Raw genomic sequence first — 57,209 nt, forward strand, 5'->3', positions numbered from 1 at the left:
AAACTGACGACCGCAGGCTACACAGATGTGGTTTTGTTTACCTTTCCGCTTGCCATTCTTACGGATGTGAGTGGCTCCACATTCTGGACATTGCATCGCAGATCACCCTAACTCATCTCTCAATTATGCAACGCCGTGGTGGGTGAATAGATTGGATGGTGGGCAGTGCCCACCCTACGGTTGTAATAGGGTTGCGCACGGTTGGGCCATACGGTTGAAATCACCGATCGCATCAAGTAATATACGTAACACGGGGAATGAGCTAGGCGGGGAAGAGAGGAGGTGGTGCTCCTCAAATCCCCTGATCATTCCGACTTAACTCGGCTAAGCCGAAATGATTAGGCTCATTTTAAGAGATCTAGCCCATCGGTTTCGCACCTTTACGGAGTGCTAGGTAAGTTCCCCGTTTTCCTCAAAACAAAGGTGAACAACATGACTTACGAGTTCAAACTGCCCGTGCGGCAGCAAGAAGTAGTGCGCCTGATAGCCCTGGGCGACTACTCAGCCGTACGAGACACCATTCATCAGCTTGGGGCGAAAGGTTGCGCCGACCCCGATAGGTGGACAAAGCTAATGCCAACCGGTAGAGAAGGCGAGTATATCTCGATACACACCAGGCGTTACTCCCCCGCCGCAGACTAGCGAATCAAAGAACCCCCGGAGAGTAAATCTCTGGGGGTCTCTTGTTTGATGGAGCGAGGGGCAGCGAATACTGAACTGGTGCTTTAGTGCGATCGCGTTTCGCTAGCCAGTCTTAGCACTTCTGTGTAAAGCGTCTCATGTACCCAGAAGCCATTAACTATCAAATCATCTAATACTGGACGTACTTCAGCAATTAAACCTCGTTGTTTGGCAGTTAGCAGGATGCCGAGCAATCCTGTTATTCTTAGGCCAAGCTGAACCGCAACGTCCCGACCTCGCCGTTCGTCGATCAGCAACCGCGCAGCACTGAGTTCAACTGCCAGAACGATTGCTTCTGCTTCTCCAATATCTAAATTACTTTGAACGGTTTGCAGTAGCGTTAAGTTTGTTACTTCCTGGGTCTGAATCCAATCCAATGTTTGAATTGCAAAGCTCGCTGGATTGGTCTCACCCGCATTGAGTAGCTCTTGAGCAACAGCAGGCGGAATGATGACTGTGCCGTAAAGTTGCCGTATCAGGTCCAATTGCCCGATCGCGGCCAGGTTAGTGAGCGGTGAGGTATCGCTGACAACGATCATTGCCAGTTGTTTTCTTCCAGGCTTTTCACATCCTCCTGCAGTTCAGCAATACCGTAGTGAAGTGGAATCTTGCGATCGGCAAGCAGGTGTTGAAAAGCAAGCTGATTCATACCCGCAAATCGGCTTGCCTGTCCTAGCGTAAAGCGCTCTTGTTGAAAGAACAGAACCGCAATTTCCTGCTGTAGTTCTGCTTCAGTCATTTGAAGCGATCGCAAAACTTGATCTGAAATAACAACGCTCATGGCATAGTCTGACTGTAGCTATAGATCCAAGATAAAGGATTAGCCTCTAAAGAAGCAGCCAAAAACGATCGCCGCATTATTTTGGTGTCGTTCAAGCGTTACTGAATGCTTCGGCCCCCACCAGGTGTCCCGTTTTCACATAGATCACGCAGCCCTCGCGGCTAAACGGATTGTGGCGGCTGCCGTGGGGGCTGCGTAGCCAGGTACCCGCTGGGTAGTCGCCCTGCTCATCAGAAAACACCCCCTCCAGCACAAAGATCTCCTCGCCGCCCCAGTGGGTATGGGGCTGAAACTGAGTGCCCGGTGCCCACTTTACCAGCGCCACATTCTCGGTGCCGTAGGCGTGCAGCGGCATCACCTGCAAGCATTCCACCAGGCCGGGGTGCCAGGGCGCGGTGGTCGTATCCACTACCACCCGAGTCTGATCGTCGGGGTGCATTTGCCACAGCTTGACCAAGATAGTGCAGCCCGGCGCGCTCGATGGCGTATGGGTCGAACCCACCGGATTGCGCACGTAGGTGCCCGCCGGGTAGTCGCCGTGCTCGTCAGAAAACACCCCTTCCAGCACAAAGAACTCCTCGCCGCCGCCGTGGGTGTGGGGCGAAAAGGCGCTGCCGGGGGCATAGCGCACCAGGGAGGTGGCACGGGCGACCTCTTCACCATTGCGATCGAGCATACGGCGACGGACACCGGGCATGGGTGAGTCGAGCCAGGGCAGGTCGGGGGTGGTGAGAACGACGCGCTGGGTGAGGTCGGCGTGGAGCTGCATTTTGGGTAGGCGGGTGGATGGGTGGGAGGGTAGGCGGGTGGATGGGTAGGCGGGTGGATGGGTAGGCGGGTGGATGGGTAGGGGGGAGCGGTGTTCGTCCTGAAATGGGGTTTGCTCTGTTCCGTTATTGAGGATTTTGCCAGGGGCCGGTGTCGGTCAAATAAGGCGAAAACTCTGGGGTTGACCAGGTAAGGGGTAGGTTGCCCTCCACCCGGTAGCCCTGCGTTACATGGAAATGCAGCAGGCGTTCGGCTCCCTCGTAGGCGGCGATCGCGGGGCTATCCCAAACAACCTCAGCGGTGCCGGTGAGGTAGAGCAGGTCGCCCCGGTCAAAATCGATGAAAACCAGCCCGGCGCGGGGGTTGAGTTCTAGGTTGCCAAAGGTGTTGAAGTGGAAGTTACCCGCAAAATCGGGAATGGTGAGCGTGTTGGTATCGTCTATGCGAACAAAGCCCGGTTTGCCGCCCCGGTGCGACACATCCACGCCGCTGGCGCTGACCGTTGACTCAGCCTGATAGGCCGTGGCGATAAAGAAGGTATCCGCAGCGGCGACGATCGCCCGTTCACCCTCTCCCAGTGCCGCCAAGGAATGCACGGGTTTTGGGGCTGCTGGATCTAGCGATCGCAGATCAAACTGCCGCGCCTGAATGTACTGGGGGCAGTTGCCAAAGCTCTGCCCCACGGCGACCGTAAATCCGTCAGGCTGAATCGCTGTTACTGTACCGTTCAGGCGGTTGCGGCGGCGGGTGTGCAGTTCAATGCCTAGCAGGCCAATGTCTGCACCTTCGACTAGGGTGCGGTGCAGAGGGTCGCCGTAGAGGGGCTGAGCGGCAATGTGGAGAGTGCGATCGTCGGGAGAGGTGATGAACCCCGGTTTCCCCACCAAAATGGAGGCCCAGGGCTGGCCTTCACCATCCACCGTACCCACTAGCACGTAAGACAGCTGGGCAAAAAACTGACGGTGCTGCTCGGGCAAATAGTCGCGAATGATCCGCCGCCCCTGGCGATCCATCTGCTCTTGCACCCCCAGCCGCGATTGGATGGCCAGCTCTCCGGCATGGAAAGGGGACGTTTCGTGGGGCCAACCGAGATTTGCCATGGGTATGCTCCTTCTGCTGAAAATTTAGGTCTGTCGAACGGCGATGTAAATACCAGTACCCAACATCAATGCGCCTGCCCCCTGGTTGCATCGCCGTCGGGCGCGGCGATCGCGCAGCAGCCTCCTGGCCCGAGCGGCCCCGTAAGAATAGGCAGCTAGCACGACGAACAGCGCTACACTGATCACCAAAATGGCGGTAAAACCGTCGATCCAGCCCAGGTGGTTGACATCGATAAACGTGGGTAACAGGCTGACGTAAAAGAAGATCACCGCAGAGTTGCTGAAGGGCACCACCAGCCCGGTTAAAAAGCCCGACATTGGATTGGTGGAGGCCGCCCGACGGTCGATGTCGTCGGTGTTGACCTCGGCCATCCACAACCGGAGGCCAAGCCAGATCAGGTAAAGGGCACCCAGATACTTGATGGCGATAAACAGACTGCCCAGGGCGCTAGCCGCGGCAGCCAAGCCCAAAATGACAACGACTAGAAATGCAGCGTTGCCAAGCACAATGCCAGCAATGATGTATAAGGTGGATTGAAACCCGGAGGCGATCGCGCGAGCAATGCAGGTAAACACCCCAGGGCCGGGCACCGCTGCCGAAATGAGCATAGCCACAAATAGCGTCGCGATCGATTCAAAGGTCATAGGTTCTTTCCCCGATTAAGGTCTACCGCCATCATTGCCGATAGACCTTAATCCTTGATGAAGCTGCCTGCCGCTCTATACGCCTGCCATAGGCACAAAGTCGGGCAGCTGCTTGACGCGCTCAATCCAGGCCAGTACGTTGGGGTAGGCGTTGAGGTCAATTTTGCCGTCGCGGGCCAGGGCGACGTAGGGGAATACGGCCACATCGGCAATGGTGGGGCGATCGCACTCTAGCCACAGGCGGCTGTGGAGGTGCTTGTCGAGCTGGGTGAGAATGTGATCGGCTTTTTGGTGGGCGCGATCGATATTGATGTTGGTCGCCCCAAATAGGTGGTAAAGCCGCGCATTCTCAAGCCCCTGGCGCACTTCGCCCGCGGTGGTCGAGAGCCAGCGCACCACCTGGGCCAGGGGCAGCGCATCCGTGGAGAGCCAGGTTTCGCCGCCGTACTGCCGCGCCAGATACACCAAAATGGCCTGGGCATCGGCCAGTTTTACATCGCCATCCACCAGCAGAGGCACCTGCCCAAAAGGGTTGAGGGCCAGGTACTCGGGCGACTTTTGCTCAGCTTTCATCAGGTCAACCTTGACCCATTCGTAGTCGAGGTTGAGCAGTTCGAGCAACAGGCGGGCTTTGTAGCTGTTGCCCGAGAGTTCGTGTCCGTAGAGCTTAATCATGGTGAGTTCCTTAGGGAATAGAGGAGTGGGAGGCGACAGGATTGAGGGACTAATACTCCTGCGTTCTTGCGGTTGATGGCGATGCTGGCCTTAAAGACGTACCGAACGTTCGGTACACGGTTACTGTACTGATCGTTCGGTATAATGTCAATAGGTCAAAACGTATTCTGGGAGATGCTCGGTGATGTCTAAGCCCACTGCGGCTAAACAGTCCTATGTGCCGCCCTTGCTCGATCTGTTTCGGCAGTACGGCTATGACGGAGTCAGCTTGTCAAAAATTTCCCAGGCGACGGGGTTGGGCAAGGCCAGCCTCTACCACCACTTCCCCGGCGGCAAAGACGATATGGTTGCCACGGTGTTAGCGACCCTCGATGGGTGGTTGCAGGCAACGGCGCTAGAGGCACTAGAGGGGGAGGGCGATGCGCTGGAACGACTGGGGTGCATGGGCGATCGCATTCGTGACGCTTACAGCCACGGCGAAAAGCCCTGCATGCTGGCCTCGCTGATGCTGGGCTCTGCCAAAGACGACTTTCAACCCCAGGTGCAGGCAATGCTGGAGCGGTGGATGGGGGCGATCGCTGCCGTTTTGACCCGGGGCGGCATGGCAGAATCCCTAGCCCAGGAGCGCAGCGAAGAAGCCCTGATCGCTATTCAGGGCGCACTGATTGTGGCGCGGGCTATGGGCGATGCCGCCATCTTTGAGCGCACTATGCAGCGCCTGCCCGAGCAGCTCTGCCGCTAGGTCAACACGGTTTGAATCGCGGTGGTGGCGCTGAGCAGGCGGTGCACCGGGCAGCGATCGCCGATCTCCCGCAGGCGATCGCGCTGCTCAGCGCTGAGGTCGCCCACCAGGGTGAGGTAAGCCTTGATCACCGACTGCTTTTCTCCCGACGAATTTTCTATGGTGTGCAGCTCGGCTGCTACATAGACGCGATCGACGGGCCAGCCCTTGCGCTCGGCGTACATTTTGATCGTGATCGCCTTGCAGCTGCCCAGGCCCGCCAGCAGCAGTTCGGTCGGGGTTGGCCCCTGGTCGTCGCCGCCAACCGAGGCGGGTTCGTCGGCAGTTAGCTCAAACTTGCGGATGGCGATATCTTGGCCATAGCGCGACGCATTTGACGAAACCTGAACTGAGGTCATAACAGTAGATGATTTTGAGCGTTTAACTGAACTTCGCGATTAAACCAGGGTTTGTACCCAGGCGAAGTCAGCCTCTGTTAGGGCTGGTGTGGGCTGCTGGCTGTAGTCAATTACCGACTTTAGGGCAGCGGCGGCGTAAATATCTTGCAGGAGTTGATGCATATCAATGAGTGCGGCTGAGCCTGCACCACCGACACATCGGGAATGCCCACCAGCAGCGCATCGGTATAAACTCGTTGCTCAACCGCTGCCCGATACTTAGGCTGTAAAACCGGGTTAAGGGTACGGGCCAGCTGCACAATCAGCCAGGCATGTACCTCAGGCCAGAGAACAGGGTTCTCCAGGTAGGGATTCGTGCTGGGAAAGTTGAGCGACATAGGGCATCAGGGGCGGGGGTGCCCAGGGGCTGCAGCAAAAGGGCAGGCCTATGTCTATTTTAAGCCTCAGCTGAGGGAAAGCGCGGTATCGGTCTCAGGCGCGGGCGAGACCTGAGGCATTGGCCTCGCCGCCGGTTGAGTTTCGCTGGTAAGTTTCTAAAGGGCGATCGCAGGCGACACAACCCCTGAGCTAATGTGCACCGAGTCTGGGTCGGCCCAGAGCACCAGTTTGGGGTCGTAGGGGCTGTTGAGGTACTTGTGCCGGGGCAAGATACGCAGCGAAAGCCCCTGCAAACCGCTGGCGGTGTACTGCATTTCGAGGGCGTAGACGCTTCTGCTCTGGTTGTCTTGGCCCTGGTAGGCCATCGGCACCGCCAGCCCGGTATGAATTTCGCCATCGATAGCGACGGTGCCCTGGTACAGCTCAACCTGCACATCGTCGGGGGTGAGCGCCCCGAGGCGAATGGCGGCGGTCACCTTAAAGGGCTGGTTTACCCGCAGATCGCTCGTGTCAGAAATCGCCACTTCTTCAAAGCGCACCTCGTACCACTGCTCGGTGATGCGGGCCTGCCAGGCGGTGAGTTCTTTGCCGGGGCCGTAGTCGTCAGCCGACAGGGTGCGGGCGCGATCGCTGGCGGCAAAGTATCCCCGATTGGCGTAGTCTTTGACCATGCGGGCGGTATTGAACTGGGGCGTGTTGAGGTAGATAGCCTCCTTCATTTTGGCCACCCACCCGCGCGGAATTTCGTCCTTGTCGCGCTCGTAGAACAGGGGCACGACTTCTTTCTCAAGAATGTCGTAAAGGGCGTCAGCTTCCACGTCGTCCTGGTAGTCGGGGTCGTCGTAGTCTTCGCCGTGGCCGATGGGCCAGCCGGTGCGAATGTAGTCGGCTTCGTCCCACCAGCCGTCGAGCACGCTGAGGTTGGGCAGTCCGTTCATGGCGGCTTTCATGCCGCTGGTGCCCGAGGCCTCGCGGGGGCGGCGCGGGTTGTTGAGCCACACATCGCAGCCCGCCACCATATCCCGCGACAGGTGAATGTCGTAGTTGGGCACAAACACAATCGAGCGGCTTAATCCCTCATCGCGGGTGAAGTGAACGATGCTGCGAATCAGCTCTTTGCCAGGAATGTCTTTGGGATGGGCCTTACCGGCAATGACAAACTGCACCCGGCGACCGCTGCCCTTGCCCGTGATGATCTGTCGAATGCGATCGAGGTCGTGGAGAAATAGGGTGGCTCGTTTGTAGGTGGCAAAGCGGCGGGCAAAACCAATGGTGAGCACAAAGGGGTCGAGGCACTCCTGGGCTTCGGTGAGTTCGCGCACCAGGGCTCCGCGATCCTGCATGCTGCGGGTGAGGCGATCGCGCACCTTGACCACGAGCTGCGATCGGCACAGTTCGTGGTTGCGCCACAGCTCATCGTCAGGGATGGCGAACACCCGCTCCCACAGCGCCGCGCCGGGGCTGGCCTCTGCCCAGTTGGGGCCGAGATAGCGATCGTAAAGCGTTTGGGTCGAGCGGGCTACGCAGCTGCGGGCGTGCACGCCGTTGGTAATGGCGGTAATGGGCACCTCGCTCGGGGGCAGCCCGGTCCACAGTTCGCCAAACATATCGCGCGATACCTCGGCGTGGAGCTTGCTCACCCCGTTGATAAAGGTCGCCGTTTTAATCGCCAGCACCGCCATGCTAAACGGGGCCGAAAAATCGCCGGTATCGGTGCGGCCCAGGGCCAAAAATTCGGCATCGCCAAGGCCAAAGCGCTGGCGGTAGTGGCCCAGGTAGTGCAGCACCTTTTCGGGCGGAAACAGGTCGATACCGGCGGGCACCGGGGTGTGGGTGGTAAACATCTGGCTGGTTTGGGCGACCTGCAGGGCTTCGGCAAAGCTCAACCCGTCGTCTTCCATAAAGGCGCGCATGCGCTCTAGGGCCATAAAGGCCGAGTGGCCCTCGTTCATGTGGTAGGCGGTGGGGGTCAGCCCCAGGGCTTTGAGCATGCGAATGCCGCCAATTCCCAGCATGATCTCCTGGTGAATGCGCATATCGATGTCGCCGCCGTAGAGGCGATCGCAGATGTCCTGGTCGTACTGGTTATTAGGCTCAATGTTGGTGTCGAGCAGGTACAGCGGCACCGTGCCCACCTGCACCCGCCAGATTCGCGCATAGACCTGGCGACCGGGGTACTCCACCGCGATGCGCAGCTCGTTGCCATCCCTGTCGCGCTCCAGGTGCAGAGGCATGTTGTAGAAGTCGTTGATTGGGTAGCGCTCCTGCTGCCAGCCGTCGGCATTCAGGTACTGGGCAAAGTAGCCCTCCTGATACAGCAGCCCCACCGCCACCAGGGGCAGACCCAGATCGCTGGCCGACTTCAGGTGGTCGCCCGCCAGTACCCCCAGACCGCCCGAGTACACCGGCATGCAGGTGGTAAGGCCAAACTCCATCGAGAAGTAGGCGTAGCATTCCCCCGGCACGGCAGCTTTGCGGTGCTTTTTATACCAGTCGCGATCGCGCAGGTAGTCCTCCAGCCGCTGGGCCGCCCGGTCCATCTGAGCCAAAAACCCTTCGTCTTCGGCAATCTCGTTCAGCCGCGCCTGGCTAATCGTGCCCAGCATCAGCACCGGGTTGTAGCGGCTCGACTCCCACAGGTCTGCGTCCAGTCGCCGAAACAGGTCTACCATCTCCACATCCCAGTCCCAGTGAAGGTTGTAGGCCAGGGTGCGCAGCGCCTCTAGCCGCTGGGGCAGGGCCGGAGTAACGTTAAACGTGCGAATTGGGCGCATAGGTCGAGCAGCAAGAGTTTGTTTTGTCTAGAGCCATTTTGCCCCCTATCGAACTGGTATCGGGCACCGAGCCATAGCTTGTAATACTCCCTCTGGCCATCTCTTTGGCCCTGGCTGGGGTAGAAGCACAATTGGGGCAAACTCAATGCAAAAGTTTGAAGTAATTTAGGGCTTCTCCCTAGGCACAGGTTATGAGATCCCTACCTAAAGGCGTAGCTTGGGGCGATCGCTCCAGGGAATAATAGGCAGGTAAGGAGATCGTAAAACCGCCAAAGAGGACATGACCATGACGCAGGATAGGAAAACCCAGGGGCGCGGAACCGCCTTAGACAAAGGCGATAGCCCCGAGGTTGAGTTTGATCAGTGGGCCAGTGCTGTGCGCCAGCAAATGGTTGCTGCCCTCAAGCGCCGTGGTAATAGCTAACTCAACCAGGGCCAAATACCAGGCCCAGAATTAGGTCCAAAAATAGGCCCCATGTTGGGCAGAACCAGGCCCGAAATCAGGCCCAGAGGGTTCAGTAGACAGGGTGTGAGGCCAGCTCCACGTCCTATGCGCTGAGCCCTCTCCAGCTTTAAACCCTTTTTGCCCACAACTCTCAAACCTGCCCGGCCTACTCTTGCCCTCGCTTACTCTTGGTAAACTACGGGTGCACCTGCCCCACGCACCCGTACTCTACAACCGCCAGTTCCGTGGCGCAAACCCTGTGGCCACCAAAAAGCCTACCGGCAAAAGCAGCGGCAAGCCCAGCGAAAGCCCTCTTTCTACTCCTGCCAGTTCTGGCCAGGGGTTTAAGGTGCAGGTGTTTTATCTAGCGGCCAGCAGCAACAATCCCAAAGCTCCCCTCAAAGATGCCCTTTGGTTTGCCACTTACCCGGTCATTCCGCGCATTGGCGACTGTGTTTTTAGGGATGGCGTGTACTACCGAGTAGAGCGCGTTTTTTTGTACGAAAACTTAGCCGCCGGATGGTGTGCCGATGTCGAAGTTTCGTTCTACAGCAGGCGCTAGTCACGACCCCGCTAACGGCCTGTAATTTGGTGTTACAAAACTTATGAAAAACCCCGGCCCTAGGGGCTGTAAACACCGCTGACACAGTGTTACAGAAGCATTTATCTTCAGAAAGCTTATGCTAAAGTAGGCGGGTAACATGTTTGGCTTTCGGTAGGCTGGTTAATCACAGTCTGATCTCAGTTTTCGGGTAATCGGTGTGTACCACTCCGAATCGAACTTGTCTACATCACATGTCTAATTTGGAGTTGTGCCATGTCGATTTATGTAGGAAACCTTGCCTACAATGCTACGGAAGGGGACATCACCGAAGTCTTCTCCGAGTACGGAGCCGTTAGCCGAGTAACGGTACCCACCGATCGCGAAACCGGTCGCCCCCGTGGCTTTGCTTTCGTCGAGATGGAAAAGGAAGCCGACGAAGACGCTGCGATCGAAGCCCTCGACGGCGCTGAGTGGATGGGCCGCGAGCTGCGGGTTAACAAGGCTCGTCCCAAAGAGAAGCGGGCTGGCGGCGGCGGCGGCCCCCGTGGCAGCTTCGGTGGCGGCGGCGGCGGCCGGGATGGCGGCAACCGGGAATTCTCCCGCTGGTAAGTCACCAGTTCACTACCCTAAATCAATATGTGCAATGGCAGAGGATGAGTATCCCCTGCCATTTTTGGTTAGGGACTTGCTTCCAAATGAAGTACCGATGTCGCTTACTGTAGGGTGCATAACGCTATGGCGAGGCTTTGCCAACGCGCAGCAATGCACCAGTGAAAAAGTCTGGGACAGCGACGGCGACAACGCCAGATCACTCGGCGGGTGGCCACTCCAACACCCACTGGCCCAGCAGCCCGGTGCGAAAGTCGTTGAGAATGCGCTTGGCCGTGCGTTCGGTGTTGTCCTGAAATTTTTGGGCGGCCACCTGGACCACAAAGCCTTCCCCGGTATAGTCGTCTAGAGCGACGCCGTAGCGGGTTTGCAAAATCTCTTGGTAATGGTCTGGGGCGTTGCCCCGCTGCAAACCTTTCAGCAAATCTAAAAACGCTGCCGCCGTGCGCTGGGTATCGTAGGAGGCCTCGCCAATGTCGTCGCAGATGGCTAGCTTAACCGCCGCCGCCTGATTGTCCAGCCGGGCAGGAATTACCCCCGGCGCATCGAGCAAATCGAGATCGCCCGAGAGACGAATCCAGCGCAGCTGGCGCGTGATCCCGGCCTTGCGGGCGCTGGCCACCACCTTGCGGTTGAGCAATCGGTTGATCAGCGCCGACTTGCCAACGTTGGGAAAGCCAATCACCACCGCGCGAATGGGGCGGGGCTTCATGCCGCGAGCCTGGCGGCGCTGGTTGACGGCCTCACCCGCACTCTGGGCCGCCTTTGCGATCGCCTTCACCCCCTTACCCTGCTGCCCATCGGTGAAGTAGGGCATTTCCCCCTGCTGGCGAAACCAGGTCTCCCAGGCCGTGCGTGCCTCGGTTGAAATCATATCGACCCGGTTTAGCACCAGCACGCGAGGTTTTTCGCCCACCCAGGCATCGACTTTGGGGTGCCGCGTCGATACCGGAATGCGGGCATCGCGCACCTCCAGCACCACATCCACGCGGTTGAGCTGATCGACCAAGGCTTTTTCTGCCTTAGCGATATGGCCGGGATACCACTGGATTTCGGGGGTGGACATGGGGAGGGAAGGGGTGGGTGGATGGGTAGGCGGGTGGGTGGGTGAGTGGGTGAGTAGGTGGGCGGTAGGTAAGGCCCTTTAGCAATCGTAGGGTGCATAACGCCAAAAGGCGAGGCCTAGAAGTCGTAGGATGCATAACGCTAAGGCAAGGCTCGGCCAACGCGCAGCAATGCACCAGTTCAAAAAACTCCACTGTAAAGCTGGGCAGAGCTGCAGATAAACACGTTGCTCAGGAAATTCGCATTTTTTAGCTAGAGCGCCTTACTGGTGGGGGTTCACGAATGAATGCCTTCGTCCGGTTCTGCCCAGGGAGAGGCCGCATCGGCGGGCAGGGTTTTGAGCGTAGCTAAAGTCTCGTCGCACCAGGTTAGCCAGCTAGTTTCGTAGTGAATGCCGTTGCGCAGGGTGAAGTACTGAAACTGAGCCGCCAGAGAAAGGGCATCGGAATGGGCAAAGTATTTCTGCTCAATGTCTCGGTAGGCCTCCAGCACCACCACATGCTGGGCGCGTTCGTGCTCAAGGATAGCCTGAATTGTTGCGGGCGGCACCAGATGGCCCACAAACAGCTTGACCAGCAGATCGTCTTTAGTGGGCACACATTTTGAGGGTTGGGCAATCCACGCCTTGAGCTGATGTTTGCCGGTCTCGGTGACGCGATAGATCTTTTTGTCGGGCTTGCCCTCCTGGGCAACGGCTTCGGCGGTGACCAGCTCCTGCTGCTCTAGCTTGGCCAGCTCACGGTAGATCTGCTGGTGGCTGGCGTGCCAGAAAAAACCAACCGAGCCGTCGAACTGCTTGGCCAGGTCGTAACCGCTGCACGGGCGATCGGTTAGGGCCGAAAGAATTGCGTGGGAAAGGGCCATGACAAAGCGTTACAAAGCTAAATATACAAAAGATTGACTATGCATATTTATGCATATAGAGTAAGAATATTGAATGCAAAAAGTTGCATATTCAATCAGTTGCATCCTCATTATGTCGCTTCCAGGTTGCTGCCTGATGACGCGATCGCATTTGTTCACATCCCTTGCTGGAGAAACGCCATGGTCAGACGAGTTCAGCCGCGATCCAAGCCGCGTCGCCGCGTTCAGTCGCCCCTAAGCGGCATCAACTGGTCAGAGCTAGGGGCCGCCTACCGAGCCTTTTTAAGTGACCCTGCCGCCGGGATTTTGCACATTCTCGCCGCCGGACGCCACAGTCAGTGGCAGCGCTGGGTCGAGCAACGCTTGTCTCGCCAGGCCTCTCACTTGGCCTACCGCACTATTGCAGTCGATCTCGATGCCCTGGTGCAGCTACCGCCCGACACCCTGGGCGGTGCCTATGCTCGCCACATGATCCGCTACGGGTTTGACCCAGAAATCTTCATGACCGATGAGGTCAACAGCGAATGGCTGCGCCAGCGCATAGCCATCAGCCACGACATCTACCATATCTTTACCGGGTTCGACGCCTCGCCCATTGGGGAGTTTGGGGTGGCGGCCTACACCTTGGTGCAGTACCGGGATTTGCTGAATGTGTTTGTGCTGTCCTTTGTGCCGCTCAGTTTGACCAATCCGCTGTGGACAGTGCCGCTGCTGCGGGCGCTGGTGCGGGGCTTTCGTATGGGGGTAAGGGGAAGGGCTGCGATCGCCTACCCGCCCGAACTCAACTGGGAGAAACCGCTTGCGATCGTGCGCCAGGAGCTGGGGCTGAGGAAGTTTTTCTGAGGTCTACAGCGATAGCTGGGCCAGGGTAGTCTAAATGAGGCCAGAGCCACTGGTGGGCACTGCCCACCCTACGTACCTACGCACCATCTCTATACAACCCCTCCCAGTAGATGCCGCTCGCATCCACCCATCCCCCCATCTACCTATCCACCCACCTACCCGCCTACCCATCCACCTCTTTACCTAGGGAATAATCAGCACCGGGCAGGGTGATAGGTTGATTACCCGCATGGTGACGCTCTCGTTCTGCACGTCTTCGATCAGGCCCACGCCCCGGCAGCCCATGGCGATTAAATCGGCGTTGAGTTCGTCGGCCACATCGCAGATCACAAAGGCGGGCTGGCCCTCGCGCTCGATGACCTCGGCCTCGATCGCCTGGGCAGAAAACAATTCCTTGGCTTTATTCAGGAGCTGGGCCACGGCTTCAGGCGACGACTGCCCGTCGGGCTGGGGCTGCTCAGCAGTACTGGGTTCAACAACCGACAGCAAAACCAGCCGACTCCGGTGAGTTTTGACCAGTTCTGCCACCTTAGGAGCCGCCTGCTGCGCCTCAGAACTCATGTCGATAGGAAATAAAACCGTCTTGAACATGGCGTATCGAAGGGAACTCACACTCCGGTAAAATGAGGGCGGCCATAGGTAAATATTACGACAGACACAGCCCTTGGGTTGCGCTGCATCACCCGCCTCAAGTCTACCTTAGTCAAGGTTGGGGCCGCTGCCACCCGTGCGCTGCATAACGTAATAAATGCAAAGTCTTAACCCGTTTTAGGAGGTATTTTACAGTGACTAAAAAATCGGTGGCGAGCCTGTCGGCAGCTGACGTTTCGGGCAAGCGGGTACTGGTGCGGGCCGACTTCAACGTCCCCCTCGACGACCAGGGTGCCATTACCGACGACACCCGCATTCGGGCAGCCCTGCCCACCATTCAAGACCTCACTGGCAAAGGGGCCAAGGTCATTCTGACCAGCCACTTTGGTCGCCCCAAGGCCCAGGTGGTCGACAGCATGCGCCTCACCCCCGTGGCCAAGCGCCTGAGCGAGCTGCTGGGCCAGGACGTGATCAAGTGCGACGACTGCATTGGCGATGAGGTCGCCGCCGCCGTAGGCGCGATGGAAAATGGCCAGGTGGCCCTGCTCGAAAACGTGCGCTTTTATCCCGGCGAAGAGGCCAACGACCCTGAGTTTGCCAAGCAGCTGGCCGCCAACGCTGACCTGTACGTGAACGACGCCTTTGGTACCGCCCACCGCGCCCACGCCTCCACCGAGGGTGTGACCAAGTACCTCAGCCCCTCGGTAGCGGGCTACCTGATCGAGAAAGAGTTGCAGTATTTACAGGCCGCGATCGAAAACCCCCAGAAGCCCCTGGCGGCCATTATCGGCGGCTCTAAGGTTTCCAGCAAAATCGGCGTAATCGAGACCCTGCTCGATAAGGTTGACAAGCTGCTGATCGGCGGCGGCATGATCTTCACCTTCTACAAGGCGCGCGGCCTCAACGTGGGCAAGTCGCTGGTGGAAGAGGACAAGCTGGAGCTAGCCAAAGCGCTGGAGGCCAAGGCCAAAGAAAAAGGCGTTGACCTGCTGCTGCCCACCGATGTGGTGCTGGCCGACAACTTTGCCGCCGATGCCAACGCGCAAACCGCCAGCGTTGAATCCATCCCCGACGGTTGGATGGGTCTCGACATTGGCCCCGACTCGATCAAGGTATTCCAGGACGCGCTGAAGCAGTGCAAGTCGGTGATCTGGAATGGCCCCATGGGCGTGTTCGAGTTCGATAAGTTTGCGGCAGGTACCGAAGCGATCGCCCATACTTTGGCCGAGCTGACTGACCAGGGCGTGACCACCATCATCGGCGGCGGCGACTCGGTGGCAGCGGTTGAAAAGGTGGGTGTGGCTGAGAAAATGAGCCACATTTCGACTGGCGGCGGCGCTAGTCTCGAACTGCTCGAAGGCAAAGAGCTGCCCGGCATCGCGGCCCTTGATGAGGCTTAACCCCTAGTCGGCAGGGATATTCAGAAGGGGAGGGCATGTGTGCCCTCCCCTTCTGAACATTTTGCTTTGAGTATTTGGCTCCATCGCACCCATCTTCAGTACTAGGTCGGGGTTCCTACTCCTACAGCATCCACTCGTAGCCCCCAAGCATGGCAGTTGGCTCACATTGCCGAGAGCGAGTTGAGTACCTTCTCCCGTCAGTGTCTCGCCGGACGACGCATCGGCGATTTAGCCACCCCATAGGTTGAAGCCCAAGCCTCGAGTCAAACCACCAATGAGCGCCGACGAAGCGTTCTCTGGCAGTTCAACATCCACGATGCTCGGCGTAAGCTGCACGCTCTCTATCTCCAAAACTTATCTTGACAGACCACCAGTACTTCGCACCGCCCTTCAGCAGCCGGGCTTTCAGGGCATGCAGCCGCACAAAATCCGTCAACCGGCTAGGCCACAGCTGTGAGAAGTACTAAAAGCTGCCATGCGTGGTCGTCTCAAACAACCACCCATCTCAATAAATATCAGATTCTGGCTCAGCAGGTCGCCAGTCACCGTGCTGCCACTACGATTAATGTAAAACATCGCCACCTTAGCCATTAGCTACTTCAAAGCAGTCATACCCCCCTGGAGCCCTAAACATCAAACCGTCATGCACTGCCCGTCACCCATCAGAGGCACTGCCTAAGGCCAGCCGCGTCAGCTGCCGCACCTCCTTAAACAGCTCGGGTGCCACCACCATCACCGCTACTCCGTAGGTTACCATCCCTGCCGCCGTGCTCACCACCGCCAGCACCAGGGGGCTCAGCCGATCGCCCACCACCCAATTCAGGCTCAGCATCACCATCGCCATCAGGGCCGTGCTCACCAGCGGCCCCACAAACTGCTTCAGGTACACCAACCAAGGCACGTCAATCAAAGCCCCCACAACCCACTGCCCCACTGGAAACATCACGTAGGCCCGAATTAAGTAGGCCAGCGCCACCGCCTCAATTCCCCACCGCACCGCCAGCACAAAGCCCACTACGTTTAGCGTGGTATCCACCAGCCCCAGGCCCAAGCGCCAGTGGGGCTTATCCATCGCCATCAGCACAGAACTTTTAAAGAACGTAACCGAGCGTATTACCCCAGCCAGCGACAGCAATTGCAGCACCGGCACCGCTGGTAGCCACTGATTCCCAAAGATCACCACCACTAGGGGCTGCGCCAGCACCGCTACCCCTACAAAAGCCGGAAAGGCAATCAGACTGGTAAGCTGAGTCGCCCGGTAGTAGGCTCGTCTCAGCTGATCAAGGTCATCCTGCAACCGCGAAAAGGTCGGCAGCGCCACCTGGTTGCTAGTGTTTACCAACAGGTAGGTCATAATCGTCAAAATTCGGTAGGCCAGGCTATAGTAACCCAGGGCCGTGGCATCAAAAAAATAACCGATTAGCAGGTCGTCCGCTCGCGTGTGAAAAAAGGTCAGTGCGTTAAATCCAAAGGTGGTCATGCCAAAGTTCCACAGCTCTTTGAGGGGGGTCAGCGCCACGTGTAGACCCGGTCGCCAATCGCTGAGCCGCCACAGCACCACCACCGCCACTAGCTCATACACCAGCTGCTGGCCCACCAAACTCCACACCCCCAGACCCGCCAGCGCCATAGCCACCCCAACCACGCCACTGAGCGCTGTCGCCACTAGCGATCGCAGGGCAATCGCCTTAAACGCAAACGCCCGCTCCAGCAACGCCTGCTGCACCGTGCTAAACGAAGTAATCACAAACAAAACCGAAAAAGCCTGCAAAATCGGCACTAGCCCCGGTGCCTCAAACCGCCCCGCAATCCAGCTTGCCGACCCCAACGTAGACGCGCACAGCACCACGCTTATACCAAAATTAAGCCAAAAAACCGTATCCAAATGGGTTTGGTCAATCTGCCGACGCTGAATCAGCGCCTTGGCAAACCCCTCGGCCAAAAACACCTGCACAAACGCCAAAAACACGTTGGCCAGAGCCACCAGGCCAAAATCTGCCGGCCCCAGCAGCCGCGCCAATATAAAAAAGACAACTAAGGAAACTGCCTGGCTGCCCCAGTTTTGCACTACCGTCCAAACCACTCCCTTAGCGGCCTTCTGTTTAAGATCCATTGGGTTTTTGTCTACTAGTTTTGCTCTACCAGGTGTTTGTCTACTAACTGCCAGCACCCCATCAAGCGCGCCGGGAGGTGCCCCCCAGCCGCAGCCGCACTTTCTCCAACGCGCTGACGTAGCGCAGCCCCATGAGCAAAACAGAGACCCCCAAGCGCTGCTTGAGCGTTTTTAATGTCGGATTTTTAAAGTTACTAATGGTGAAATTTACCGGCGGAATAAGATCCTGTGCGATCAACCGACCCAGCATTTTAGTCTGCTGCAGCCAGCTATCCTCCGGGCGAATAAAGTGATCGTACATGCCTCCAGCGGTCCTCATCGTTCGGCGGCGCAGCGCATCCCAGGTAGGTCGAGCCGGGTGCCGCACCCTGACATCTTCAGCATAGATTTGAGCATAGCCCGCCTGAAACACCCGGCCTCCCCACTCCAAATCACCAAAGGATTTCAGCGACTGGTTAAACGGCCCAACGTCCTTAATCACCGAGCGGCGCACCAACACGTTGGCGGTGGCACCGCCCTTAAAGATCTTCAAATACCGCTCCTGGGGAAACAGCGACACCATCTGATAGAGCTCCACCAGGCTAGGGTTGTGGCTATCCTGAGGAAAAATCTCAACCCTACCAACCACCATATCGTAGTTATGTGGCTGCCTGAAATAGGTCAAACCCCGTTCTATCCAAGCGAGGTCTGGAATACAGTCAGCATCGGTAAACGCAAGAATATCACCCTGGGCTAAGGCAATACCCCGGTTGCGGGCGGCGTAGGAACCCGGAGTTTGTTCCTGCACTAGCTTTACGTTCTTATAGCTATCTGCCAGGCGTTTCACGCCCTCTAGGGAGTCAGAGCCGTTATCCACCACAATGATCTCCAGGCAGACAGCCTGATAGGTTTGCTGCGAAAGCGCTTCCAAGCAGCGGTAAAGCCCTGCTTCATCGTTAAAGACAGGAATAATAACTGAAACTAGGGGATAGTCTGCACTTTGCATAGCATTTATCCTCCTATTGTTTGAACCGTTAGATTTAGGGGCTGTGGATCAGTCTCTTGGGTTGAGGTCTGCCGCTGCCGCAGCTTCGTCCACTCCTCATTAGTAAAGTTTTCGTGGTACGAGCGCTCCACATTCACCTCCCACAGGCGGTGGTTTTCTCCCAAAACATTTTTGGCGGCCAGCAGCGCCGTCAGCATGGAGTGATCTTGGTTGTTGTAGCGGTGCATGCCATTGCGGCCTACCGTTTGCAGGTTCTCAAAGGTTTCGATGTAGTCCTGCAGCACCTGCAGGTGTCGGCGGTAGTCGCCGTCGTACACTGGGTAGGCTTTGTGCTGGCGAATGACACAGCCGTCTTCAATATCTTTGAGTTGTACGCCAAGATCCAGGCGAGTGATTTCTTGGGCGGCCAGCTCCATCAGGGCTGAGTCAGGCATTTCCCAAAGCTCGTCTCCCACGCTGCAGAAGTACTCCATGCCCAGGCAAGTTTTGCTGGTATCGGGCACCATCGCTGGGCTCCAGTTCTTAAAGTTTTGAATGCGGCCCACCTTAAACTCAGGGCTGTGGATGTAAAGCCAGTTGTCGGGAAACAGGTCAGGCTGATCAATAATCAGCGAGACAATCAGAAAGTCGCGATACTTTAGCCCCCGAGCCGCCGCTAGCACCTCCGGCGGGGGCGGTGGGTCGAGCCGATGCACCAGGGCAGAAATGGGCATCGAATTAATTACGTGATCGGCGGCTAGCTCAAGGGTGCGATCGGGCAGTGCCCCAGCGGGATCCACCTGTTTGGCAATTACCTTGGTGACAAAGGTGCCCTGGTGCTCTATGCGAACAATTTCTGTGTTCAACTGCACCACCGTTCCCTGCGCTGCCAGCAGATCTTGGCAGCGCTCCCACATCATGCCGGGGCCCAGGCGCGGGTAGTCGAAGGTTTTAATCAGGCTCTTGGCCGTTTGGCTACCAAATAGGGCGTTGATCACCACCCGCTTCAGCGACATGTTTTGAATTCGCTGGGCGGCCCAGTCGGCCCGTATTTGGCTGCAGGGTATGCCCCACACCTTTTCGGTATACGTCCTAAAAAAGGTTTTATACAGCCGTTCGCCAAAGCTGTCGGTTACCCATTCTTCAAAGGTTTCAGCCTCAACGTTTGGGTTCAGCCGCTTTTTGACTTTGGCCCTAAGGTAGCTGACCACCATGAGAACGCTAGACACTAGCCCCAGATTCTTCAGCGTTTTCAGCAGTGAGAGCGGGTAGTCGTAAAACTTGCCCTGGTAGTAAATGCGCGATAGCCGTGGCACCTGAATAAAATCGTCGCCCAAAATTTCAGCCCAAATGGTGTTAACTTCTCCCACTTTGGTAAAAAAGCGATGACCGCCAATGTCGAAGCGGTAGCCCTTGTACACCTCCGTCCGGGAGATGCCCCCGACTTTCGCGGCCTTTTCCAAAATGATCGACGGCACACCCTGCTTGATCAGTTCGTAGCCTGCGGTTAACCCCGCCGGTCCGGCACCGATGATGATAACTGGATAACGAGACATAGGACGGGAACTCCTGTATTGAACTGATAAAATCGTCCGGAGCGCGAAGCGGGCGGGGCGCTCTTGTCACCGCCCTAGACGGCTTGCGTCTTAGATTTTGGCTTGGGTTAGGATCCCCCACCGATCGCCCCCAGACGGTCATTAAGACCCTTGAGAGCGTCCGATCGCCAAATGTTTATGCAACCTGCTGAGAGCTGTACGTAGGCTTCTTGGGGTAGTAGCGAGCCGTAGGGAATGCTCGCTAGGCATGGCCAAAATGCTGCACCGCCGTTGTAGTTCGAAATAACACGTGAAAGACTCGTCGGAGCTTCGGCCATCTAGAGGTATCCGCGAACTAGAGCATACTTATCCTGCTGCCTTGACGGTGATTAACCTATCGTTAGTGCCCAACTCAAAGAAGAAAAACAGTTAGTAAACAAACGGCCTGCCTGGCAACCTGATTTCTTCGCGGCTATTAAAACGCTTCCGGAGAAATACTAGCTGGTTCACCGTTGTCTTACAAACTTTAAAGAAGTCGGAGCAGGAACTGCTAGCGAGGCCTAGGTATTTTCATGGAAGATTTATGATTTCAATATGAGATCTTAATGAAGACATATTGCGCTCAATGACGATGCGGTGGTTTCTTCGGAGCTTTAGCGTGACTTCCACCGCTGGAGTTCGTCTGTGCCAGTCGTTTTGCTGCGGGCTCCAGTGGTTGAGTGACTTGACAGCAGTGCTTTTTTTTATTGATTAAACGTTCATCAAAATGTTAGGGAGCGCGATCGCTCCCTGAATGAGAATCACTCCCTAGATACATAGATATTGGTGGGGCAGCCTTGGGGTGAGCCAGTACCCTAGGCGTCGGGCTGCGATCGCACGTAGTCCGAGTGAGGAGGCTGGTCAGCATCTTCCGGTTCGCGATCGCCCGCGCGATCGAGCACATCAATAATCCAGGCTTCCTCAATCCAGGTTTTGCAGATTACCGCCAGGGGCAGAGCCAAAATCAGCCCTACAGGCCCGAAAAAGGTGGCAAAAAAGATTTGGGAAATGAGTGTGGCGGCAGGCAGCAGGTCTACCTGCTTCTGCATCACCATCGGCGAAAACCAGTAGCTCTCGACATTTTGAATCAGCACGTACAGCACAATCACCGCTAGTGCTGTACCGGGCGACTGCAGCAGCGCCACAAATACCGGAAAGACCGCGCTCAAGGTCGGCCCCAGGTTAGGAACAAAGTTAAACAACCCTGCCAGCATGGCATGGGCAAAGGCGTAGGGTACCCCCAACAGCACCAGCCCCGTGAAGCTAATCGTAGCGACAAAAATTGAGCTGAGGGCGACTCCACCTAGCCAAAACATGAGAGACTTCTCGCATTTGGTCAAAATTTCATCGGCGCGGCGGCGGTAGCCCGACGGAAACAGCCGCAGCAGCAGCCGTCGGTAGGCCGCTGGGTTGGCCAACATCATCAAGGTGAGTATGAGCAGCAGCAGCACCTGCAGCACAATGGCCACAGAACTGGAGAAAAACGTTAAAAAGTTGCCAAACACCGTAGACCCAATGGAGGCGGCCTGGCGCAGTAGGTCGGGTAAGCCCGGCACCAGTCTTAGGTCTTGGTCTGGAAACCAGTCGGGGGGGTTGGCCTGAAAGGTATCAAACCAGACGCCCAGCTGCTCAAACCCCTTGGGGGTCAGCAGCAGCAACTCTTGAAACTGGCTGACAAATAAAGGCAGCATTAGGCCCAGAAAAAGGACCCCCCCCAACAGCACCAACGCCCCCGTTACCAACACCGATCGCGGACGCGGCCAGCCGTACACCCTCGAAAAGAGCCGTACCAGGCTGTTGAGGGCAATGGTAATGACCACCGCCGCAAAGATGAGTAAGACAATCTGGCGAAACTGCCACAAAATGACCAGGGCAATGCCCAGGGCGACCAGGTTAATCCAATCGGTTAGCTTCACGGCAAGGGCACCTACACAGTTGATACCTCTAGGGGCTGTCATCAATTACTTGCCATAGCCCCAAGAATCGGCGGTTACAGCCCCCAGCCTATTTTTGGGCCGCGACAGCGCTGATGGGCTAAGAATTGTAGCTAGGATTGATGACACGCCCTAGGGTCAAATTGTAGCCGGGTCTAGCGCCAGAGAGTTCTAGTATCCCCAGTTGGGCTGGTATGCTGAGAACTTATCATCGTTCTTCGGGTGTTATGGTAGCCCCAACTCCAACCTCTCTACGCGACCAGCAGCACCCGATGATTCGGGGTCTGACCGATCGCATCGAAGCCACCTGGCAGCAGCACCTAGACCTGTCACCCTACCGCCTGCCGGAGGATTTGGGCTACATTGAGGGCCGCCTGGAGGGCGAAAAGCTCACCATTGAAAACCTGTGCTACCAGACACCTCAGTTTCGCAAGCTGCACCTGGAGCTGGCGCGGGTGGGGGCAAACCTAGACATTCTCCACTGTGTGATGTTTCCCCGGCCCGAGTACAACCTGCCGATGTTTGGCTGTGACCTGGTCGGCGGACGGGGCCAAATTAGCGCCGCTATTATTGATCTCTCGCCGGTTACTGGGGCACTGCCCCAGGGCTACACGACGGCCCTCGATCAGCTGCCCGCTCAAACCTTCGCCGAGGAGCGCGACCTGCCCGGCTGGGGCACCATTTTTTCGCCCTACTGCCGGTTTATTCGCCCCGCTAGCCCAGCCGAAGAAACAGCCTTCGTGGAGTTGATTGCCAACTATCTAGCGCTGCACTGTCAGCAGGCGTTAGCGTCCCCGGCTACGCCAGACCAGAGAGCAACAATCATGGCAGGTCAGCGCCACTACTGCGAACAGCAGCAAAAGAATGACAAAACCCGCCGCGTGCTCGAAAAAGCCTTTGGCCAAGCCTGGGCCGAGCGCTATATGACCACAGTACTGTTTGACCTACCCGAAACCTAGGCCAAAAAATTAGGTTAATTAGCGGAATTTCATCCGTCCATTGGTAGAGGGTTAACTAGAATAAGAATCTCTGTCGTACATAATCAGCGCCCGCTATGACCGTCAGCTCCCCTACCCCGCTCAGTACCCTCAGCCTAGATACGACGCCTGATCTAGCTACGCCTCGATTGGGTCGGCTGATTGTATTTACAGGCCCCAGCGGGGTCGGCAAAGGTACGCTGCTGCGATCGCTGCGCCACCGCTACCCCATGCTCAAACTGTCGGTGTCGGCCACCACCCGCGCTCCCCGCCCCGGCGAAGTCGATGGTCAAGACTACTTTTTCGTAAGCCGAGAAGCATTTCAGGAGATGGTGTCGCGGGGCGAACTGCTGGAGTGGGCCGAGTTTGCGGGCAACCTCTACGGCACCCCCAAAGCCCCGGTTATGCAGCAGATTGAAGCAGGCCACTGGGTGATTTTAGAAATTGAACTAGAGGGTGCCCGCCAGGTGCGCGAAACCTTCCCCAACGCCCTCCAGCTCTTTGTGCTGCCCCCCTCTATCGAAGAGTTAGAAAACCGCATTCGACTGCGCGGCAAAGATGCCGACGATGCCATTGAGCGACGGCTGCAGCGGGCACAGGTTGAGATTGACGCCGCCTCAGAATTTGACGAGCAAATTGTCAACGACGACCTCGAAATTGCCCTTGAGCATTTAGAGAACGCTATCTTTAGAGACTGACAACCAAGCTTCACAACTCGATCTGGCAATGGTTAGCGCGATCGCGCTAACCATTGCCTAGCTAACGCAGGCCATAGCAACCTGCCAGTCTGCGCCCTGTTTATGAATGCGAAGCGAGCGGCACTTAGCCAAAAACTTAGGCAGCCCCTTCGGTTCTCCAATTCGCTTGAGCACGCTGCTGAGGGATTCTTGGTGGACGTGGGCAAAATGCACGCTCAGGACCGAGAGCGGAATCGTCCCGCCGGTTTGCTGCGAAGACAAACTCCACAGCAGCTTGATGAGGGCCTGCTCTAGGGTCTGGGTGTCGACAATGGGCTGGGGCACGGCGGCAGGCGGCTGTTCTAGCCCCTGATTGGGCGGCGGCACCAGGGGAACGGCTGTGTTTTCTGCCGGGGCTGGCAGTCGCACCTCGGTTAGTCGCACCTCAATTTGAAACCCGTCGGGCAGAGGGCAAAGTTCAAAGCCTTCCTGAGCTTCTAGAAAATGCTTTAAGTTTCTGTAGCTGGGGTAGTTTTGCAGCACTTGACCCACAGAAACCTGGTTGCGATCGCTAAAGAGCTTGCCCAGTCGCCCTAGGGTAATCGGCTTACCCGGAGAGGCCTTTTGCTCTTCCAAAATTAGGTTCTTCAGCCGTCGCTTTAGCTGGGCTAACGACGGCATTTTGACCATGGTGGCGTCAATCGTGCCGCGAACAATCTGACTCCTTTGGGTTGCAATATTGCGGATGACGAAGTCGTTGCCACGACGGCTAACTCGGTAGGGAACGATACCCAAATTCAGCAGCGCATGGCCCAAATGCAGCAGATCGGAATCTGTGGAGCAAATAAATACCTCCCGCAGCGACGGATTCCACAGAGAGATTAAAAAGGCATCGAGGGACATTTTGATATCAGCACTGTTTTTGCCCGAGGGCACATGCACCATTTGATACCCCCGCCGGTAAAGCTCCTGGTCGCGATCGCCAAGCTTGCGCCAATTGCCAAAGGCCAGGCGATAGCGCAGCGGGTATTGGGCGACCGTTTGAAGTAGGGTTTCTAGGGCTTCGGGCGGGTTCATATTTTCGGCATCGACCAGCAGCAGCCCGGTTCCAGCCGGGTCGAGGGCGACGTCCTGGTCAGCCTGGCGAGTCGAAGGAGGGTGAGGCGCTTGAACTGGCGCGTCTGCGGCCTCGGCAGGGCCAGCCGCAAGGGTTTGCACCCGCTGCAAAAGTTTGCTGTAGGGTTTGGAGCCTCTAAAGGCTGGAACAAATACCTGCGCCAGAACCTGCTCAACAGCTTTGATCACCGTGGCGGCATCGGGCTGTTTGCTGAGCAAAGCATTGATTTTATGGCTTTGGGCCTCAGCGGAGGTGCCGCTTAGCCACTTGCGACAGGGCTCCGTTAAGAGCTGAGGCTGTTGAATCTGGGCTGCCGTAATGGCCCTGTGCAGCAGCTGGCCAATGGCCTTGCGGCCGTCTGAGTGAAGCAGCTCAGAGGAACGAGTCATGCTAATTGCCTTGAAAAACCGATGATTTTAGATCAACTACACAGAGAAAAACCGGAGTTTCTGAAAGATAGCTAAGGGCTGTCATCAATTAGCCGTCGATGGTCCGAGAACCAAGGGTTACAGCCCCTAGCCTACGTTTTGGATCGGACGTGGCAATGCCGATGGCATCAGGCCTTTAGCTGAAATTGACGATACGTCCTAGGGGAACGCCAGGCTATCGCGGCGGTAGACGGGTTGCGGATGGATGGCTAGGGCAGGTGAATTAACCGCAACCCCAGTCAAAGAATACTGCCGCTGGGGTTTGTGCCGTGTCATCCAGCCTACGAGGCCATGGTTTCTTTCTAAGGCGTCAGCACAGCAAGATTTATTTAGCGGATCGCCGCAGGGCTTTGCGGCGTGGAACAATTGAGTTGAACCTGTCCGCGATCTAATTTCCTAGAGGCCAGTCATGACTACTCTAGTCGCCCCCGTTGCCGATCTGCTGGTTCGCCAGCGCGCCTACTGGAATACCGGGGCCACCCACAGCCTTGAGTTTCGCCTTGCTCAGCTCAAGGCGCTGCGAGAGGCCATTCTCACCTACCAGGCCGACATTATCGACGCGGCTCGGCAAGACTTGGGGCGGCCTGAGTTTGAGGCCTGCTTCGAGATCGGCACGATCGGTGAGCTGGACTATGTAATCAAACATCTGCCCCGCTGGGTCAAGCACCGCAAGGTATCGCTGTCTTTGAGCCAAAAGCCAGGTTCGGCCTGGGTGCAGCCCGAACCCCTGGGGGTGGTGCTGATTATTGGGCCTTGGAACTACCCGTTTCAGCTAATTATTTCGCCGCTGATGGGGGCGATCGCGGCGGGTAACTGCGCCATCCTCAAGCCCTCGGAGCTGGCCCCAGCAACCTCTAAGGTACTGGCTCGGCTGGTAGAGGCAACCTTCGACCCCGCCCACGTAGCCCTTGTCGAAGGCGGGGTCGATACCGCCCAGGCTCTGCTGGCCGAAAGGTTTGACCACGTTTTATTTACCGGTGGCGAGCGGGTTGGCAAACTTGTCATGCAGGCGGCGGCGCAGCACCTCACCCCGGTCACGCTAGAGCTGGGTGGCAAAAGCCCCTGCATCGTCGATGTCGATGTGAATGTGGAGGTGGCGGCCCGGCGCATTGTGTGGGGTAAGTTTCTCAATGCCGGACAAACCTGCATTGCCCCCGACTACCTACTGGTCGACGAACGGGTCAAGGCCGAGCTGGTAACGGCGCTGCAGCAGCGGATTGTTGAGTGCTACGGTGAGAACCCCGCCGAGAACCCCGACCTATCCCGCGTGCTCAACGATTGCCAGTTTGACCGCCTGGTGGGGTTGCTAAACCAGGGCAATATTCTGGCTGGGGGCGAGCACGATCGCAGCGATCGCTACATTGCCCCCACGCTGATCGACAGCGTCAGCTGGGACGACCCGATTATGCAAGAGGAGATTTTTGGCCCCATTTTACCGATTTTGACCTACCGCAGCCTAGACGAGGCGATCGCCACCCTGCGCCAGCGACCCAAGCCCCTGGCGCTGTATCTGTTTTCGCGCGATCGCCAGGTGCAGACCCAGGTGCTCGATCGCACTACCGCTGGGTCAGTGTGCATCAACGACGTCATCCTGCAGGTCGCCGTTTGGAATCTGCCCTTTGGCGGTGTTGGCAGCAGCGGCATAGGGCGCTACCACGGCCAGCACAGCTTCGACACCTTCTCCAACCTCAAAAGCGTGCTGAAAAAGCCCTTTTGGATGGATGTAGACTGGCGTTACCCGCCCTACGAGGGCAAAGTGAAGCAGTTTCGCAAACTTATTGGCCTGTCGTAGCGGAGAGCCGCCGCCACTATGCCCAGCGATTACTTTAGGGTGGCTGGGCCAATACGGTCTCGCCTATCCAAAATCTAAATTTGCTTAAGGGAAAACATTAGCACCAGCCAGCAACCTGCTATAGTCCCGTGCTAACGCTGCGTCGCGGAGCCAACCACCTGTGCCCACTCTGCTGGTCAAAAATATCCACACCCTGGTCACAATGGATGACCAGCGGCGCGAGATTCAATCGGGGGCACTGTTCGTTCGCGATCACATCATCGTGCAGGTAGGCACCACGGCGGCACTTCCTCAAACGGCCGATCGGGTGCTGGATTTGGGCGATCGCCACCTCGTCCTCCCCGGTCTGGTCAACACCCATCACCACTTCTTTCAGACTCTCACCCGGGTGGTGCCGGGGGCGCAGAACTCAGCTCTGTTCAACTGGCTCGGCGCGCTCTACCCGCTGTGGCAGCAGCTCACCCCCGAAGCCATTCGCCTCAGCGCCCAGGTTGCCGCCGCCGAGCTAATCTACTCGGGCTGCACCACCGCCAGCGACCACCTCTACCTTTTTCCCAACGGCTGTACCCTTGACGATGAAATTGAAGCGGTGCGCCAAACCGGGCTACGGTTCCACGCCAGTCGGGGCAGCATGAGCGTGGGCGAGAGCAAAGGCGGTTTACCCCCCGACTCGCTCGTGGAGGCCGAGGCCGATATTCTCAAAGACTCCCAGCGGCTGATCGAGCAGTACCACGACAACGACCCCTACGCTCTGGTGCGTATTACCCTGGCCCCCTGCTCACCTTTTAGCGTGTCTACTGACTTAATGCGCGAGTCGGCGGCTTTGGCCCGGTCTTACCCCGGCGTGCGGCTGCACACCCACTTGGCTGAGAACAACTCCGACGTTACCTACAGCCTCGACACCTTTGGCCTTACCCCCGGCGACTACGCCGCCTCCGTAGGCTGGCTAGGGGAAGATGTGTGGCACGCCCACTGCGTCAAGCTCGACGACAGGGTCATCCACAGCTTTGGCCAAACGGGCACCGGGGTGGCCCACTGCCCCTGTAGCAACATGCGCCTGGCCAGCGGTATGGCCCCAATCCGCAAAATGCTGGATCATAGCGTGCCTGTGGGCTTGGGGGTGGATGGGTCGGCCTCTAACGACAGCAGCCACCTGCTGGCCGAGGCACGTCAGGCTTTTCTGATGGCACGGGTGCGAGAAGAAGATGCCGGTGCTCTCACCGCCCGCGAAGCTTTGGAGATCGCTACTCGGGGCGGAGCGAAGGTGCTGGGCCGTACTGACATTGGCTACCTGGCTCCCGGTATGGCAGCGGATTTTGTCAGTATCAACCTCGATCGCCTCGCCCTTTCCGGCACTGCCTACGACCCGGTAGCCGCGCTAATTTTCTGCATAGTCGATCGCGTGGACTACAGCTTTATCCACGGTCGAGAGGTGTTGAATCCTGAAGGTCTGCTAACGCTGGATCTGCCTGTGGTGCTGGAGAAGCATGGGGCGACGGCGCGATCGCTCGCCTCTTAGTCCGAGAGCATCGGTTCCCTAGGGTTAGACCCCAGGGTTCCTCATAGATAAGCCAATTATCTTTGGGGATGTCAAGTAGAACCCTGGAGTCTGCTCCACCGTGCCTCAATCAGCAGGAACCCTCGCGTCTTGCCCGAAACCGAATCCGTTGTATTGATCGACTCCCACAGGGTTTCCGCCTGCACCCACACGGGCGGGTACTTGTAGCGCGACACATCCAGAATCAAGAACTGGTCGGTATCGGCATCGTAGGCCGCTAGGGGCGAAATGTGGCCGCCCCGCTCCTGCCCGATCGCGCGGCGCAGGTAGTTGATCAGCACGTAGTTGCCTGGAGTTTCGAGATTGGTGCGAATCAGCGATCGAAACTCCTCTAGACTCACATCGCTGCCGTGATGGATTTCAGCGCTGACCGGATAGGTTTCAAGAATGCCAGCCAGTTCGGCTAGAGTCAGTCCCTGGCGGGCGATCGCATCCTGACCGATAATCGCCTCCGTCTGCTCGTTGAACAGATTCTCCTGAGTAAAGTAATTCTGCTCCCACTGCGGAGCCAGCGGAGCCGGAACCCCCAACGCATTCAGCACCATGGCCATACTCGCCACCCCGCAAAAGGCCTGATTGATCTGAGTCACAAACTGAGCGGTCAGCGGTACATAGTCCGCCAGCGCCTCACTGTCGCGCAGCAAGACCTGACCCTCTGCCGAGGTCAACGGAGTTAGATGGTCGGGCAGGGGCAATGTTTGGGAAGCCAGCGGCCGGGCGACGAGGGTGAGCCCCATGGTCGCCATCAGCAGAGCAGTGATTTTAGAGCGACGAAAAACAGCTAGAGACCGGCCCGAGAGGACGAATTCAGATCTCATCACGGCTGCTCCTTGCTCAGGGTTGTCATCTGCTGGCTCAGCCACGCCGCCGCACTGGTATTGGTGCCCTGAGCTAGCTTTTGCAGGGTCTCATCCAGCAGGGCGATAGGCAAACCAGCTAGCGCCTGGGAGGTGTCGCAAATCAGGTACTCACCATTCTCTTGCAGCAAAAAGGCAAACACTCGCTGTCCCCGCACATCTACCACCCAATATTCAGGAACGCCGAGGGCGGCATAGAGGTGCTTTTTCTCGTCCAAGTCACTGGCCAGGGTGATGTCAGAAATTTCGCCCACCAGGTCGGGCACTCGGGTCTGGTCTAAGTCAATCTGGCGCGGCTCCTCCGGCTGCCACTGGGGATAGTCAGCGCCAACATACAAGACGAGGTCGGGCGCACTGGCCCGCACTTCAGCCCGTTCTAGCAAGCACCGCCCCAAGGAACTGAATGCTTGATTGGGGTGCTGAATAGCCCAGAAGAAAAGCAAACTGGTGAATAAATCGCTGACTGCCGCGTGGCTAATACCTTCTGCACCCATCGTGACCCACAGCCATCCTTCGTTAAAGGCTAGTTTTATGCGATCGGGGCTGGGGCGATCGCGCAGCGCCACATAGTCGGCCCAGGTCGCCCGATACCACTGGTCTTGAGGAATTTGCGAAGCAGTTTTTGCCGAAGACGTCGCGGTCATAGGTTTAGCCCAATCCTTAATGACCAATGTAAGCCATAGCCGGATAGTTCTATCTCAACGCTAGAGAACCTACGGGACAGCGATAGGGCTGCGGGTTCAGAAGCTGGTCGAAAGTACTGAAGCAGAACGTCGCTATTATTAATACAGAGCTGGATATAAACCTACCGCTAGCGATAAAAGCTTCACTTAATGACCGTTAGCAAGAGCCATGCCTACTTTACTGCTGAAGAATACCTTCAGCTTGAGCACATCAGCCCCATCAAGCACGAATACCTTCAGGGTCAGATGGTGGCGATGGCTGAAGCCAGCAAAGCGCACGTCATCATTACGGGCAACCTCTCGGCTCTGTTGGTCAACCACCTGCGCGGCACCGATTGCATTGCCTATGTCACCGACATGAAGGTGAAATTGCCTGCCCTAGAGGTGTTCTACTATCCTGACCTAGCGGTTACCTATGACGATCGCGACCTCCGCTCCGATGAAGACTTCGTTGTGCATCCCAAGCTCATCATCGAAGTTTTGTCAGATTCGACAGAAGCTTTTGACCGGGGAGATAAATTTGCTGACTATAAATCGAATCCAGCGTTTGTAGAGTACGTTCTCATTCATCAAAAGCAGGTGTTGGTCGAGCGATTTCAGCGCAAGTCAGACACCCTGTGGATTCCCTACAATTATCAGGAAGGGAGCACGGTTGAATTTGCCAGTATTGGGTTTGCTTGTGAGATAGAAGCCCTCTACGACAACCTCAGCCAGCTCTTGTAACCGTTACCCAACCAGCTAGACCGCTACTATGCCGACCCTAAACCAGTCCAGCACCGCCAAAACCCTGCACAGCATTCAGCGCACCCAAGGTCGCCACTGGGTAGGCGATGGCTTTCCGGTACGCACGCTGCTGGCCTACAACAGCCTGGGCCAAACTATCAGCCCCTTTTTGCTGCTCGACTATGCCGGACCGGCCACTTTTCCGGCGACTACCGCGCGGCGCGGCGTGGGTGAGCATCCCCACCGAGGTTTTGAAACCGTCACCATTGTCTACGACGGCGAGGTTGAGCACCGCGACTCGGCTGGCGGCGGCGGTATCATTGGCCCTGGGGATGTGCAGTGGATGACGGCGGCGGCAGGTCTAGTTCACGAAGAATTCCACGGGCCGAACTTTGCAAAGCATGGCGGCCCCTTTGAGATGGTGCAGCTGTGGGTCAATCTGCCCGCCAAAGACAAAATGGCCCTGCCCCGCTACCAGGGCATCACCGCTGACCAAATCCCCGTAGTCGAGCTACCCGATGGTCAAGGCAGCCTGCGGGTGATTGCCGGGGAATTTGAGGGCGCGCCAGGACCAGCCCAAACCTTTACGCCGATTAACATGTGGGATCTGCGGTTGACGGGGGGCAAGCAGGTTAACCTGACTGTCCCTGAGGGCCACACCACGCTTCTAGTAGTGCTGAAAGGATCGGTACGGGTGGGCGACTCAGAGCCCATCGCTGAGGCAGAAATCGGCATTTTTGACCCTGCTGGTACCGTCCTTACCTTCGAGCCTCTGCAAGACACCACTGCCCTGCTGCTCTCTGGTGAACCCATCGACGAACCGATTGTCGGCCACGGTCCCTTTGTGATGAATACCACTGAGGAAATTTATCAGGCCGTGGCCGACTACCAGAATGGCAAGATGGGGGCGCTTGTTAGGTAGACGCAACCGACAAACGCGATCGCCCCTAGGCAAGCGCAGCTACAACACTGTGGATAGCGCCAGTAATTTGCCCTAGCTGCGGTGGCTCAATAATGTAAGGCGGCATGGTGTAAATCAGTTGGCCAAAGGGGCGCAGCCATACGCCCTGGGCTACAAACTGAGGCTGCACCACCGCCATATCTACCGGGTTGTGCAGTTCTACCACGCCGATCGCCCCCAGCACTCGCACATCCCTCACCGCTGGCAGGTCGCGGCAGGGGGCTAGCTCCTGCTTGAGCTGAGCTTCAATGGCAAATACCCTGGCGGCCCAGTCGTAGCTCTCTAGCAGGTACAGGTTCTCCAGCGCCACCGCGCAGGCCAGCGGGTTGCCCATAAAGGTAGGGCCGTGCATAAATACCCCGGCTTCCCCCTGGGCAAAGGTTTCGCTGATGTGGCTGGTGGTCAGCGTTGCCGCCAGCGACATAAAGCCTCCGGTCAGCGCTTTGCCAACGCACAGAATGTCAGGGCTAATGCCAGCATATTCGCAGGCAAACAGCTTGCCGGTGCGGCCAAAGCCTGTAGCAATTTCGTCGAGAATTAGCAGAACATTGTAGCGATCGCACAGCTCCCGCGCCCGCCGCACGTACTGGGGGCTATAAACCCGCATACCCCCCGCCCCCTGCACCACCGGCTCAAAGACGGCGGCAGCAATTTCGCCGTGATCGCGCTCCAGAATGGCCTCAAAGCTGGCGATGTCCCTCTCCTCCCACACCCCTTCGAAGGGAACTTGGGGCGCAGCGGCAAAGTACTGTTCTACCAGGCTGCGGCGAAACAGATGGTGCATGCCGTTAACCGGGTCACACACCGCCATTGCCGCAAAGGTGTCGCCGTGGTAGCCGTTGCGCAGGGTCAAAAAGTGCTGCTTTTGTGGTTCGCCCCGGTTGTGCCAGTACTGGATCGCCAGCTTCATAGCCACTTCTACCGCCACCGACCCCGAATCGCAGAAGAAAACGTGCTGCAAGGGCTCCGGCGTCATCTGCACCAGCTTGTGAGCGAGCTGCACCGCTGGTTGGTGGGTCAATCCCCCAAACATGACGTGGCTCATGCGGCCCATCTGCTCTTGGGCAGCCTGGTTCAGCCGGGGGTGGTTGTACCCGTGAATGCAGGTCCACCACGACGACATGCCATCGACCAGCTGCTCCCCCGTCTCTAGCTCCAGATGCACTCCCTGGGCCGATCGCACCGGAAACACTGGCCCTGTACCCGGCATCGCCGCGTAGGGATGCCAGACATGGCGGCGATCGAGGGCCAGCAGGTCATCAATTGGCAGCGCATCCATAGGACGTAGGGTGCACTCGCGAAGCAGTGCACCGTAGAGAGTCTAAGCCAGAAACTTGTTAACGTACCCCAAATAGGTTTCTGGGTCTTCCAGCATCGGAAAGTGCCCAGTGTTCTTCACCAGGGCATAGTCAATTTTAGGATTCATCTCCGCTGCCTTACGTCCCAGATCCGCCGGAGTAATTTTGTCGAACTCGCCCGAGACCAGCAGCGTTGGCACGGAGATTTTGGCAAACTCCACAGGCATCACCTGGGTGGCTTTTTCGCTCACTGAGGTAAAGATCGTTCCTAGGGCCGTGGCATAGTCGGCATTTAAGAAGTCTTCTAAAAAGGCCACCTTCTCGGCTTTGGGAATAGGGCGGCTGAGGAACCGGGCCATAAAAAAGCGCGGGGCCAGCGGGATTTTTGCCAGCCACTTGGGCCGAAAGGCCACCACGTAGCCGCCAAACTTGTAAAACGCATCAAAGGCCGCTTTGTCGTACTCAAAAACGCCGTTGCAGGTCAAGATGGCGCGATCGCACAGCTCCGCATACTGGTTCAAAAAGTACACCGCCACCGATGCGCCCATGGAGTGGGCGTTGATAGAAACCTTGGGCAGGTTCAAAGCCTTCAGAAGCTCAGCCAAATCGTCGGCGTAGGTGTCTAGCTCGTAGCCTCGGGCTACAGCAGCCTCCTGCTGATCGGGAGCGAGGCGCGATCGCCCAAAGCCGCGCATATCGTACAGCAAACAGTCGTAGCGATCGGCCAAAGCTGCCGCCGTACTCTGCCAGTAACGGGCCGACCCAGCCCAGCCGTGGATAAACACCATAACGGGCTTAGGAGATGACGGGTCGCGTGGGGTATCGGTGCCCACCCACTCGTAGTAGTGGTTAACTTGGTTGACTTCAACGTAGGGCATGGCTAAGCAGATTCGGGCTTAGGCATCGAAGAGGGGTGCACCAGCAGGTCAGCGGTAGACCGCTGTTCTACCATTTCACGGGTAATCGTGCAGCGCTTCAGGTCTTTGCGGGAGGGCAGCTCGTACATAATGTCGAGCATTAGCTCTTCGATGATGCCGCGCAGGGCGCGAGCGCCGGTTTTGCGGCGGTAAGCTTCTCGGGCGATCGCCCGCAGCGCATCCGACTTAAACTCTAGCTGCACATTGTCCATCCGCATCAGCTTCTGGAACTGCTTCACTAGCGCGTTCTTCGGCTCGGTCAAAATCGCCATTAGCGACTCTTCGTCGAGCGGATCGACTACTGATGTGGCTGGAATCCGGCCAATGAACTCAGGAATCAGGCCAAATTTGACCAGGTCGTCGGGTTCTAAATGGCGCAGCACGTCAGCGGTGCGCTTCTCGCGCGAAAACTGCCCTTCACCGGGCTGCACAAAGCCAATCGACTTTTTCCCAATCCGTTGCTCAACAATTTTCTCGAGCCCTACAAAGGCCCCGCCGCAGATAAACAGAATATTGCTGGTGTCGATTTGGATGCAGTCTTGGTAAGGATGCTTGCGGCCACCCTGGGGCGGCACGTTGGCCACCGTACCCTCCAGCATTTTCAGCAGCGCCTGCTGAACGCCCTCGCCTGACACGTCGCGGGTAATGGAGGGATTTTCGCTCTTGCGAGCAATCTTGTCGATTTCGTCGATGTAGATAATGCCCCGCTGAGCTTCTTCTACATCCAGGTCGGCCACCTGGAGCAGCCGCAGAAGAATGTTCTCCACATCCTCGCCCACGTAGCCCGCCTCAGTAAGAGTAGTGGCATCGGCTACCGCAAAGGGCACTTCCAAAATGCGGGCCAGGGTTTGGGCCAGCAGGGTTTTACCACAGCCTGTGGGGCCAATCAGCAGAATATTCGACTTTTGCAACTCAATAATGTCTTCGGGAGCTTCGCCCTCGGCCCCCTGCAGGTAACTGAGCCGCTTGTAGTGGTTATACACCGCTACAGAGAGCACTTTCTTGGCCTCATTTTGGCCGATTACGTGCTCATCAAGGTAGTTCTTGATTTCGCGGGGCTTAGGAATCTGACTGAGGGAGATAGCGGGAGCGGTTTTGGGGCGATCGGCAGCGGGAGTATCGCGGCGGGGCACCGGCTGGGCGATCGCGGTGCCCGAGTCAAACAGCTCCTCGTCTAAGATCTCATTGCACAGGTCAACGCACTCGTCACAGATGTAGACTCCCGGCCCCGCAATCAGCTTGCGCACCTGCTCCTGAGACTTACCGCAAAACGAGCACTTTAAATGGGAGTCGTACTTAGACATAAAAATGGCCCTAGTTGAGTGCAGTCATAGCGGCCGAGAGCGTTTGTCTCTCTACAACATCGTCAATGATCCCGTAGTCTTTGGCCTCGGCAGCAGACATGTAGAAGTCGCGCTCGGTATCGGTCTCGATGCGATCGATGGGTTGCCCCGTGTGGTGAGCAATGAGTTCGTTGAGGCGGGTCTTGTGATAGAGAATCTCCCGCGCCTGGATCTCAATATCCACCGCCTGCCCCTGGGCACCACCTAAGGGCTGGTGAATCATAATTCGAGAGCTGGGCAGCGACAGCCGCTTGCCCTTAGCCCCCGCGCACAGCAGGAAGGCCCCCATGCTGGCCGCCAGGCCAAAGCAAATCGTGACCACATCAGGACGAATTTGCTGCATGGTATCGTAGATGGCCATACCCGCCGTCACCGAACCTCCAGGAGAATTGATGTAAAGCTGCACATCTTTCTCAGGCTCTTCGGCATCGAGGTAAAGCAGCTGCGCCACGATCGAGTCGGCGACTTCGTCAGTAACCGGGGTGCCCAAAAACACAATTCTTTCCCGCAGCAGGCGAGAGTAAATGTCAAAGGCCCGTTCACCTCGCCCCGATTGCTCTACGACAACGGGCAGCATGCTGCGAACCTGGTTAGTGTGCAGGGCAGACTGGCTCAAGCTCAAAATCGGGCTACTCAAAGGGTTCGATGCAATCATAGTGGGTTTGGGCGAGATTTCAAGAGTTTAAGGATATTGCTTTACAGCAGCGCCAAGATCCGAACTTGGGCTAAACCAACCAGGCGCGACTCGCTTAACGAACGACTGGTCGGCCTAATCGACATTATGCCCCAAATTTTTGGGTTCACGGGGTGGGTTCCCCCCAGTCGGCCCTACAGTTGGCTCCGCAAACTACCCACCCTAAGTAATCCCAGCAATTTGACCCCTAGCTACCTTTACCAGACTTCTTGCCTTTAGACGTTTTTTTAGCCGGTTCTTCAGCGTCTTCAGTAGCTTCGTCTTCGGCATCTTCGACGTCCTCGCTGGCTTCGGTGGCCGCAACATCTATGGTCGCAGTCCCAGCGGCTCCGGTTTCCTGGTCAAGGGCCTCGGCTTGTTCAGCTCCGGCTTCCTCAGCGGCTTCGGTTTGCAGGCTGCCTTCGGGCACCAGCTCAACGGTATTGTTTTCCTCCAGCCAGGCCAGAATTTGTTCCTGCAGCAGCTCTTCGGTGAGCACCTGCTTGAGGCGATCGGGATCGATCTGGCTGGGGTCTTCTACCGTAGCCATGGCCTCTTTAATCTTTTCCTTCAGGGCCTCCTCTTCAATTTGAATGCCCTCCTGCTTGGCGACTTCACCCAAAGCCAGGGTGCGGTTGAGGCGATCGATCGCCTCGGGACGAGTGCGCTGGCGCATACCATCGACCAGCTCACGGGTCAGCATTTTGTTGACGTCAATGCCCTGACGGCTGAGCTGCATGATGGTTTGCGTGAGCAGAAAGTCTACTTCTTTCTGCACCAGCGTATTGGGAATTTCGGCCTCCAGGTGCTCGACTAGGGCTTCGATCAAAGCAGCGTCTTTGTTGGCTTTGGTTTTCTCCGCCGCTTCTTCCTCGTAGCGCTCGGTCAGCGATGCTCGCAGGGCTTCAATGGTTTCAAATTCACTAATTTCCTGAGCAAAGTCGTCGTCAAGCTCGGGCAGCTCTTTTTCTTTAATTTCCTTCAGAGTGATGGAAAATACGGCAGGTTTGCCCGCCAGTTCTGTCTGAGAATAGTCGTCAGGGAAGGGAACTTCGACGTCTTTTGATTCCTCTAGAGCCATCCCGATAATGCCCTCGACAAACCCGGGAATAAAGCGCCCTTCCTCTAGCTCGACCTGGAAGTCAGTGCCTGAACCGCCCTGAAACTCCTCAAACTCACCGCTGTCGTTTTGAACCTTGCCCACAAAGTCGATAACAGCCACATCCCCAGACTGAGCGGGTCGATCTTCGATGGGTACCAGAGTGGCCAGGTTGTTTTGGTACTGGCTCAGGGTGGCATCAACTCGTTCAGGGTCGGGCAAAATCTCTTCGGCCTGCACCGATAGCCCCTTGTACTGCTTCAGAGTGACGCGGGGTGGTACATCGACAGAGGCCTGAATGGTAATTGGCTGGCCCGGTTCGTAGGCCCCAATCAAGTCCTCAAAGGAGGTTTTGAGCTGGTAGTTGCCGATCGCATCGATTTCTTCCTGGGCGATCGCCTTGTCGACAGCGTTCTGCACCAGTTCTTCTAGCACTGCCGCCTTGAACTGAGGCACCCCTACCCGCTGTAAAAAGACCTGCTTGGGCACTTTGCCCTTGCGAAAGCCCGGTACGTTGACCGTCCGCATCATCTTACTCAACACCTGATCGTAGGTTTTTTGAGACAGATCGGCGGGAACTTCAATTTCTAGTCCTACCTGGCTGTCGGGCAGTACTTCCTGGGTAACTTTCATGGGGCCTTTTGCTAACTAGACGGCGACTGCGCACGCTCCAAAGTGGCCTGGAGAACTTTTGACGCAATTTATAAGCATACTCTATCGCTATGACCTGAGGAACATTCCTTGGTTTTAGTCCACAATCCTAGGCTGACAGCCCCCTAGCGGTAGGGGTACGGGTATTGGACGGTCCTGGCCCGAACGTTTTGTTTTTCCTTATATTTCACCTGGAGCGCAGGGTTATTGGGGGAGCCAAGCCAAAGTGCTAATATCGGCTGATGTCAATACGTTTTGAAAATCAATGAGGTAGCGCTGTGTCGAACGGGTTAAGAGTCGCGGTTTTAGGAGCCACGGGGGCTGTAGGGGCAGAACTGCTGGCGCTGCTAGAGCAGCGATCGTTCCCGCTCAAAGACCTAACTCTGCTGGCTTCGCCCCGATCGGCGGGCACAACGCTGACTTTTCAAGGCGAAGAGCTTCCGGTCCAGGTGCTGGGCGAAAACTCGTTCGACGGCATTGATCTGGTGCTGGCGTCGGCGGGCGGATCGGTTTCCCAGCAGTGGCTACCTAAAGCGGTAGCGGCCGGGGCCGTCTGTATCGACAACTCCAGCGCCTACCGAATGGATCCTACCGTTCCCCTGGTTGTGCCTGAGGTTAACCCCGAGGCGGCTCAGACCCACCAGGGCATTATCGCCAACCCCAACTGCACTACCATTCTGATGGCTCTAGCCGTGTGGCCGCTGCACCTGGTGCAGCCCGTGCGGCGGCTGGTAGTGGCCACTTACCAATCGGCTAGCGGAGCCGGTGCCCGCGCTATGGAGGAGGTCAAACAGCAGGCCCGCGCCATTCTGGCTGGCGAAGAGCCGGTGATGGAGGCGTTTCCCTATCCCCTGGCGTTTAACCTGTTTCCCCACAACTCGCCACTCAACGAGCAGGGCTACTGCCAGGAAGAAATGAAGATGGTGAACGAAACTCGCAAAATTTTTGGCGCTGCTGACCTAAAAATTTCGGCGACCTGTGTGAGGGTTCCCGTACTGCGGGCCCACTCCGAAGCGGTTAATATTGAGTTTGAGGCACCTTTTTTGCCCCAAGATGCTAAGGCGTTACTGGCCAAAGCTCCGGGAGTTAAGGTGGTCGAAGACTGGGGTCGTAACTACTTCCCCATGCCCCTGGAGGCCAGCGGTCAGGACGATGTGCTGGTGGGCCGCATTCGCCAAGATATCTCTAACCCCAACGCGCTAGAGCTGTGGCTCAGCGGCGACCAGATTCGCAAGGGGGCAGCGCTCAACGCCGTTCAGATTGCAGAACTGCTGTTGGTCCCCCAGGCGGTGGGCGCTAGCCACTAATCTTTCCCAGGGTCAGCCCTACAGGAGCGAACTTGGTATAATCTCAAGGACGTTGGGCTTCAACATATAGACTTCGTAGGACGTAAGGCATTCGGGTGACGTATTTTGGCAAAGTGCTAACGGCAATGGTGACGCCATTTTCTGAAGATGGCACCGTAGACTATGCCGTAGCCGAGCGCCTGGCCGACTATTTAGTGAGCAACGGCAGCGACGGGCTGGTAGTGTGCGGTACTACCGGTGAGTCGCCTACGCTGAGCTGGCAGGAGGAATACCAGCTTTACAAGGTCGTTAAAGAGGCCGTGGCGGGTCGGGCTAAGGTGATTGCGGGCACGGGGTCTAACTCTACCTCAGAGGCCATTGAGGCTACCCGCCACGCGGGTGACCTGGGTCTAGACGGGTCGCTACAGGTAGTGCCTTACTACAACAAGCCCTCCCAGGATGGGCTCTACCAGCATTTCAGTCAGATTGCGGCAGCGGTTCCCGATCTGCCCCTCATGCTGTACAACATTCCGGGACGAACCGGTTGTGCCCTGGCGGTAGAGACCACTGCCCGCTTAGCCGAAATATCGAATATAGTGGCGATTAAGGAGGCCAGTGGAAGTTTAGATCACGCTAGTCAGGTTCGCTATCATACCCCTGCTGAGTTTGGCATCTACTCCGGGGACGATTCATTGACTCTGCCGGTGCTTGCTGTGGGCGGCTGTGGAGTGGTGAGTGTGGCCAGTCACCTGGTTGGCCCTCAAATTCAAAGCATGGTGCAGGCCTACGAAGCGGGCAAGACCCGTTTGGCCACTGAAATTCATTTGCAGCTGTTGCCTTTGTTTAAGGTATTGTTTTTGACCACTAACCCGGTACCGCTTAAGGTAGCGTTGGCTCAGCAAGGCTGGCCGGTGGGCGCGGTGCGATCGCCTCTGTGCATGCCCGATGAGTCGGTGAGTATTGCGATCGCAGGGGTGCTTCAGCAACTCTCTGCCCAGGGTGTCTTAGCCCCAAACCACTAGGGCAGGCGGGTAACCCCAGTGCGGGCCGCTGCTCCCTTTAGGTAACCCGTAGGGTATTTCAAAAAGAGCCCTTAAATTAAGCCCTCCCAGGTAAGCCTGTTTCTCCTAGCTTTCTAACAACTGAATAACCCGTTTGTCCTCTCTATCTGTGTGACGTTATCTATGGATTTATCTGTACTGTCTATGGCCCTCGCTGCTCTATCTGCCGATGTTGCGACATCGACCTGGGCCTCAACGGTTCCTATCACTGCTACTACCAACGCCTAGTGCCTCATCCGTGCGGCCTGCTGGTGAGATAACGGCCGCACCCGATGAGCTTTTGCGCCCTTGATGAAGGCTGCGCGCGGTTGAGCATTAGATACCATTCGTTACTTTTTCAAATTTTTCACAACGATTGTTTACTGACGAGATTTATGACTTCAAATTCTGCCAATAACGCCCTGAAAATCATTCCTCTGGGGGGGCTGCATGAGATCGGCAAGAACACCTGCGTCTTCGAGATCAACGACGAAATTATGCTGCTCGATGCCGGGTTAGCCTTCCCCACCGATGGAATGCACGGGGTTAATATTGTGCTGCCCGACGTGACCTACCTGCGGGAAAATCGCCACAAAATTAAGGGCATGATTGTCACCCACGGTCACGAAGACCACATCGGTGGCATTGCCTTTCACCTCAAGCAGTTCGACATTCCGGTGATCTACGGCCCTCGTCTAGCGATGGCGCTGCTGGAGGGCAAGCTGGAGGAAGCGGGCATGAGCGATCGCACCGAGCTGCGGCAGGTGCGCCCCCGTGAAACCGTGCGGGTGGGCAACTCCTTCCTAGTTGAGTACATTCGCAATACCCACTCCATTGCCGACAGCTGCTCGGTGATCATTCACACCCCCGTGGGCATCGTGATCCACACGGGCGACTTTAAGTTTGACCACACTCCAGTTGACGGCGAAACCTTTGACATTCAAAAGCTAGCGGAGGCGGGCGAAAAGGGCGTGCTTTGCTTGGTTAGCGACTCCACCAACTCTGAAGTGCCCGGTCACACCCCCTCAGAGCGATCGGTGTTCCCTAACCTCGATCGCGAGTTCAGCAAAGCCGAAGGTCGCCTGATTGTCACTACCTTTTCGTCGTCGGTGCACCGGGTCAACATGATTCTGGAACTGGCCCAAAAGCACAACCGCAAGGTGTTTGTGGTGGGGCGCTCCATGCTCAACGTGATTGCCCACGCCCGTGACCTGGGCTACATCAAGTGTCCCGAGAGTCTGTTTTTGCCGCTCAAATCCCTCAGCCACACCGCCGATGAGAACGTGCTGATTTTGACCACCGGCTCCCAGGGTGAGCCGATGGCGGCCCTCACCCGCATTGCCGATGACTCCCACCGGCAGCTCAAGGTCAAAAAAGGCGACACTGTCGTCTTCTCCGCCAACCCCATCCCAGGCAACACGATCTCGGTAGTCAACACCATCGACAAGCTGATGATGCGCGGGGCCAAGGTGGTCTATGGCAAAGACAAGGGCATTCACGTCTCCGGCCACGGTGCTCAGGAAGACCAAAAGCTGATGCTGGCCCTCACCCGGCCCAAGTATTTTCTGCCAGTGCACGGCGAGCACCGCATGCTGGTCAAGCACTCCGAAACGGCTCAGAGCATGGGCGTGCCCGCTGAGAATATGGTGATCATCAACAACGGCGACATTGTTGAGGTCAACCCAGCGGGCATTCGCATTGCCGGGCAGGTGCCCTCGGGCATTGAGCTGGTCGATGCCTCCCGCGTCGGGGTCGTGGGCCGCGACGTGCTCAAGGAGCGGCAGCAGCTGGCAGAAGACGGCGTCGTTACCATTGCTGCCACCGTAGGCAACAACGGCAAGCTGGTGGCCGACCCCATCGTGCAGATTCGTGGGGTAGCTCAGTCAATTTCCCAGGAGCGGTTCCAGGGCCAGGTGAAGCAAATCATTGCCCAGGTGCTATCTAGCCGTGGCGCTGAGCTGGTGGTGTCTAACGGCAACGGCAAAGCGACCCTCGACCTCGATGCCCTCAAAGCCGCCCTCGATCAAGATCTGCGCCGCTTGGTACGGCGCGAGCTAGACAAGCGCGACCCCATGCTAATTTTGCTGATTCAGGGAGCTGGTGTAGAAGGCTCAGTGCAATCGCAGCCCCAGGCCGAGCCCAAACCCAGGGCCCAGTCGAAGCCCAAGGCTGAACCAAAGGCCAAAGCAGAGCCCCAGCCCAAAGCAGAACTCGAGCCCGAAGTTGTGGTGACCGAGCGCCGCACTCGCACCCGAGCCACGGCAGCGTCGGCATCCTAAGACGGTTTAGATATTAAAAGGGAGGGGCGATCGCGGCTGCGATCGCCCCTCCCTTTTTGCTTACTGAGCGATCGCCTGCGCCGTGTAAACCGACATTGCGGGTGCAGATTTTGCATACTTGTGGTAAAAAGGTACGCAATATCATGTTGCTGCTTCTGCCGGGCGCTATAATGCACACAGCAGGAGCTGATGTACCTGAGCAAAGGTGCATAGCAAGTGTCTTAAGCAGCTACACATCCTTAGCGCTCAAGGCTTCTGTCAGAATTTTTGTTCAGCTTGTGCGGTTTACCCAAGCAGATCTAGCGCAAACGAGATCCAATACGAACAAGAATTCCCACAGTCGCCCAGCGAGTTGAGTGATCTGTGCATGCCCTTAGGAAGCAGAAGTTCGTTGCGGTGTCGCAATGATCTTTATTGCAAAGCCTTTGCAAACGAGTTTTCCGACGACCCGGTGGCGGTGTTGACGTGGCAGGTGAATGGCCAAATCACCCACTCAGGGCAGGAAAAGCAGACTTTATTCGCCCCGGTGAGCGTTGTATGAGGAATTTGAATGCCGAAGCAGATTGTTATTGCTGAGCAAAACCGAATCGCTGCGGTTTTTTCTGAAGATCAGATCCAAGAGCTGATCGTGGCTACGGGTAGCCACCAGGTTAGCGACATTTATTTGGGAACGGTAGAAAACGTGCTGCCCGGCATTGATGCCGCCTTCGTCAACATCGGCGACAGCGAGCGCAACGGCTTCATGCACGTGACCGACCTTGGCCCCCTAAAGCTCAAGCGCAGCGCTGGTTCTATTACTGAGCTTGTGGTGCCCCAGCAGAAAGTGCTGGTGCAGATCATGAAAGAGCCCACTGGCAACAAGGGGCCTCGCCTGACGGGCAACATCAGTCTGCCGGGGCGCTACCTGGTCTTGATGCCCTCCGGGCGTGGGGTTAACCTGTCCCGCCGCATTCGCAGCGAGAGCGAGCGCAACCGGCTGCGGGCTCTGGCCATTCTAGTTAAGCCCGCCGGTATGGGGCTGCTGGTGCGCACCGAGGCCGAAGGCATCAGCGAAAATGCCATCATTGAAGACTTAGAAACTCTGCAAAAGCAGTGGGAAAGCATTCAGCAGCAGGCGCTAGCCACTCGCCCCCCCGCTCTGCTCAACCGCGATGACGACTTCATTCAGCGGGTGCTGCGCGACGCCTACAACGCAGACGTTAACCGCATCGTCACCGACTCTAGCACCGGCATGAAGCGGGTGAAGCAGCACCTCGCCAACTGGAGCGATGGCCAGGTACCCACTGGGGTACTGATTGACCACCACCGCGAGCGCATCCCTATTCTGGAATATTTCCGGGTTAATGCCGCCATTCGCGAGGCCCTCAAGCCTAGGGTAGACCTGCCCTCTGGTGGCTACATTATCATCGAGCGCACCGAGGCACTGACGGTCATCGACGTTAACTCTGGCTCCTTTACGCGCTCGGCCACCGCCCGCGAAACGGTGCTGTGGACCAACTGCGAAGCCGCTACCGAAATTGCTCGGCAGCTGCGCCTGCGCAACATTGCCGGGGTCATTGTGGTCGACTTCATCGACATGGACTCGCGGCGCGACAAGCTACAGGTGTTGGAGCACTTCACCAAAGCGCTGCGCTCTGATAAGGCCCGGCCTCAAATTTCGCAGCTGTCTGAGCTAGGGCTGGTCGAACTGACTCGCAAACGCCAGGGCCAAAATATTTATGAGTTGTTTGGTCGCCCCTGCCCTACCTGCGGCGGGCTAGGCCATCTAGTTCACCTGCCTGGCGAGGCTCTGGCCGACAGTGGGCAAGATATACCGCGCGCGCCAATTTCTGGCGGCGGGGTTGCGCCTCCGCTGGCACCACCCCTGGGAGATACAGACATAGACGGTCGCCCCGATCTGCAGGAGCTCGATCTAGTCAACCACCCCAGCTACCAAGATCGCTCAGGGCGAGGCAACAACCGCCGCCGTCGCCGTCGGGATCCCCTACCCACCACTCGCAGCAACGGTAGAGATGTACCTGTGGTGAAAGAGGCGGGGCCACCAGTGCCTAGCCTCGACGTGAAGGAGCCCGCCGAGTCGGTGGCACCGGTAATTATCAGTAAGACTGAGGATGATAAAGTACCGACCCGTGGCCGAGGGCGAACCGGGGGCCGAAGCGATGTACAAAGCGATCCATCCCGGAATCGTAAACCCGCTACCTCACCCCAGGTGGTGACCGTAGAAATGACTCCCGATGAGCAGCGCATCTACGCCATGATGGGAATTTCGCCGATGGTGCTATCAACTCAGGAGGTGGCCGATCCTCGCAATGTTGTGGTGTCTGTGGTGCTGCCGGGCCAGGCACCTCCGGAGGTGGTTTCGTTACCCGAAGAAACTTGGGCGGAGGCTTCGACAGCGGCTCCGGCAGCCCCGGCAGAGGTGCCGACACTAGCGATCGCCGATCCCGAAGCATCGGCTAAGCCATCTCCCAGTCGCACAGTGCGCACTCGGGCCGCCCGTGCCAAAGCTCAGGAAGCCGAAAGTTTACTCGACGGTTCACCCGACAGTGGTAATGCACCGCCAGAAACTGCACCGACAGACGCGATCGCCGGTATTCCCGAGCCGGCCATTGAAACCCTAGCCATTGCCGAACCCAGCCCTGTCGAAGCGGCACCTGAGCCAGAGGGCGAAGCCACCAGCAACGTGCGCCGCCGCCGCCGCCGTCGGTCTTCCGCTGCCGATGGTAGCGATGACGGTAGCGACGAGTAAACCCAAGGGTAATGGCCTATGGAGCCTAACCATGACTCGGCGACTAAAGTGGCCGGGGTAGACGAGGTGGGCCGGGGGTGCCTGTTTGGCCCCGTGGTGGCAGCAGTGGTAGTGCTGTTACCCGATGCCTGTGAACAGCTTCAGTCGCTGGGGGTGACCGACAGCAAGCGGCTCAACCCATCCCAGCGCGAGAGTTTGATCGTACCAATTAAAACTCTGGCTACAGACTATGCCCTGGGGCTAGCCACCGTCTACGACATTGAGCGATTGAATATTCTCTATGCCAGTCTCCTGGCAATGCGCCGGGCGCTGCGTCGCCTGAGCGTGCTCCCCGACCTCTGCTTAGTAGACGGTAACCAGCCCATACCCAACCTCGGCCTACCTCAGCAAACCGTAGTGCAGGGCGATCGCCTGCATACAGAAATCGCCGCCGCCAGCATTTTGGCTAAGGTCTGGCGCGATCGCTTGCTCGTGCGTCTCGATCGCCGCTACCCCGGCTATCATCTGGCTCGCAACAAGGGCTACGGTAGCGCCGCCCATCGACTGGCCCTGCAAACCCTGGGACCAACTCCCCAGCACCGAAGATCTTTTAAGGGCTGTGGCTAGCGCAGCCCTGGGGCGGCTAAGGCAACCTGCTCGGCAAAGGTACTGGCCCGATCAAACCCTTCAATGGCAATGCGAACGTAGGCCGAAAGCCACCGAAAGCGGTTGGCCGTCTCCAGAGGGATCGGCACCTTGCTAAATAAAATTACCGCAAATAGCTCTCCAGCCGGGGTTAGCCCCCCAAAGCCCAGCACCGACTGCACCCCATAGGGTTTGACAAACTGCTTCTGGGCCGGAATGTAGGGGCTGTCTAACGCCGCAGGCACATAGAACACGTTGAAAGACCTGTGGGGTGTGTCAGTAATCAGGGTAGGTACGGTTTCGATTACCTTGCTCACCTCTAGACCAAACTGCTGAATCAGCTGCAAAATCATCGGTGCCCGGTGCACAAAGTCTTGATCGAGCAGCGGAATGCCCTGATGGCCGGTAGAACCCTGGCGGTGGTTCCACTGGGGCTCGTCGCCAGCGGTAGCCAGTAGCGTCAGGCACTTGGTGGCCGAAGGCACGTACTGACCCTGCAAAACCCCCCGAGCCGACTCCTGCACCGCTGCAGGTAAAAAACCAAAGGGGTGGGTTACAAAGAACCGGATGAGGGCACAGGCAGGCTTGCCGGTGCGAGGATCGACAAAGTTCTCATACAGGTAGCGCACCACCCGGTCAGCAGTTTCTTCCATACTCTGCGATCGCTCATCCATGTTGCGCAACGTGACCGCACATTGGCACATATCGGCCTTAGAAAATTGCTCTAAGTTATACATTGCTTACCCCATGATGGAACCAGTCTATGGGCCAATCATGGAGTGGGTATCAAAGTATTGGTGTTCATAAAAAACACTTTTATTGAATTAGCAATAACCCCAAGGCATCTTAGCTGAGGCTTTACAGTATAAAGCTTTCAACATATTTTCTGAGGCTTTCCGGATTTTTGATCGTAGGTTTTACTGGGGTTTTGCAAACGTTAAAAGTCCTTCTTAAAGGACTAAAGAGTCAGCCAAATTGGCTTGAGCAGAAATTGAGTAACGTAGGAGAATTTCTCCAAACGCCCAGGATCAGAGAATTTGCCTAACCTAAAAGAATTTCTTAACCAGAAACGTATTGCTGAAGGTACTGTTCGTGCCAGGGAAGACTATTAGCAGTGGTGGCCAGAAGTGCTGTGGCGATCGAGTTATAGCGGTGGCCAGTTCGCCTAGGACATCGGTAACCGCCAGTGGCGAAAACTCGGGCGGCAAACTGGCGTATAGCCATCGCTCCAGAAGCTCCAGAATATTCTAATCGTCCTGGCGATGGCTATAAGTCAAGGCAAGGTAAGCCTCCTACCCGTGTAGCCAAGATGTCCACCCTACAAATTTTTACAGTTATACAGATGTACTTACCTGGGGGTGAGGGTTAGGTGCTCTCCTCAACGGTTTTTCTAAAAGGGATGGCAGCGGTGCTCAGTTTGACCACCGACAAGTTCGAAGGGAACGCCAGTGGTTGTCAGGCACAGCACCAGCCACGCCCAGGAGAGGAGTTTGGCCATTCACCTTTCGTTACACTTTAGATGCGGGGTTAGGAGCATGCTGAACTTTAACCGCAACCGTCGTAAGTTGAACCCCAGGGAATGCAGACGCTAGCACCAGCGTTGGCCCGGCAAAGTAATTATGCCCGGCGACCGGACTACCGCTGGTATACGGATACTGTGCCCTCTGGCTCTGCAAGCCAGCAGATTAGCGAAACGCGTAAATTTCACGATTGCTAGCTCAGCAATATCAAAAATAGGTTTCCATAGCCCTCAGTTGTTTGCTATGCTAAAAAGCCGAACGCGGATGTGGCGGAATTGGTAGACGCGCTAGATTTAGGTTCTAGTGTCTTCGGACGTGAAGGTTCAAGTCCTTTCATCCGCATAAAATATCAATCGCTAGGGTCAGAGCACTGACCTTAGCGATTGGATTATGAATTTGTCGTAGGCGGCATTCGACTCCCATCGCCCTAATGTAAGCCAAGATTTTTTGAGGGGCGATCGCGCGATCGCCCCTCAAACTTAATGTGGACAAGTAGTCATCTGTAGCATGTCTCCTCGGTGACCTTCTGGATCTCCAACTGAACACGGCTAGAAAATGATTTAATCCTATGCGTCGCGCTCGGTAGCAACGACAGACTTAAACTCCAGCGAGTTGTACAGCGCAAAAGGAATCCAGGCAAAGGACAGCAGGAACTCGCCAATTTCGTCAAGTACAAAAGTATTTGGCAAACCCATGACCCGTGGCACTGTCATAAACAGTAAAGACAGCAGTACTAACCACATTGTATTAAGGGGAAACATGGGTATTCCCCACCGCGAGTAGAACCGCTGTAGCCGTTCACTCAGTTGATTGGTAATAGGAATTAGAAAACAAAAAAGACTTATGAATGCAACACCTGCTAAGCGCACGTGCTGGTGAATGCCGTCAATATTGTGAATATTGAACTCATCTTGGACATTTACAGTGCTTAGCGACTCAGGCGTCACAATGCCAAATAAACGCTGACCCCAGCTGATTTCTTCTCCTCCGACCAGGAACATCAAAACTGCAAAAAACAGACACCAAAACCGCAGTGGTGCTAGTTTGTTTTTAAAGCCCAAGGCCAAAATACCTGCTGCCAAAAAATAAAAAATTGCGCTTAGACTCTCCAACACTCCGTCTTCGTAGAAGATAAAGCTCAGATCAGCGCTACCGTGACTGACAACGTAAATACTCAACAAGTTAGTGGCTAGTAGCGTCACCAAAAAGTTGAGCCAGATATCGTATTTTCGCCGACTGCTTTTCTGACGAGCCTTAGCTCGAGGCGAGTTGAAGACAGTCATAGATCCTCCTTTAGTCAGTCCTAAAAAGGCATTGCTAGGGAGATATCGGGTAGGCGACCTATGGTGTAGCGTTGCTCAAGAAACAATGCTGTCACACAAACGTAGGCGAGCCTTAGCTGCATCCTGAAACCGTGGTTTAGACCAAACTTAAGTCTAGGAGTAGAGTTTTGCCGGCAGGAAAATTCTAGACTTCGAACTGAACTTGGCATAAACGCTTCAGTGCTGCAGGAGGCTGTCAGCCCTTGGCTCCAAGATGGCCTATTTAAAGAAAGGAGTGCAGCATCGAGCTAGCGGCTACCAACTTTTCATAACCCAATTATCAATCCTTCTTTACCTTCAATTAACTTTAATTTAACCTTATAAGAGAGGTAGTTTATGAAGTTCTGATGAAGAAGCTGTCAGGAAAGGATTGGATACCGTGAAAATACTGAGAAATAACGCTTTTGCCTAAGCAAAAATACTGAACTTAAGCGCTGCTCTGGTGATTGTCAGGGCGAGTGGCATTACACAGATTTGGGCAGGTCACGGAGGACAGTTCAACGACCAACCGTAAAACTGAGGTCGCGAGCTGGTGTATAGCCATCGCCAACAGACAGCTGCCAAGAATGCCCTACCCCTTGCGGTGACGGCTGTACGGGAGCAAGGTTTACGCCTCCAGTTCAAAGCCAGAGGTGTCATTGTTAGTGCCAAAACCAAGAGCTGGAGCTTAAACCACCTTGGCAGGGAAAGGGGCGCATTGCGATTGGTCACCCGATGCCATCAAGGCTGGGTTATGGAACACCCGGAGATAGGGCGAAATTGCAGCGATCGCCCGCTGTTGCCCGCAGTGGGGCGGGTTAAGGGCTGTCGCTAGTTAAGGGCCAGAGAAAATGGCTTCTTCTAAATCTTGGCGGCTGAGAGAATACTTGAACACCCGCTGAATGTCTTTTTCATCGGCCCCAGCGCTGATGTAGCGCACCACAATGCAGTCTGTTTCGAGCACAATTTCAGCTTCCCAGCGGGGACGTACTACGTGCCAACTGTGGAGTTCGTCGCTGTCTTGGGTGCAGCCCTGCTGGCGCAGCCAGACCTCAATGTCAGGCAGGGGGTGATTGTAGAGGGGTGTAGCTGCCGAAGGAAGGGCCATAGGACAAAGATAATAAGTGCAGACGGCGGAATGAGAAAACAGTAGACTACAGCCATTTCGGTGACGAGGCGGCCGAGGGCTGTGCATAACCAGGATCGCTAGGAAGCGCAGGAACCGCCCTAGGGAGTGACTCTAAATTGCGGGGCTGGGAAGCGGAGGGCAATTCGGCCTCGGGAGAGTCCTGCTCAAGCGGTGTTTCTAGGGTTGGGCCGAAGTCCGGCTCCACAAGCTTAGCTGCATACTCGCCACGGGTGAGGCTAACGGTAATGACCAGAGCCAGGCAAGCTACAAAGGTGAGCCCCAAAATAAAAAGGGCAAAAATTTCGCCCGCCGAGAGGGGGCGATCGGTGGGGTCGAGATACATGTTGGCGGGCTCACGCCGCTGGGGGGTGGCCGGGGTTTGCCGCAGCGATTCTAGGGGCTGCATCACCGAAATGCGAGAGTAGCCCACCTGCTGATCGTAGGCCCAGCGGCGATCGGGGCTGCTGAGAATGGCATAGGCATCGTTGAGCTGCTGAAATTTCTCGGTGGCTTCAGCGGCGGGTAGCTCAGTTGTATCGGGATGGTAGAGCTTGCTCAGGTCGCGAAAGGCGCGTCGAATCTGCTGGGGGCTAGCGGTTGGCTTGACCCCTAACTGGTCGTAGTGGGTTTTGGGCTTTGGGTTCAAATCAGGCATAGCATCCCACTGGCAGGGCGGTTGGCAAGGGGCAGGGGTTAAGATCCATCACCCTGGGGCCAGTCCCCAATCGTCAGATGGTTGAGCTTCAAACGAGCGAGTCAAACGAATTTGCGCCAGGGTAAACACCACTGGAATGACCCGGCTGTAGTTGGTGGCTACAGCCCGCCAGCCCAGGTCAGCTAAAAACCAGCCCCATAGAGCCGGTCCTAACACCGAGAAAACGGCTCGGGTGGCTCCGTACCGGGCGGTGCTGGCGGCTACCCCCCGTGATGCCAGCCGTAGGGCAAACTGCTGGTGAATTTGAGCGATCACGGTACCGCCCCCTTTCATCATCGCCTGACGGGCAACTTCATAGCGAGCCAGTTGAAAAGCCATTTGTCGAGCAATTTGCTGAAGGAGCCAGGGCCGCAGCACGGCGCTGACGGCTACAGCACTGCTGCCCTTAGCCAGCAACCCCAGAGGATTTGCCTGCAGGGCAAGCGGTAAGGCCTCAAACTGAGCCGAACCCGTTAGGGACTGCTTTAGAGACTGTTGGAGGCGATCGCGCTCGACCTGAGGCAGTTTCTTCCAGTTGCTGCGCAGCAGGTGCAAAAAGACCTCTGCCTCTAGGTCATCAGTAGACCAGGCCTTAGCGTAGGGCAACTTGAGGTAATGACAAACCTGAACTAGCGCTTGACGGTAAGTCACTCGTTGGCTTCGGCCATTGATGACCGTCAGGCCGTCGGCGGCCAGAAACCGAAAGCGCTGCTCTAGACGGTCGAGCCACTGCTGTCGAGTCCCGCTCTGAACGATTAGTGGGTCGACATTTTGCAAATAATCTAGCGGATTAAAACGAGGCCGAAACAGCATGTCTGTCAGGGCCAAGAGTTCATCGTCTGTCGCTAGCTCCAGGGCAGATCGCAGCTCATCCACTGGGCATCACCGTTCAAAAACTGTCTTACATTTTTACACAATTCCCCAAGATAGGATGTTGGGCAACGGCGACACGGCAAAATTTCAGGAGAAATTGCTATGGAAGATGTGGTGGTGATTGGGGCAGGGCTGAGTGGGCTGACGGCCGCCCGGGCGCTGCACCAGGCGGGCTACCGAGTCGTGGTGGTCGATAAGTCGCGGGGGCTAGGGGGGCGGCTCGCCACCCGCCGAATCGGCAATACGGCTATAGACCATGGCTGTCGCTACCTGCGGCCCTTTGAGGGCCTAAATAACGCCTTTAATCATTACCCAAACCTCGGCCTTATGCCCGACCTGGTAGCAGGGGATGTGCTTCAGCTCTGGCAGCCAGAGAGCTTTGAACTCGGAGCCGATGGGCTGCTAAACCCTACGGCAACCGCTGCGCTCTACGTGGCTCCTCAGGGGATGAGTTCGATTGCCAAAGCCCTAGCACCAGGGCTGACTATCCACCGCCAGTGGCGAGCCACCGCTGTAACGCCGCTACCCCAAGGGTGGCGCGTTGAGGGAGAGGTTCTGGGAGCAGCCAGCCAGAGCTTGCCCGAAGCTTTCATAGCTAGGGCGCTGGTGGTGGCGATTCCTGCACCTCAGGCAGCGGCACTAATGCACAGAGCCGCCCAGGACAGTGAGGGAGTGAAAGTGTTACTGCACCAGCTTTTATCAGTTAATTTTGAAGCGGTGATTACGGTTATGGCCGGCTACAAGCCAGGGGAAGCGGCTCGTTTGACTGAACAAACCGGCTCAGGCGGCTGGATGGTTACTAGCGATACCCACCCCACCCTGCGATGGATAGCCTTAGACAGCAGCAAACGCACCGATCCGCAGGAACCGGTGGTTGTCATTCACAGCAGCCCAGCGTTTGCGGCTGGTGCCCTAGAGCAAGCCGACCTTGAACCTATTGGCCAAGCACTATTTGCAGAGGCGGCAAGTTTAGGAGCCTGGATGCTTTTTCCTCAGTGGGTTCAGGTGCATCGGTGGCGCTACGGATTTGTGCGCCAACCTTTGGGGGCTTCAATTTTAAGCAGCCCCCTATTGCCGAACTTGGTAGGCTGCGGCGACTGGTGTAACGGAGGAAATGTAGAGGGAGCGATCGCCTCCGGTCAGGCTGCCGCCGCTGCCTTGACTAAAACCCTAGGCTAGTAAAAGCTCTGAGGCCAGTTTAGCCATTATTGCTGGAATAATCGCTGCTCTCTTTATCTTCGCTACTCTCTTCATCGGTAGCGCCAGAGTTGTTGCGGCGGAAGAATCGCTGATTACCAGAGCGCTTCTTGCGAAACTTGCGGGCGTAAGCTTGGTTACGTAGAGCTTTTTCTTTTTTAGGATTGCGACGCTTAGACATTCAATAACCTCAGACAACAGGGCAGGTGGATCAGCAAACAAAGAATGGCAGTTACGTGAGGGTTTCCCACGTTGGGAGGCGCTACCTGCCCGAAACAAATCAGCAGACATGGCAGCACTTGCCCACCAGACACTCTGCCCGCACTGGCATCCGCCACTGACGACGTGCCATGACCAAACATTAACTGTAGCACATGGAGACACCAGGGCTGAGAACGGAGAGGCTTGGGTTAGAGCAGAGGAGCTATTCCCCTCATCCTTCTCACCCCTTCCCCTCCGACTCTAGTACCTACCTATGGGGCTGAGCCTGACCTGGCTACGACTGACTGGAGCTCAGGATTTTTTCGGCGCTGGTTGTGTCGGGGTTGGCTTCTGGCGTATCGGCCTCAGAGGGCGGCACCACCTGCCAGAACTTGGGCAGGTACTCGCTCCAGTCGGCCAGGATCTGCTTAGCTTTGGGGCTACCCGTATGGGCCAGGTGAGCTTCAATTAGAGCCTTCAACTGGGCTTCTCCAGTGGGAGTGATGACCCGCTGTACCTTGACAATCTCAGGGTTGACCCGCACCGGAAATCTGCCGTCCTCGTCGAGGAAGTAGCCGAGGCCGCCGGTCATTCCAGCACCCACGTTGCGCCCTACTGGCCCCAGCACCACGACCACGCCGCCGGTCATATACTCACAGCAGTGATCCCCAGCGCCTTCGATTACGGCCTGTCCCTTGGAGTTACGGACGGCGAACCGCTCCCCGGCGGTGCCCAGGGCGTAAAGGGTGCCGCCGGTTGCCCCGTAGAGGCAGGTGTTACCCACAATCACGTTGGTTGAAGGGTTGTAGGTAATGCCTGCCGGGGGCTTAACCACAATTTCGCCGCCGTGCATGCCTTTGCCCACATAGTCGTTTGACTCGCCGATAAGGGTCAAGGTCATGCCGGGCAAGTTAAAGGCCCCAAAGCTTTGACCGGCGCTACCCTCAAAGGTGAGGTTAAGCTGTCCTTCAAAACCTGAGTTGCCGTACTTTTCGGCGATCGCCCCGGCGACTCGAGCGCCAATGGTGCGATCGGTGTTGGCTATGGTGTAGGTCTTAGTGGCGCTGCCCTGGGTTTGAATGGCCTGCTGAATGTCAGCATCAGCCAGCATCTCATCGTCGAGCACGGGGCCATTGCTGTGGATGGCTTCGTGATTGAGCCAGGCGCGGTCGCCGCGCCCGTCGGGCAGAGCCATCAGGGTCGTCAGATCTAGCCCGTTGGTTTTGGCCAGGGAAACATCGGCGCGGGGCTTGAGCAAATCAGCTCGTCCAACAATGTCGAGCAGCGAGGTGTAGCCCAGGCGGGCCAGCAGCGATCGCACCTCTTCGGCAATGTAATAGAAGAAGTTGACCACATGCTCCGGCACGCCGGTAAACCGCTGGCGCAGCTCTTCTTTTTGGGTGGCGACCCCCACCGGGCAGTTGTTGGTGTGGCAGACCCGCGCCATAATGCAGCCCTCGGCAATCATGGCGATGGAGCCAAAGCCAAACTCCTCAGCCCCCATCAGCGCGCCCATGACCACATCCCAGCCGGTTTTGAGGCCGCCGTCAACGCGCAGGGTAACGCGATCGCGCAGCTCGTTATCCATCAGCACCTTGTGCACTTCGGTCAGGCCCAGTTCCCAGGGCACCCCGGCGTGCTTGATCGAGCTGAGCGGCGAGGCTCCGGTACCGCCATCGTGGCCCGAGACCTGAATCACGTCTGCATTGGCCTTGGCCACCCCAGCTGCGATCGTGCCAATGCCAACCTCTGACACCAGCTTTACCGACACCCCTGCCTTAGGGTTGATCTGGTGCAGGTCAAAGATCAGCTGAGCCAGGTCTTCAATGGAGTAAATATCGTGGTGGGGCGGCGGCGAAATCAGAGCCACGCCGGGCTTCGAGCGGCGCAGCATAGCAATATAGGGGCTGACTTTTTTGCCGGGCAGCTGGCCCCCTTCTCCCGGCTTGGCTCCCTGGGCCAGCTTAATTTCGATCTGGTCGGCGTGCATCAGGTACTCGGGAGTAACCCCAAAGCGGCCCGAGGCCACCTGCTTGATGGCTGAGCTGGCAGTGTCGCCGTTGCGCAACCCGTGCAGGTGGGGAAAGGTGGGGGAGTTGCCCTCCCCGTCCACATCCGAGAGCACCTTAAACCGCACGGGGTCTTCGCCCCCCTCGCCGGAATTCGACTTGCCGCCGATGCGGTTCATGGCGATCGCCAGCACCTCGTGGGCTTCGCGCGACAGCGCCCCCAGCGACATGCCTCCGGTGCAGAAGCGGCGCATAATCGTCTCTACCGGCTCTACATCGTCGATAGAGACAGGCTCGCGATCGCTCTCAAAATCGAGCAGATCCCGCAGGGCAGTGAGCGGTCGATTTTCGAGCTGGGCGCGGTACAGCTCGTAGTGATCGTACTGGCGATCGGCCACCGCCTTGTGCAGCAGCTTAGACATAGCGGGGTTGTTCATGTGGTACTCGCCGCTGGGCCGCGACTGCACAAAGCCCATGTTTTGCAACCGCTTGGCCGATAGCTCGGGGAACGCCCGCTGGTGGAAGCGAATGGTTTCCTGGGCCAGCTCGCTCAGAGAAATGCCGCTCAAACGGGAGGTTGTGCCTCGGAACGCCAGATCGAGCAGGTCGGGGCCAATGCCAATGGCCTCAAAGATCTGCGCTCCCCGGTAGCTGGTAATCAGCGAGATGCCCATCTTAGAGAGAATTTTGAGCAGACCCGCATCCACCGCTTTGCGGTAGTTATCCTGGGCCCCGTTGAGGGTGGTTACGGGTAGCTTGCCCGTTTCCATCAGCTTTTGAGTGCGGCTATCATTCCACCAGTGGCGCACCGACTCCAGGGCCAGGTAGGGACACACGGCGCTGGCTCCGTAGCCGATTAGGCAGGCAAAGTGGTGCGTGCTCCAGCACTGGGCCGTCTCTACCACCAGGGAGGTGCGCATGCGCAGTCCGTTGCGAATCAGGTGGTGATGCACGGCTCCCACCGCCAGCAGCGGCGGAATATAGCTGGTTTCAGCGGAAAGGGCAGCGGGGTTGCCCTGGTCGTCAACGCGATCGCTGAGCACCAGAATAGTCTTGCCCGCTTGAACCGCTGCATCGGCGCGATCGCACAGAGCGTCTACCGCTTTTCTCAGTCCAGCGGGGCCGTCGGCAATGGAGTACAGCGTAGATAGGGTGGCCGTGGCAAAGCCCGACGCGTGAATCTGCTCCAGCTCAACCTCATTGATCACTGGGCTTTCTAGCTTTAGCAGCCGGGCATACTCGGGCTGCTCATCGAGCAGATTGCCCTGGGCACCGAGCTGAGTGGCCAGCGACATCACCAACCGCTCCCGCAGGGGGTCGATCGCCGGATTCGTCACCTGGGCAAAGCGCTGCTTGAAATAGTCGTAGAGCAGGTGCGGCTTCTCTGAGAGCACTGCGTGGGGCGTATCATCGCCCATGCAGAAGGTCGGCTCTTTGCCCTGGGCCGCCATGTCTTGAATAATCATGTCGACATCTTCGACGGTATAGCCAAAGGCGCTCTGCTGACGCAGCAGGTCATTGGAGGGGTACAGCGTAGCTTCTCTAAACAGCTGGGGCTGAAGCTCGGCTCGGTTTTCCTTTAGCCACTGGCCGTAGGGGTGCCGGGTAGCCACCCGCTGTTTAATCGCCCAGTTTTTGAGAATTTCCTGGCTGTGCAGGTCTACGGCAATCATCTGACCAGGGCCAAGCCGACCTTTTTCGAGAATGTCTTCGGGGGCAACATTCAGCACCCCGGCCTCCGACGACACCATGAGCAAATCGTCTTTAGTGACCACGTAGCGAGCCGGGCGCAGACCATTGCGATCGAGGGTTGCCCCTACCTGGGTGCCGTCGCTGAAGACAATCAGCGCTGGGCCATCCCAGGGCTCCTGCAGGCCACTGTAGTACTCGTAGAAGTCGGTGATTTCGGGGTAGGCGTCCAGCTCGGGCTGATTGTTGTAGGCCTCGGGCACCATCATCATCAGCGCTTCCTGGGGAGAACGCCCCGATCGCACCAGCAGCTCCATGACGTTGTCGAGGTTGGCCGAGTCACTATTTTCGGCGTTGACAATGGGTTTTAACAACTCACAGCGATCGCCCCAGATCGGATGGGACAGATCCGCCTGACGGGCTACCATCCAGTTGATATTGCCCACCAGCGTATTGATTTCGCCGTTGTGGCCCAGCAGGCGCATGGGGTGGGCCAGGGGCCACTTGGGCATGGTGTTGGTGCTAAAGCGCCGATGATAGACCGCAAAGGGGCTTACGTAGTCGGGGTCGCGCAGGTCGGTATAGAACGTCGCCAGCACCGCCGAGCGCACCATGCCCTTGTACACAATGGTGCGGCACGAGCACGAGCAGACATAAAACTCCTTCAGCTCGGCCGCCAGATCTGCCGCCACGCTGCCGGGATTGGCCACAGCATTCGCCACCAGATGCAGCACCTGGCGACGCACCAGATATAGACGACGCTCCAGGTCGGCCCCGGTTTCGGTCGCCGCCACAATTAGCTGCTCAATTCGGGGCTGGTACTGCTTTGCCAGCGCCCCCAATACTTCGGGCCGCACGGGCACGACCCGCCAGCCGATCATCTTCAGGCCCTCAGCCTCAACAACTTGGTTAAAGGTGTCGCGTACAAAGGCCGCTGCCGCCTCGTGGTTGGGCAGAAACACCATCGCTACCCCGG

At 57.1% G+C, this 57,209-nt stretch carries 50 protein-coding genes, 1 tRNA gene and 1 pseudogene (1 of these 52 running past the window's edge); 20 read left to right on the forward strand and 32 right to left on the reverse strand.

The genetic code is table 11. The features are described from left to right. Positions 1-96 (reverse strand): annotated as a pseudogene (locus IQ265_RS15505) (IS1 family transposase); the annotation flags it as partial. A 336-nt stretch (positions 97-432) separates the two neighbouring features. On the opposite strand from IQ265_RS15505, the gene IQ265_RS15510 reads away from it, so the two are divergent. Further along, a complete protein-coding gene (locus IQ265_RS15510) occupies positions 433-642 on the forward strand; it encodes a hypothetical protein (RefSeq protein ID WP_194055175.1) in 210 nt (69 codons plus the stop codon). Positions 643-725: 83 nt separating this feature from the next. Here IQ265_RS15510 and IQ265_RS15515 read toward each other — a convergent pair whose 3' ends face one another. The 6 genes from IQ265_RS15515 to IQ265_RS15540 form a co-directional block, all read right to left on the reverse strand. Further along, on the reverse strand, positions 726-1,220 hold the full coding sequence (locus IQ265_RS15515; RefSeq protein WP_194055177.1) for a DUF3368 domain-containing protein: 495 nt from the start codon (positions 1,218-1,220) through the stop codon (positions 726-728). After that, positions 1,217-1,462 (reverse strand): UPF0175 family protein, encoded by a 246-nt coding sequence (locus IQ265_RS15520; protein ID WP_194055179.1) that lies wholly within the window; start codon positions 1,460-1,462, stop codon positions 1,217-1,219. Before IQ265_RS15520 ends, IQ265_RS15515 begins: the two co-directional genes overlap by 4 nt. 91 nt (positions 1,463-1,553) lie before the next feature. Beyond that, the gene (locus IQ265_RS15525; RefSeq protein ID WP_194055180.1) at positions 1,554-2,231 is read right to left on the reverse strand and encodes a cupin domain-containing protein; all 678 of its coding nucleotides are present in this window, start codon (positions 2,229-2,231) and stop codon (positions 1,554-1,556) included. A gap of 124 nt (positions 2,232-2,355) precedes the next feature. After that, positions 2,356-3,330, reverse strand: a complete 975-nt coding sequence (locus tag IQ265_RS15530) for a pyridoxamine 5'-phosphate oxidase family protein (protein ID WP_194055182.1) — start codon at positions 3,328-3,330, stop codon at positions 2,356-2,358. 24 nt (positions 3,331-3,354) lie between these two features. Continuing rightward, positions 3,355-3,975 carry a LysE family translocator gene (locus IQ265_RS15535; protein ID WP_194055184.1) on the reverse strand — a complete coding sequence of 207 codons (621 nt, stop codon included), beginning with the start codon at positions 3,973-3,975 and terminating at the stop codon, positions 3,355-3,357. Between the two features lie 75 nt (positions 3,976-4,050). Continuing rightward, positions 4,051-4,650, reverse strand: coding sequence for a glutathione S-transferase (locus IQ265_RS15540; RefSeq protein WP_194055186.1), 600 nt, complete (start codon positions 4,648-4,650; stop codon positions 4,051-4,053). Between the two features lie 184 nt (positions 4,651-4,834). On the opposite strand from IQ265_RS15540, the gene IQ265_RS15545 reads away from it, so the two are divergent. Then, positions 4,835-5,392 (forward strand): TetR/AcrR family transcriptional regulator, encoded by a 558-nt coding sequence (locus IQ265_RS15545; RefSeq protein ID WP_194055188.1) that lies wholly within the window; start codon positions 4,835-4,837, stop codon positions 5,390-5,392. On the opposite strand, the gene IQ265_RS15550 is transcribed toward IQ265_RS15545, so the two are convergent. From IQ265_RS15550 to glgP, 3 genes are all read right to left on the reverse strand, one after another. Continuing rightward, positions 5,389-5,790, reverse strand: a complete 402-nt coding sequence (locus tag IQ265_RS15550) for an OsmC family protein (protein WP_194055190.1) — start codon at positions 5,788-5,790, stop codon at positions 5,389-5,391. The two genes, IQ265_RS15545 and IQ265_RS15550, sit on opposite strands and share 4 nt — an antisense overlap. A 119-nt stretch (positions 5,791-5,909) precedes the next feature. Beyond that, positions 5,910-6,167, reverse strand: a complete 258-nt coding sequence (locus tag IQ265_RS15560) for a DUF4058 family protein (RefSeq protein WP_194055194.1) — start codon at positions 6,165-6,167, stop codon at positions 5,910-5,912. A gap of 156 nt (positions 6,168-6,323) precedes the next feature. Beyond that, positions 6,324-8,942 (reverse strand): alpha-glucan family phosphorylase, encoded by a 2,619-nt coding sequence (gene glgP, locus IQ265_RS15565; protein WP_194055196.1) that lies wholly within the window; start codon positions 8,940-8,942, stop codon positions 6,324-6,326. Between the two features lie 286 nt (positions 8,943-9,228). Here glgP and IQ265_RS15570 point away from each other — a divergent pair, with 286 nt between their 5' ends. From IQ265_RS15570 to IQ265_RS15580, 3 genes are all read left to right on the forward strand, one after another. Beyond that, a complete protein-coding gene (locus IQ265_RS15570; RefSeq protein WP_194055198.1) occupies positions 9,229-9,366 on the forward strand; it encodes a hypothetical protein in 138 nt (45 codons plus the stop codon). Between the two features lie 280 nt (positions 9,367-9,646). Continuing rightward, the gene (locus tag IQ265_RS15575; RefSeq protein ID WP_194055200.1) at positions 9,647-9,949 is read left to right on the forward strand and encodes a hypothetical protein; all 303 of its coding nucleotides are present in this window, start codon (positions 9,647-9,649) and stop codon (positions 9,947-9,949) included. A 255-nt stretch (positions 9,950-10,204) separates the two neighbouring features. After that, positions 10,205-10,540, forward strand: a complete 336-nt coding sequence (locus IQ265_RS15580) for an RNA-binding protein (RefSeq protein ID WP_194055202.1) — start codon at positions 10,205-10,207, stop codon at positions 10,538-10,540. Positions 10,541-10,739: 199 nt separating this feature from the next. On the opposite strand, the gene ylqF is transcribed toward IQ265_RS15580, so the two are convergent. Both ylqF and IQ265_RS15590 read right to left on the reverse strand, forming a co-directional pair. Continuing rightward, positions 10,740-11,606, reverse strand: coding sequence for a ribosome biogenesis GTPase YlqF (gene ylqF / locus IQ265_RS15585; RefSeq protein ID WP_194055204.1), 867 nt, complete (start codon positions 11,604-11,606; stop codon positions 10,740-10,742). Between the two features lie 275 nt (positions 11,607-11,881). After that, complete coding sequence (locus IQ265_RS15590) at positions 11,882-12,469, reverse strand: PadR family transcriptional regulator (protein ID WP_194055206.1); 588 nt, start codon at positions 12,467-12,469, stop codon at positions 11,882-11,884. A gap of 180 nt (positions 12,470-12,649) precedes the next feature. Between IQ265_RS15590 and IQ265_RS15595 the strand changes: the two genes are divergently transcribed. After that, positions 12,650-13,312 carry a Coq4 family protein gene (locus tag IQ265_RS15595; RefSeq protein ID WP_194055208.1) on the forward strand — a complete coding sequence of 221 codons (663 nt, stop codon included), beginning with the start codon at positions 12,650-12,652 and terminating at the stop codon, positions 13,310-13,312. A 183-nt stretch (positions 13,313-13,495) separates the two neighbouring features. Here the strand turns inward: IQ265_RS15595 and IQ265_RS15600 are convergent, their stop codons facing one another. Then, positions 13,496-13,903, reverse strand: a complete 408-nt coding sequence (locus IQ265_RS15600) for a universal stress protein (protein WP_194055210.1) — start codon at positions 13,901-13,903, stop codon at positions 13,496-13,498. Positions 13,904-14,097: 194 nt separating this feature from the next. Between IQ265_RS15600 and IQ265_RS15605 the strand changes: the two genes are divergently transcribed. Then, entirely contained in the window at positions 14,098-15,303 is a 1,206-nt protein-coding gene (locus IQ265_RS15605; protein ID WP_194055212.1) for a phosphoglycerate kinase, read from the forward strand. Positions 15,304-15,958: 655 nt separating this feature from the next. On the opposite strand, the gene IQ265_RS15610 is transcribed toward IQ265_RS15605, so the two are convergent. From IQ265_RS15610 to IQ265_RS15625, 4 genes are all read right to left on the reverse strand, one after another. Then, a complete protein-coding gene (locus tag IQ265_RS15610; RefSeq protein WP_194055214.1) occupies positions 15,959-17,416 on the reverse strand; it encodes a lipopolysaccharide biosynthesis protein in 1,458 nt (485 codons plus the stop codon). A 61-nt stretch (positions 17,417-17,477) separates the two neighbouring features. Continuing rightward, positions 17,478-18,401 carry a glycosyltransferase family 2 protein gene (locus IQ265_RS15615; protein WP_194055216.1) on the reverse strand — a complete coding sequence of 308 codons (924 nt, stop codon included), beginning with the start codon at positions 18,399-18,401 and terminating at the stop codon, positions 17,478-17,480. A 5-nt stretch (positions 18,402-18,406) separates the two neighbouring features. Next, positions 18,407-19,936, reverse strand: coding sequence for an NAD(P)/FAD-dependent oxidoreductase (locus IQ265_RS15620; protein WP_194055218.1), 1,530 nt, complete (start codon positions 19,934-19,936; stop codon positions 18,407-18,409). Positions 19,937-20,769: 833 nt separating this feature from the next. Continuing rightward, positions 20,770-21,870, reverse strand: a complete 1,101-nt coding sequence (locus IQ265_RS15625) for an AI-2E family transporter (RefSeq protein WP_347404974.1) — start codon at positions 21,868-21,870, stop codon at positions 20,770-20,772. A gap of 245 nt (positions 21,871-22,115) precedes the next feature. Here IQ265_RS15625 and IQ265_RS15630 point away from each other — a divergent pair, with 245 nt between their 5' ends. Together IQ265_RS15630 and gmk are read left to right on the forward strand one after the other, a co-directional pair. After that, complete coding sequence (locus IQ265_RS15630) at positions 22,116-22,847, forward strand: phycocyanobilin:ferredoxin oxidoreductase (protein ID WP_194055220.1); 732 nt, start codon at positions 22,116-22,118, stop codon at positions 22,845-22,847. A gap of 95 nt (positions 22,848-22,942) precedes the next feature. Next, the gene (gmk, locus tag IQ265_RS15635; protein ID WP_194055222.1) at positions 22,943-23,563 is read left to right on the forward strand and encodes a guanylate kinase; all 621 of its coding nucleotides are present in this window, start codon (positions 22,943-22,945) and stop codon (positions 23,561-23,563) included. 57 nt (positions 23,564-23,620) lie between these two features. Here gmk and IQ265_RS15640 read toward each other — a convergent pair whose 3' ends face one another. Then, positions 23,621-25,048 carry an NYN domain-containing protein gene (locus IQ265_RS15640; RefSeq protein ID WP_194055224.1) on the reverse strand — a complete coding sequence of 476 codons (1,428 nt, stop codon included), beginning with the start codon at positions 25,046-25,048 and terminating at the stop codon, positions 23,621-23,623. A 448-nt stretch (positions 25,049-25,496) separates the two neighbouring features. Here IQ265_RS15640 and IQ265_RS15645 point away from each other — a divergent pair, with 448 nt between their 5' ends. Then, positions 25,497-26,879 carry an aldehyde dehydrogenase gene (locus IQ265_RS15645; RefSeq protein WP_194055226.1) on the forward strand — a complete coding sequence of 461 codons (1,383 nt, stop codon included), beginning with the start codon at positions 25,497-25,499 and terminating at the stop codon, positions 26,877-26,879. 160 nt (positions 26,880-27,039) lie between these two features. Continuing rightward, complete coding sequence (locus IQ265_RS15650; protein WP_194055228.1) at positions 27,040-28,398, forward strand: 8-oxoguanine deaminase; 1,359 nt, start codon at positions 27,040-27,042, stop codon at positions 28,396-28,398. A gap of 71 nt (positions 28,399-28,469) precedes the next feature. Here IQ265_RS15650 and IQ265_RS15655 read toward each other — a convergent pair whose 3' ends face one another. After that, the gene (locus tag IQ265_RS15655; protein WP_194055230.1) at positions 28,470-29,255 is read right to left on the reverse strand and encodes a phytochelatin synthase family protein; all 786 of its coding nucleotides are present in this window, start codon (positions 29,253-29,255) and stop codon (positions 28,470-28,472) included. After that, complete coding sequence (locus IQ265_RS15660; protein ID WP_194055232.1) at positions 29,255-29,938, reverse strand: Uma2 family endonuclease; 684 nt, start codon at positions 29,936-29,938, stop codon at positions 29,255-29,257. Before IQ265_RS15660 ends, IQ265_RS15655 begins: the two co-directional genes overlap by 1 nt. Positions 29,939-30,127: 189 nt before the next feature. Between IQ265_RS15660 and IQ265_RS15665 the strand changes: the two genes are divergently transcribed. Further along, a complete protein-coding gene (locus IQ265_RS15665) occupies positions 30,128-30,700 on the forward strand; it encodes a Uma2 family endonuclease (RefSeq protein WP_194055234.1) in 573 nt (190 codons plus the stop codon). A gap of 28 nt (positions 30,701-30,728) precedes the next feature. Continuing rightward, the gene (locus IQ265_RS15670; RefSeq protein ID WP_194055236.1) at positions 30,729-31,622 is read left to right on the forward strand and encodes a pirin family protein; all 894 of its coding nucleotides are present in this window, start codon (positions 30,729-30,731) and stop codon (positions 31,620-31,622) included. A 25-nt stretch (positions 31,623-31,647) separates the two neighbouring features. Here IQ265_RS15670 and bioA read toward each other — a convergent pair whose 3' ends face one another. The 5 genes from bioA to tig form a co-directional block, all read right to left on the reverse strand. Continuing rightward, positions 31,648-32,940: an adenosylmethionine--8-amino-7-oxononanoate transaminase gene (bioA, locus tag IQ265_RS15675; protein WP_194055238.1), complete on the reverse strand. Its 1,293-nt coding sequence runs from the start codon at positions 32,938-32,940 to the stop codon at positions 31,648-31,650. A 42-nt stretch (positions 32,941-32,982) separates the two neighbouring features. Then, complete coding sequence (locus IQ265_RS15680) at positions 32,983-33,837, reverse strand: alpha/beta hydrolase (protein WP_194055240.1); 855 nt, start codon at positions 33,835-33,837, stop codon at positions 32,983-32,985. A 2-nt stretch (positions 33,838-33,839) separates the two neighbouring features. After that, positions 33,840-35,180 carry an ATP-dependent protease ATP-binding subunit ClpX gene (clpX, locus tag IQ265_RS15685; protein WP_194055242.1) on the reverse strand — a complete coding sequence of 447 codons (1,341 nt, stop codon included), beginning with the start codon at positions 35,178-35,180 and terminating at the stop codon, positions 33,840-33,842. Positions 35,181-35,190: 10 nt separating this feature from the next. After that, positions 35,191-35,874: an ATP-dependent Clp endopeptidase proteolytic subunit ClpP gene (gene clpP / locus IQ265_RS15690; RefSeq protein ID WP_194055244.1), complete on the reverse strand. Its 684-nt coding sequence runs from the start codon at positions 35,872-35,874 to the stop codon at positions 35,191-35,193. A gap of 226 nt (positions 35,875-36,100) precedes the next feature. Beyond that, entirely contained in the window at positions 36,101-37,624 is a 1,524-nt protein-coding gene (gene tig / locus IQ265_RS15695) for a trigger factor (protein WP_194055246.1), read from the reverse strand. Between the two features lie 296 nt (positions 37,625-37,920). Between tig and IQ265_RS15700 the strand changes: the two genes are divergently transcribed. From IQ265_RS15700 to IQ265_RS15720, 5 genes are all read left to right on the forward strand, one after another. Continuing rightward, complete coding sequence (locus tag IQ265_RS15700; protein ID WP_194055254.1) at positions 37,921-38,949, forward strand: aspartate-semialdehyde dehydrogenase; 1,029 nt, start codon at positions 37,921-37,923, stop codon at positions 38,947-38,949. Positions 38,950-39,044: 95 nt separating this feature from the next. Further along, entirely contained in the window at positions 39,045-39,950 is a 906-nt protein-coding gene (dapA, locus tag IQ265_RS15705; protein ID WP_194055257.1) for a 4-hydroxy-tetrahydrodipicolinate synthase, read from the forward strand. A gap of 413 nt (positions 39,951-40,363) precedes the next feature. Continuing rightward, a complete protein-coding gene (locus IQ265_RS15710; RefSeq protein WP_194055258.1) occupies positions 40,364-42,247 on the forward strand; it encodes an RNase J family beta-CASP ribonuclease in 1,884 nt (627 codons plus the stop codon). Between the two features lie 550 nt (positions 42,248-42,797). After that, positions 42,798-44,996, forward strand: a complete 2,199-nt coding sequence (locus tag IQ265_RS15715; RefSeq protein WP_194055259.1) for an Rne/Rng family ribonuclease — start codon at positions 42,798-42,800, stop codon at positions 44,994-44,996. A gap of 18 nt (positions 44,997-45,014) precedes the next feature. Beyond that, positions 45,015-45,602, forward strand: coding sequence for a ribonuclease HII (locus IQ265_RS15720; RefSeq protein WP_194055260.1), 588 nt, complete (start codon positions 45,015-45,017; stop codon positions 45,600-45,602). Here IQ265_RS15720 and IQ265_RS15725 read toward each other — a convergent pair. Beyond that, a complete protein-coding gene (locus IQ265_RS15725) occupies positions 45,599-46,357 on the reverse strand; it encodes a hypothetical protein (protein WP_194055261.1) in 759 nt (252 codons plus the stop codon). The two genes, IQ265_RS15720 and IQ265_RS15725, sit on opposite strands and share 4 nt — an antisense overlap. Before the next feature lie 1,043 nt (positions 46,358-47,400). Here IQ265_RS15725 and IQ265_RS15730 point away from each other — a divergent pair. Beyond that, positions 47,401-47,482 (forward strand) — tRNA-Leu (locus IQ265_RS15730). Between the two features lie 224 nt (positions 47,483-47,706). Here the strand turns inward: IQ265_RS15730 and IQ265_RS15735 are convergent. The 4 genes from IQ265_RS15735 to IQ265_RS15750 all read right to left on the reverse strand — a co-directional run bounded on the left by IQ265_RS15735 (position 47,707) and on the right by IQ265_RS15750 (position 51,140). Further along, entirely contained in the window at positions 47,707-48,423 is a 717-nt protein-coding gene (locus tag IQ265_RS15735; protein ID WP_194055262.1) for a hypothetical protein, read from the reverse strand. 853 nt (positions 48,424-49,276) lie between these two features. Beyond that, complete coding sequence (locus IQ265_RS15740) at positions 49,277-49,549, reverse strand: DUF3143 domain-containing protein (RefSeq protein WP_194055263.1); 273 nt, start codon at positions 49,547-49,549, stop codon at positions 49,277-49,279. A gap of 46 nt (positions 49,550-49,595) precedes the next feature. After that, positions 49,596-50,225: a J domain-containing protein gene (locus tag IQ265_RS15745; RefSeq protein ID WP_194055264.1), complete on the reverse strand. Its 630-nt coding sequence runs from the start codon at positions 50,223-50,225 to the stop codon at positions 49,596-49,598. A gap of 48 nt (positions 50,226-50,273) precedes the next feature. Then, on the reverse strand, positions 50,274-51,140 hold the full coding sequence (locus IQ265_RS15750; RefSeq protein WP_194055266.1) for a hypothetical protein: 867 nt from the start codon (positions 51,138-51,140) through the stop codon (positions 50,274-50,276). Between the two features lie 99 nt (positions 51,141-51,239). Between IQ265_RS15750 and IQ265_RS15755 the strand changes: the two genes are divergently transcribed. After that, the gene (locus tag IQ265_RS15755; protein WP_194055268.1) at positions 51,240-52,316 is read left to right on the forward strand and encodes an FAD-dependent oxidoreductase; all 1,077 of its coding nucleotides are present in this window, start codon (positions 51,240-51,242) and stop codon (positions 52,314-52,316) included. Positions 52,317-52,335: 19 nt separating this feature from the next. Here IQ265_RS15755 and IQ265_RS15760 read toward each other — a convergent pair whose 3' ends face one another. Beyond that, positions 52,336-52,515 carry a hypothetical protein gene (locus tag IQ265_RS15760; RefSeq protein WP_194055270.1) on the reverse strand — a complete coding sequence of 60 codons (180 nt, stop codon included), beginning with the start codon at positions 52,513-52,515 and terminating at the stop codon, positions 52,336-52,338. 315 nt (positions 52,516-52,830) lie between these two features. Continuing rightward, a protein-coding gene (gltB, locus tag IQ265_RS15765) for a glutamate synthase large subunit (protein ID WP_194055272.1) crosses the window boundary here: on the reverse strand, positions 52,831-57,209 show its 3' portion. 301 nt of this gene lie beyond the right edge of the window; 4,379 of the gene's 4,680 nt are visible here — the last part of the coding sequence; its start codon lies beyond the right edge, outside the window; it ends in the stop codon at positions 52,831-52,833.

It is taken from the genome of Nodosilinea sp. LEGE 06152 (assembly GCF_015207525.1).
GTDB lineage: Bacteria > Cyanobacteriota > Cyanobacteriia > Phormidesmidales > Phormidesmidaceae > Nodosilinea.

What these genes read in the sequence shown, in the direction of transcription:
- IQ265_RS15720 (WP_194055260.1), top strand. Translation starts at nt 45,015, where the DNA reads ATGGAGCCTAACCATGACTCGGCGACTAAAGTGGCCGGGGTAGACGAG.
- IQ265_RS15735 (WP_194055262.1), bottom strand. Translation starts at nt 48,423, where the DNA reads ATGACTGTCTTCAACTCGCCTCGAGCTAAGGCTCGTCAGAAAAGCAGT.
- IQ265_RS15725 (WP_194055261.1), bottom strand. Translation starts at nt 46,357, where the DNA reads ATGTATAACTTAGAGCAATTTTCTAAGGCCGATATGTGCCAATGTGCG.
- IQ265_RS15680 (WP_194055240.1), bottom strand. Translation starts at nt 33,837, where the DNA reads ATGCCCTACGTTGAAGTCAACCAAGTTAACCACTACTACGAGTGGGTG.
- IQ265_RS15640 (WP_194055224.1), bottom strand. Translation starts at nt 25,048, where the DNA reads ATGACTCGTTCCTCTGAGCTGCTTCACTCAGACGGCCGCAAGGCCATT.
- IQ265_RS15645 (WP_194055226.1), top strand. Translation starts at nt 25,497, where the DNA reads ATGACTACTCTAGTCGCCCCCGTTGCCGATCTGCTGGTTCGCCAGCGC.
- IQ265_RS15740 (WP_194055263.1), bottom strand. Translation starts at nt 49,549, where the DNA reads ATGGCCCTTCCTTCGGCAGCTACACCCCTCTACAATCACCCCCTGCCT.
- bioA (WP_194055238.1), bottom strand. Translation starts at nt 32,940, where the DNA reads ATGGATGCGCTGCCAATTGATGACCTGCTGGCCCTCGATCGCCGCCAT.
- IQ265_RS15600 (WP_194055210.1), bottom strand. Translation starts at nt 13,903, where the DNA reads ATGTTCAAGACGGTTTTATTTCCTATCGACATGAGTTCTGAGGCGCAG.
- IQ265_RS15510 (WP_194055175.1), top strand. Translation starts at nt 433, where the DNA reads ATGACTTACGAGTTCAAACTGCCCGTGCGGCAGCAAGAAGTAGTGCGC.
- IQ265_RS15515 (WP_194055177.1), bottom strand. Translation starts at nt 1,220, where the DNA reads ATGATCGTTGTCAGCGATACCTCACCGCTCACTAACCTGGCCGCGATC.
- clpX (WP_194055242.1), bottom strand. Translation starts at nt 35,180, where the DNA reads ATGTCTAAGTACGACTCCCATTTAAAGTGCTCGTTTTGCGGTAAGTCT.
- IQ265_RS15550 (WP_194055190.1), bottom strand. Translation starts at nt 5,790, where the DNA reads ATGACCTCAGTTCAGGTTTCGTCAAATGCGTCGCGCTATGGCCAAGAT.
- IQ265_RS15615 (WP_194055216.1), bottom strand. Translation starts at nt 18,401, where the DNA reads ATGCAAAGTGCAGACTATCCCCTAGTTTCAGTTATTATTCCTGTCTTT.
- IQ265_RS15660 (WP_194055232.1), bottom strand. Translation starts at nt 29,938, where the DNA reads ATGACCGCGACGTCTTCGGCAAAAACTGCTTCGCAAATTCCTCAAGAC.
- IQ265_RS15530 (WP_194055182.1), bottom strand. Translation starts at nt 3,330, where the DNA reads ATGGCAAATCTCGGTTGGCCCCACGAAACGTCCCCTTTCCATGCCGGA.
- IQ265_RS15590 (WP_194055206.1), bottom strand. Translation starts at nt 12,469, where the DNA reads ATGGCCCTTTCCCACGCAATTCTTTCGGCCCTAACCGATCGCCCGTGC.
- IQ265_RS15630 (WP_194055220.1), top strand. Translation starts at nt 22,116, where the DNA reads ATGGTAGCCCCAACTCCAACCTCTCTACGCGACCAGCAGCACCCGATG.
- IQ265_RS15745 (WP_194055264.1), bottom strand. Translation starts at nt 50,225, where the DNA reads ATGCCTGATTTGAACCCAAAGCCCAAAACCCACTACGACCAGTTAGGG.
- IQ265_RS15670 (WP_194055236.1), top strand. Translation starts at nt 30,729, where the DNA reads ATGCCGACCCTAAACCAGTCCAGCACCGCCAAAACCCTGCACAGCATT.
- IQ265_RS15525 (WP_194055180.1), bottom strand. Translation starts at nt 2,231, where the DNA reads ATGCAGCTCCACGCCGACCTCACCCAGCGCGTCGTTCTCACCACCCCC.
- gmk (WP_194055222.1), top strand. Translation starts at nt 22,943, where the DNA reads ATGACCGTCAGCTCCCCTACCCCGCTCAGTACCCTCAGCCTAGATACG.
- IQ265_RS15665 (WP_194055234.1), top strand. Translation starts at nt 30,128, where the DNA reads ATGACCGTTAGCAAGAGCCATGCCTACTTTACTGCTGAAGAATACCTT.
- IQ265_RS15540 (WP_194055186.1), bottom strand. Translation starts at nt 4,650, where the DNA reads ATGATTAAGCTCTACGGACACGAACTCTCGGGCAACAGCTACAAAGCC.
- IQ265_RS15560 (WP_194055194.1), bottom strand. Translation starts at nt 6,167, where the DNA reads ATGTCGCTCAACTTTCCCAGCACGAATCCCTACCTGGAGAACCCTGTT.
- IQ265_RS15655 (WP_194055230.1), bottom strand. Translation starts at nt 29,255, where the DNA reads ATGAGATCTGAATTCGTCCTCTCGGGCCGGTCTCTAGCTGTTTTTCGT.
- IQ265_RS15520 (WP_194055179.1), bottom strand. Translation starts at nt 1,462, where the DNA reads ATGAGCGTTGTTATTTCAGATCAAGTTTTGCGATCGCTTCAAATGACT.
- IQ265_RS15580 (WP_194055202.1), top strand. Translation starts at nt 10,205, where the DNA reads ATGTCGATTTATGTAGGAAACCTTGCCTACAATGCTACGGAAGGGGAC.
- IQ265_RS15620 (WP_194055218.1), bottom strand. Translation starts at nt 19,936, where the DNA reads ATGTCTCGTTATCCAGTTATCATCATCGGTGCCGGACCGGCGGGGTTA.
- IQ265_RS15610 (WP_194055214.1), bottom strand. Translation starts at nt 17,416, where the DNA reads ATGGATCTTAAACAGAAGGCCGCTAAGGGAGTGGTTTGGACGGTAGTG.
- glgP (WP_194055196.1), bottom strand. Translation starts at nt 8,942, where the DNA reads ATGCGCCCAATTCGCACGTTTAACGTTACTCCGGCCCTGCCCCAGCGG.
- IQ265_RS15595 (WP_194055208.1), top strand. Translation starts at nt 12,650, where the DNA reads ATGGTCAGACGAGTTCAGCCGCGATCCAAGCCGCGTCGCCGCGTTCAG.
- IQ265_RS15570 (WP_194055198.1), top strand. Translation starts at nt 9,229, where the DNA reads ATGACGCAGGATAGGAAAACCCAGGGGCGCGGAACCGCCTTAGACAAA.
- ylqF (WP_194055204.1), bottom strand. Translation starts at nt 11,606, where the DNA reads ATGTCCACCCCCGAAATCCAGTGGTATCCCGGCCATATCGCTAAGGCA.
- tig (WP_194055246.1), bottom strand. Translation starts at nt 37,624, where the DNA reads ATGAAAGTTACCCAGGAAGTACTGCCCGACAGCCAGGTAGGACTAGAA.
- IQ265_RS15710 (WP_194055258.1), top strand. Translation starts at nt 40,364, where the DNA reads ATGACTTCAAATTCTGCCAATAACGCCCTGAAAATCATTCCTCTGGGG.
- IQ265_RS15760 (WP_194055270.1), bottom strand. Translation starts at nt 52,515, where the DNA reads ATGTCTAAGCGTCGCAATCCTAAAAAAGAAAAAGCTCTACGTAACCAA.
- clpP (WP_194055244.1), bottom strand. Translation starts at nt 35,874, where the DNA reads ATGATTGCATCGAACCCTTTGAGTAGCCCGATTTTGAGCTTGAGCCAG.
- IQ265_RS15715 (WP_194055259.1), top strand. Translation starts at nt 42,798, where the DNA reads ATGCCGAAGCAGATTGTTATTGCTGAGCAAAACCGAATCGCTGCGGTT.
- IQ265_RS15545 (WP_194055188.1), top strand. Translation starts at nt 4,835, where the DNA reads ATGTCTAAGCCCACTGCGGCTAAACAGTCCTATGTGCCGCCCTTGCTC.
- IQ265_RS15535 (WP_194055184.1), bottom strand. Translation starts at nt 3,975, where the DNA reads ATGACCTTTGAATCGATCGCGACGCTATTTGTGGCTATGCTCATTTCG.
- IQ265_RS15755 (WP_194055268.1), top strand. Translation starts at nt 51,240, where the DNA reads ATGGAAGATGTGGTGGTGATTGGGGCAGGGCTGAGTGGGCTGACGGCC.